Below are 43,523 nucleotides of genomic sequence, written 5' to 3' on the forward strand. Positions count from 1 at the left end.
AAGTCGAGCAAGCTCGACTCTACAACGGCTCTGCCGCGCGCGCGCCTTGCACCTGCGATGCATTCCAGCGCCAGAAGGTTTACATGACCTTCGGGAGATTTGCCGGCCTGCAGGCACTGGCAGGCTGTGCACTCTCAGGGAAGCCCCTTCATTCAAGGAAACTGCATGTTCCGACGCCTGCGCTGTCTTGTCCTGTTGTCACTGTGCAGTGCCAGCCCATTGGCCTTGGCCGACGAGGGCCGCTACCGCCCCTCGTTCCATCCCAGCGAACTGAAGGGTCCGCCCGCCGGGCGCTTGAACGAAGTGATGGTGCTCGGCAGCCCGCACCTGTCGGGCCTGCCGGAAGCGTTCGAGGCCGCGCAGCTGGAACCACTGCTGGTGCGCCTGCAAGCGTGGAAGCCGACTGCGATCGCGGTGGAAAACGTGTCCGGCCTGCAGTGCGACTTCATGCGCCGCAATCCCGCCCGCTATGCCGACAGCGTCAAGAGCTACTGCGTCGACACCACCGCGGCCGAAGCCGCCACGGGTATGGATGTTCCCACCGCCAATGCCGAAATGGAGCGGCTGCTCGCCGCATGGCCGGCGGTACCCACCGCCGCGCAGCGCCGCCACCTGGCGGCCGTGTTCCTGGCCGCGGGCGAGCGCGGCTCGGCCATCGTGCAGTGGCTGCGCCTGCCCAAGTCGGAGCGTCGCGCCGGCGACAGTCTGACCGCGGAACTGGCCGCCTATCTGGATGCCCGCGCGGTGCGCAAGGACGAGGTGAGCCTGCTCGCCGCCGAACTGGCCGCACGCCTGGGACTGGAACGGCTGTGGTCGGTGGATGACCACACCGCCGATGCCCCCACCCCGAAGCCGCTGCAGAAGGACTACGCCAAGGCGATCCGCACGGCGTGGAACACCTCCGCCGGGGCAACACGGCGGGCGACCTATGATCGGCTGTACGCCGACGTTGCCAAGCCCGACGGGCTGATGGCGATCTACCGCAACGACAATGATCCGGCCACCGCCAGGCTGGTCTATGACAGCGATTTCGGTGCAACGCTGGTCGAACCCTCGCCGCAGGGCTTTGGCCGCAACTACCTGGGCTACTGGGAAACCCGCAACCTGCGCATGGTCGGCAACATCCGCGACGTGCTGGGCCAGTACCCGGGCACGCGCATGCTGGCCATCGTCGGCGCGTCACACAAGTGGTATTACGAGGCGTACCTGGACCAGATGCACGATGTGCAGCTGGTTGATACCGCCCCGCTGCTGCGCTGAGCGCCCGCCCCGTAGCGTCGAGCTTGCTCGACGTCCCTAGGAAAAACCGTCGAGCAAGCTCGACGCTACGAACGGCTGCGCCGGGCCAGCGTGGCGCTGGCGATCACGATGCAGCCCAACGTGACCAGCAGCGCGCTCACCACACCCCATTGCAGCACCGGTACCAGCGCCTGCGCCTGCGGGTCGATGCGCAGCTGTTCCAGCCGCAACCCACCGGCCAGCGCCAGCACCCAGCCGATGAAAGCAGGCGCGTAGGCGCCGATGATGTTGCCGATCCAAGCGTTCATGCCGTACTCCCGTGAGAACTGCGATGGCGGCATTGTTCCGCCCCGCCCTCTCACGGATTGAGACCGCGTCAGTCACTCTGCCCGGACGCCGACCAGCCCCCGCCCAGTGCCGCCATCAGCGCGGCGCTGGCCTGCAGCTGGCGGCTCTGGATGTCCTGCAGGCCCAACTGCGCCTGGCGGGCATCGGTCTGCGCGGTCACCACGTCCAGATAGCTGACAGCGCCACCGGCGTAGCGATCGCGGGCAATCTGCTCGGTGCGGCGCGCGGCCTGCACGGCTTCTTCTTCGTGGCCACGCTGGTCCGCCAGCCGGTTCAACTGCACCAGTTGATCTTCCACCTGCCGGATCGCCGCCAGCACGGTCGCCCGGTATTGCGCCGACGCGGCATCGAACTCGGCATACGCCTCGGCCTTGGCTGCCTTGCGGCGGCCGCCATCGAACACTGGCAACGCCGCCAGCGGGCCCAGCGCCCAGTAGCGGTTACCCGCGTCCAGCAGCGCGCCGCTGCCCGAGGTCTGGCCACCGAACAGGCCGGTCAGGCTCAGCTGCGGGAACCACGCCGCGCGCGCCACACCGATGCCCGCGTTCGCCGCGAACACCCGCCGCTCGGCAGCGGCGATATCCGGCCGCTGCTGCAGCAGGGCGCTCGGCAGATCCGCCGGCACCGGCGGCAGCGTGGGTGCCTGCGCTACGGGTTGCACATCAAAGCCGCTGGCCGGCGCGCCCACCAGTTCGGCCACTGCGTGCCGCAACACTGCCTGGCGCGCATCCAGCGCATCCAGGTCCGCCTGCGCGCTGGCCAGCTGGTGCCGCGCCCGCGCCACATCCAGTTCCGAGGCGATCTCGCCGGCGAAACGATCCTGGGTCAGGCGCAGGGCTTGCTGGTAGTCGTCGATGCTGTCGCGCAGGATCGCCTGCTGCGCCTCGGTGTTGCGCAGCTGCAGGTAGGTGGCGGTCAACTGCTGGGACAGGCTCAGCCGTGCAGCAGCGAGGTCATCGGCACTGGCCTCGGCGCGCGCATGCCCGGCAGCCGCCGCGTTGCGCAGCCGGCCCCACAGATCCAGATCGAAGGACAGCGAGAACGTCGCCGCGTTGCTGTCATAGACCGCCGGCTGGGTCGCGCTGCGCAGCGGCTTGTCATCTGACTGCCGCTGGCGCATCGGGCCGGTGCTGAAGCCCACCTGGGGGGCACGCGCCGAAGCCGTCTCGCCCGCGGCGGCACGCGCCGCATCGTAGTGCGCCACGGCCAGCGCCAGGTTTGGATTGGCGGCGCGCAACCGCGCCTGCAGCTGGTCCAGCACCGGGTCGTTGAACAGCCGCCACCAGTCCCGGGTCAGTGCCGCCTGCGGCGCTGCCGCGGTCGGCTGTTCGTACGCCACAGGCACCTCGACCGCAGGCACCCGATAGGTGGGCGCCAGCGAACAACCGGCCAGTGCCAGCATCAGGGCGGTAACCGCGCCCGCTTCAACCGCGCGCATGCGCAGGCTCCTTTGCCGCGGCCACGACACGCACATGGTCGCCCTCGCGCAGGGCGTCGGGTGGGTTCGCAATCACCCGGTCGCCCGCGTCCAGGCCATGGTCGATGCGCAGCGTGCTGCCCAGGTCACTGGCGATATGGATGTCGCGCAGATGCACCACGTCCTTGCCATCCACCACGGCCACCTGGGTACCCTTGGCGCGGAAGATCAGCACTTCGGCCGGCACGCTCACGCCCTCGCCACCGGCCTGCAACGGCAGGGTCACTTCGGCATAACTGCCCGGCAGCAATGCCCCGTCGGCGTTGTCCACCACGAACTGGGCCAGCAGCGTGCCGGAGCTGCGGTCGATCGCGCTGGAATCGCCCTGCAGCGTGGCGGTGAAATGACGACCGGGGTGGCCGGGCACCTGCAGCGTGGCCTGCAATCCAGGCTGGATGCTGCCCGCGCTGTTCTGCGGCACCGGCACCATCAGCCGCAGGCGGCGGGTATCGGCAATGTTGAACAGCTCGCGCCCGCTGTCATCGGCGCGGATCAACTGCCCGACGTCGGTCAGGCGCGCGGTGACCGTGCCGTCGAAGGGCGCGCGCAGCGTGCGGTAGCGCCCCAGTTCCTGCAGCCGCGCATAATCGGCCTGCGCCGCCTCCACGCTGGCCTGCGCGGCCACCGCGTTGGCCTGCTTCTCATCGGCCTCCTGGCGCGACACCGAGTGGCTGCCGAGCATGCCCTGCCAGCGCTCGGCGCTGACCTTGGCCAGCGCCGCGTCAGCCTGCGCCTGCAGCAGGTGCGCATGTGCCTGCGCGATCTGCTGGTCCAGCTCCGGGCTGTCAATCACCGCCAACACCTGGCCGGCCTTCACCGACTGGCCGATATCGGCGTTCCAGGATTTCAGGTAGCCGCCCACGCGGGCATGGATCGGCGCTTCAGTCCAAGCCCCCAGGTGGGCCGGCAGGGTCAAGCTGCCGGCCTCGCCCTGCGCGCCGGCAGTGACCACCTGCACGGCCGGTACGGCCTGCTGCTCGGTCCATTCGCCCACGGCATGCGCCTGCTGCGCGCGCAGCGCCAGGCCGGCGGCCACCACGGCCACGGCAATGGCAGCCCCAAGGATCAGACGGCGGCGCATCGGCGCCTGCGGCAAGGAAGCATCAGACATGCAGGGGCTCTCCGGCGGGGACGGTTGCGGATTTGCGGGAATGGGCCAGGGCGAAGACCACCGGCACGAACAACAGGGTGGCGCAGGTCGCCAGCAGCAGGCCGCCGATCACGGCGCGGCCCAGCGGCGCGTTCTGTTCGGTGGACAGTGCAGTCGGCAGCATGCCCAGGATCATCGCCAGCGCGGTCATGCACACCGGGCGGAAGCGGGTGAAGCCCGCTTCCAGCGCGGCCTTCACCGCGTCGCCATGTTCGGCCAGGCGCTCGCGGCAGAAGCTGACCACCAGGATGGAATTGGCCGTGGCCACGCCCATGCACAGGATCGCGCCGGTCAGCGCGGGCACCGACAAGGTGGTGTGGGTCAGGAACAACATCCACACCACCCCGGCCAGGCCGGCAGGCAGCGCGGTGATGATCACGAACGGGTCGATCCAGGACTGGAAGTTGATGACGATCAGCAGGTAGATCAGCACGATCGCGGCCAACAGGCCGTAGCCCAGGCCGGTGAAGGCCACATGCAGCGCATCGATCTGGCCATGCAGGCCCACCTGGGTACCGCGCGGGCGCTGGCTGGCCATGCCATCGATCACGCGCTGCACGTCGGCCGCCACGGCGCCCAGATCGCGGCCCTGCACGTTGGCGTACAGATCCAGCGTGGGTTGCACGTTGTAGTGGCTGACCACCGCCGAACTGGAACCGCGCTGGATATCGGCCAGGCCGCCCAGCACCTGCGGCGTACCCCCACTGCCGGTCACCGGCAGCGCCTGCAGCGCCGCCAGACTGTCCATGCGGTACTGCGGCGTGGCGGCCACAACGCTGTAGGAAATGCCGTTCTTCGGGCTCAGCCAGAACGTGGGCGCCACCTGCCCGCTACCGGCCAGCGAGGCCACCATGCTGTTGGTCACATCGCGCTCGGTAATGCCCAGTCCATTGGCACGCAGGCGGTCCACGTCCACCTTCAGGGTCGGGTAGCCATCGGGCTGCTGCAGGCGCAGGTCAACCAGGCCGGGGACATGGCGCAGACGCCGCTGCAATTCCTGTGCATACACGCGGTTGCCGGCTGCATCAGGCCCGGCGATGCGGACATCCAGCGGCGCAGGCGAACCAAAGTTCAGGATCTGGCTGCTGGTGTCGGCCGGCAGGAAGGCGAAGCTGGTGCCCGGGAACGCCGACGGCAGCACTTCGCGCAGGCGCTTTTTATACTGAGCGGCGTCGCCGTGGCCGGGCTTCAGCGAGACCTGGATGTCACCGTCCTGCGGCCCGATGGTGCCGCTGGCGCTGTAGGCCATGTTAATGCCGGTCATCGGCAGGCCCAGGTTGTCGACGATGGCGTCGATCTCGTGCGGCGGCACCACCTGACGGATGCGCGCTTCGATGCGGTCGAAGGCTGCGGCGGTTTCCTCGATGCGCGTGCCCAGCGGCAGCCGCACATGCAACGACAACGCACTGGCTTCGGTGGCGGGGAAGAAGTCCTGGCCCAGGGTCGGCAGCAGCGCGAAGGACACCAGCACACAGGCCATGAAGCCAACCAGGAAGCGTCGACGGTTGCCCAGGGCGAGACCCAGCAGCGCGTGGTAGCGGTCGCGCACGGCGGAGAACCCGGCCTCGAAGCGCTGCTGCCAGCGCACCAACGTGGCGGCGAGGCGCGCGCGGCGATGCTGCGGGTGGTCGCCCTCGTGGTGGTTCAGGAACGCATCCTCAGGATGGTGACCCACGCCCCCTTCCACCCGGTGCGGCTTCAGCAGGTACAGCGCCATGGTCGGCACCAGCGTGCGCGACAGTACGAACGAACTGGCCATGGCGAAGATCACCGCCAGTGCCATCGGCCGGAACAGGTAGCCGGCGATGCCATCGAGCAGGAACATCGGCACGAACACGATGCAGATGCACAGCAGCGACACGAACGCGGGGCCGACGATCTGCGCGGCGCCGTCCAGGATCGCCTCGCGCACGCCCTTGCCCTGCTCCAGGTGCCAATTGACGTTCTCGATGGTGACCGTCGCATCGTCCACCAGGATGCCCACCGCCAGCGCCAGGCCGCCCAGGGTCATCACGTTCAGCGTCTGCCCCGACACCGACAGCAGCGCGATGGCCGACAGCACCGCCAGCGGAATGGACGCGGCGATGATCACCGTCGAGCGCCAGCTGCCCAGGAACACCAGGATCATCACGCTGGTCAGCAGCGCGGCAATGATGCCCTCGCGGGCCACGCTGCCGATCGATTCGCGCACGAAGGTGGACGCATCGCCCAGCAGCGAGATCTTCAGGGACGGCGGCAGGGTCTCACTGATCTGCGGCAGCATGTCGCGGATGCGGCTGACCAGGGTGAGCGTGGATGCATCGCCGTTCTTCAGGGCGGCCATCAACACCGAATGGCCGCCGTTGACCCGCACGATGTTGGTCTGCGGCGGTGAGCCGTCGCGCACGTGCGCCACCTGGCCGATGGTCACCACCGCACCGTTCACCGTGCGGATCGGCAGATCATTCAGCGCCTGGATGTCGGTGGGACTGTTGTTGAGCAGCACGGTGAACTCGTTGCTGCCCAGCTTGGCCGTACCCACCGGGGTGATCTGGTTCTGCGCCGCCAGTGCGTTGCCCACGTCCTGCGCCGACAGGCCCTTGGCGGCCAGCGACTGTGGGTCCAGGTCCAGGGTGATCTGCCGCTGCTTGCCACCGAAGGGAGCCGGAATGGCCAGGCCGGCGATGGAGGTGAGCGGCGGACGCACGCTGTTCTGTGCCAGGTCGCGGATCTGCGATTCACCCAGCGTCGGGCTGGAAAACGCCATCTGCAGCACCGGCACGGTGGAGGCGCTGTAGTTGAGGATCAAAGGCGGGGTCATGCCGGCCGGCATCTGCTTGACGATGGTCTGCGAGATGGCGGTGATCTGCGCATTGGCCGTGCGGATATCCACGCCGGGCTGGAAGAACACCTTGACCACGCCCATGCCGGCCAGCGACTGCGATTCGATGTGCTCGATGTCGTTGACGGTGGTGCTGAGCACGCGCTCATAAGGCGAGATCACGCGCCCAGCCATCGCATCGGGCGACAGGCCGGTGTACTGCCAGACCACGGCGACCACGGGAATGCCGATATCGGGGAACACATCGGTGGGGGTTCGCAGCGCGCAGAGCGGCCCGACGATGCAGATGAAAATAGCCATCACCACGAAGGTGTAAGGCTTGTTGAGCGCGGTCCTGACCAAGCCGAGCATGCAGCTCTCCAGCAGTGCCACTGCCCACCGCGGGCAGCGCAGGCCGTGAAGTATCCGTGCTGGCGCCTAAAACAAGGCTGTGCCGCGCATGAAACATATTTCATGAAAGGGGTGTTCGGCAGGGCTGCGCCCTGCACCCCTGTAGAGTCGAGCCGTGCTCGACTGAAGCAACAGCAACAGCGGCATTCCGTGGGATGGCGGGGCGGTGTGGGTGGGCAGGACACGCCGTAAACCCGTCCATGGGGGCTCGTAGGCGCCATCCATGGCGCCTGCGGTCCTGCCCACCCACACAACCCCGCCCCTGACAGCTTCCCGCGGCTGTTGGTAGGTGTCGACCTTGGTCGACACAATCTGTCAGATATCGATTTGTTTCTGGGGTCAGAGCCCGTTGCACAGCAACGGGATCCGACCCCGCGCCGTTCCAGCAGATCGCGGGAATCTGTCAGAGGCGGGGCGGTGTCGGAGTGCGGGGTGTCAGCCGCATGGATGCGGCTGCCAAGCCTACACGGACGTACTTGCGGCGTCCCCGCACTCCGACACCGCCCCGCCATCCCACGGATACCCAGCTTTTGACGTTGACGTTGCATTGAGCGGGTGCAGGGCTGCAAGCCCTGCATAAACCCCCCCCTACAGCACCTGCGGTCGGCACAGCAGGCTGAAGCGGGCACCGCCCAGCGTTGACTGCCCTACCCCCAGCCGGAACCCATGCAGGCCGGCGATGGCCGCCACGATCGACAGCCCCAGACCGAAGCCACCGCCCTGGCTGGCCTCGCTGCGATGGAAACGCTGGAACACCAGCTCCCGCTCGGCCTCGGCAATGCCCGGACCGGAATCCTCCACCACGATGCAGGTGGCCCCCGCCTCGTCGCGCGCCAGCAACTGCACCCGCCCGCCCTCCGGCGCAAACCGGATCGCGTTGTCCAGCAGGTTGCCGATGGCTTCGAACAGCAGCCCGCGATCACCCACCACGCTGGGAAGGTCTGCTGCCAGTTCAAGCTGCAGCCACTGCCCCTTCTCCTCGGCCAACGGTGCGTAGAACGCGTGGATTTCCTGCAGCAGGGCCTCCGGCGCCAGCTCCACGAAGCCGGACCGGCGCTGGTGGTCTTCCAGTTCGGAAATGCGCAGCAGCGCGCGGAAGCGCGCCATCAGCGTATCGGTTTCATCCAGCACCTGGTCCAGTGCCACGGCCTGCGCATCGCCCTCGTCCAGCTGCTGGCGCAGCCGATACAACTGCGCGCGCATGCGGGTCAGTGGCGTGCGCAGGTCGTGCGCAATGTTGTCGCAGACCCCTTTTACTTCGGTCATCAACTGCTCGATCCGGTCCAGCATGGCGTTGACGATCGCCGCCAGCATGTCCAGTTCGTCACGGCGATCGGCCACCGGCAGGCGCTGCCCCAGGTCGCCGGCAACGATGCGCGCGGTGGCCTGTTCGATCGCCTGGATGCGCCGCAGCGGGCGCCGCCGCAGCAGATGCCAGCCCAGCAGGCCGGGCAGCAGGGTCAACGACACTCCCCAAAGCAGCGCGTCCAGGATCAGATGGTTCACTTCATTCAGTGGCCCGCTGTAGCGCACCAGCACCAGCACGCGTGCATCGCGGGTCGGCATGGCCAGGCCGAAGCCGCGCTTGCCCGCCGCGGTCGGGTCGGACAGGGGCAAGCCACTGACCCGGTGCACCTGGCCATCCAGCGGCAACTGCGCGGGCAGAGCCTTCAGTGGGCCGGCCAACGGCGTGCCCGTTGCACTGAACACCCCATAGGCATCGATGCCGTGCACGTCGTAGCGGCGGTTCTCGCGCAGCGCCTCGCACAGCGCATCGCCGGTGAAATGTTCGAATAGATGCGCACGCTGCAGAAGTGCCGACTGCGCCAGATCATCCAGGTAGTGCGACACCCGCCAGTACAGGACACCGAGCAGCACGCTGCACCACGCCACGAACAACAGGCTGTACAGCCCCAGCAAGCGGCTGCTGGACGAGCGCCAGCCGTCAGACAGCTTCACTGAGGACATACCCCGAACCCCGCACGGTGCGGATCATGGAGGGGCCGCCGGGCAGGTCGAGCTTGCGCCGCAGCCGGCCGATATGCACGTCGATCAGGTTGGTGCCGGGGTCGAAGTGGTAGCCCCACACTTCCTCGAACAGCATCATCCGGGTCAGCACCTGGCCCGCATTGCGCATCAGGTATTCCAGCAGCTTGAACTCGGTCGGCAGCAGGCTGAGGGTGCGTCCACCGCGCTGTGCAGTACGCGCCAGCAGATCCAGCTGCAGGTCGCCCACGCGCAGCGCGGTATCGTTGCCGGCCGGTTGCTGGCGGCGGCGCAGCAGCACTTCCACGCGTGCAGCCATTTCATCGGAAGCAAACGGCTTGGTCAGGTAGTCATCGCCACCAGCACGCAGGCCGCGCACCCGCTCATCCACGTCCGACAGCGCACTGAGCATCAGCACCGGCGTATTGATACCGATGCGGCGCAGGGTGGTGACGATCGCCAGCCCATCCAGCCCCGGCAGCATGCGGTCCAGGGTAATGGCGTCGTACTCGCCGCTGGCCGCGCGCACCAGACCTTCGCGACCATCGGCCACCCAGTCCACCTGCAAGCCATGGCTGCCCAGCTCCGCCATGATTTCCTGGGCGGTGATGGCATCGTCTTCGATGGTCAGTACGCGCGACATGGGGCCGATGGGGTGCTCAGACCCGCCCATGCTCGCCAAATCGACCCGGGCGGGCAAATGAAACATCCTTCATGCGGGCCTCTGGTACGGGCCGGTTCAGCCGCCGTCACCGTCTTCGGGCGGCAGATCGGCGGTCAGGCCCTGCACCTGCACGTTGTTGCGGCCCAGTGCCTTGGCCCGGTAGCACTGCGCATCGGCGGCGGCCACTGCCTGGTCCACGCCCATGCCCGGTGCCAGCGGCGCAATGCCGATGCTGGCACCGATGCGCAGCACGGCCTTGTCCCAGGGAATGGCCAGCGCGGCCAGGGTGTTCAGCAGTTCGCCGGCAATGCGCGCGGCGCGGCGCGGGCCGCACCCGGACAGGATCACCGCGAATTCGTCGCCCCCCAGCCGGGCCACCACGTCCGAATCGCGCACGCCGTGGCGCAGCACGCTGGCCACCGCCCACAGCACCGCATCGCCGGCCAGATGGCCCCAGGTATCGTTCACCGGCTTGAAGCGGTCCAGGTCGATGTACATCAGCGACGCGGCCTGGCCGGTGCGCTCGACATGGGTGATCGCCTGCTGCAGGTGCACCTCGAAGCCGCGGCGGTTGCTCAGTTCGGTCAGCGGGTCCATCTCGGCCAGGTGGCGGGCTTCGCGCTGGCGGGCACGCTGCTGAGTGTCATCGCGCAGCACCCACACCGCACCGCGCACGTGCCCCTCATCGTCGCGCAGCCAGGCGCGGGTCAGGTCCACCGGCACGGTGGCCGTGCCCAGCCGCAGCAGCAGGTCGGCATGCAGGTCCACCGCATTGCTGTCCGGGTCCAGCAGCACCGCCACGTCCAGCACCGAGTTCGGCGCGTATTCGGTGGTCAGCGCCAGCACATCCTTCACGTTGTGCCCGGCCAGGGTCAGCGCGCCATCACCGGACAGCATGCGCACCGCGGCGGCATTGGCGTATTCGATGCGGCCCTGCAGGGTCACGCTCAGCACCAGGTCGGCCACCGCATCCAGGGTGATGCGGCTGCGCTGCTCGCTTTCGAACAGGCGCTGTTCGCTGCTGCGCTGGCCGGTGATGTCCTGGATCTGTGACACGAAATGCAGCGGTTCGCCGCGCTCATTGCGCACCAGCGACACCGACAGGCGCGCCCAGATGGTGTTGCCGTCCCGGTCCAGGTAACGCTTTTCCAGGTGGTAATGGCTGCGCCGACCACTGAGCAGGTCCTGCACCAGCTGCAGGTCGGTCTGCAGGTCGGCCGGGTGGGTCAGCCGCTGGAAGTCGACCTGCAGCAGTTCTTCGCGCGGGTAGCCGAGGATGCGGCACAGCGCATCGTTCACATCCAGCCAGCGCCCTTCCAGCGACACCAGCGCCATGCCCAGCGCCGCGGAGGTGAACGCGCCGGCGAATTTTTCTGCGGCCAGGCGCGCTTCGGCACGCGCCTGCAGGATTTCGGTGATGTCGATGGCCATGCCGACGTAGCCGATGCGCTCGCCGTCGGCACCATCCATGCGGCTGATGGACAGTCGCACCTGGCGGCGCTGGCCGTCCTTGCGCACGAAGGTCCACTGCCGCGAGAACGTCTGCCCCTGCGCCTGCGCGGTCAGGGCCTGGAACACCGAAGGCAGATGACCGTCGGCGTCGGCCAGCGGGGCCAGATAGGCGTGCATTTCGTCCGGGTCATGGAACACGCCGGGGTTGGCCTTGCCAACCACGTCACTGGCGGCGTAACCCAGCAGGCGTTCGGCACCGGTGTTGAACAGGGTAATCAGCCCTTCGGTATCGGTGGCGATGACCGCCACTTCATCGGAAGCGTCCACCACCGCCTGCAGCCGGTGGCGCATGTCGGCGGCTTCCTGGCGGGCCATCTGCAGTTCGGTCACATCGGCATGCGCGCCGGCCATCCACAGCGGGCGGCCCTGCCCGTCCCATTCGTACACGCGGCCGCGGTCGTGGATCCAGATCCACTGGCCGTTCTTGTGGCGCATGCGCAGCAGGCAGCGGTAATGGTCGCTGTGGCCCTGGAAGTGCGCCTCCAGCGCGGCGTCGGAATGGGCCAGGTCGTCCGGGTGCACCAGCGCAATGAAGGTTTCCTGGCAGATCGGCTCCAGCTCATCCAGGCGATAGCCGACGATCTCGGCCCAGCGAGCATTCACCCGCATCTGCCCGGTCTGCACGTTCCATTCCCAGGTACCGGCGGCGGTGCCCTCGATGATCATCGCCAGCCGGCGGCGCTCTTCGGACAGTTCCTGCAGGCGCCGCTCCAGCAGCGCGTTGGCGTCATGGCCGTGGCCGGTCATCGACGCCCCCGTGCGGAACGGCAAGCGCAGGAAAGCCGCAGCCCGGCGCTGCAGCCTGCGGTCGCGTTGGCGGGTCGTGCTGGCGTCATGGCCCTCCCCGGCACCCTGCAGGGCGGCCCGCGGCCCCCCATGGGCGCCAGTGTGCGCACGCCGGGGAAGGCCGACAAGTCCCCCCGCCACGACGCTCGTGGCCGGGGGGTGGTTGCTCAGCTGCGCTTGGCTCGGGCGAAGGCCTCGGCCAGGGCATTGTTGGCCGGCGGCGACGAGGTTGCGGGGCGCGACGCGCCCTGCCCCTGGCCGCGGTTCGGGCCCCGGTTGCCACCGCCATCACGGCGCGGGGGCGTGCCCTTCCCGCGCTCCTCGCGCGCACCGGGGCGGCTGGTAGCCTGCCCGGGGGTGTCGTCCAGGCGCCGGGTCAGGGCGATGCGCTTGCGCGCCACGTCCACCTCCAGCACCTTCACCTTCACGATGTCGCCGGCCTTGACCACCTCGCGCGGGTCCTTCACGAAGGTGTCCGACAGCGCCGAAATGTGCACCAAGCCGTCCTGGTGCACGCCGATATCGACGAACGCCCCGAACGCAGCCACGTTGCTGACCACGCCTTCCAGCACCATGCCCTCGCGCAGATCCTTGATATCTTCCACGCCCTCGGCAAAACGCGCGGCCTTGAATTCGGGGCGCGGGTCGCGGCCCGGCTTTTCCAGTTCTTTCAGGATGTCGCGCACGGTCGGTACGCCGAAGCTCGCATCGGTGAATTGCTCGGGCTTGAGCCCACGCAGGAAGCTGCCATCACCGATCAGCGCCTTGATCGGGCGCGCGGTGCTGGCCACGATGCGCTCGACCACCGGATAGGCTTCCGGGTGCACGGCCGAGGCGTCCAGCGGCTGGTCGCCGTCGGCAATGCGCAGGAAGCCGGCGCACTGTTCGAAGGTCTTCTCACCCAGCCGCGCGACCTTCAGCAGGTCCTTGCGGCGCTTGAACGGCCCGTTGTCGTCGCGGTGGCGCACGATGTTCTCGGCCACCGTGGACGACAGCCCCGACACGCGCGACAGCAGCGCCGCCGAGGCGGTGTTCACGTACACGCCCACCGCGTTCACGCAGTCCTCCACGCGGGCATCCAGCGCGCGCGCCAGCCGATACTGGTCCACGTCGTGCTGGTACTGGCCCACCCCGATCGCCTTGGGCTCGATCTTCACCAGTTCGGCCAGCGGGTCCTGCAGGCGGCGGGCAATGGACACCGCGCCACGCAACGACACGTCCAGGCCCGGGAATTCCTTTGCCGCAAATTCCGAGGCCGAATACACCGAGGCACCAGCTTCGCTGACCACCACCTTCTGCAGCTTCGCATTGCCGATGGCCTTGATCGCCTCACCGGCCAGTTTGTCGGTCTCGCGGCTGGCGGTGCCGTTGCCGATCGCAATCAGTTCCACGTTGTGCCTGGCGCACAGCTGCTTGATCGTCTGCAGCGACTGATCCCACTGCCGGCGCGGCTCGTGCGGGTAGATGGTCTCGGTGGCCAGCAGCTTGCCGGTGGCATCGACCACGGCGATCTTGCAGCCGGTGCGGATGCCCGGGTCCAGGCCCAGCACGGATTTCGGGCCCGCCGGGGCAGCCAGCAGCAGGTCCTTCAGGTTGTCACCGAACACCGTGATGGCGTCGGCCTCGGCCTTCTCGCGGGCCTGGTTGAACAGGTCCAGCAGCAGGTGGGTGTGCAGCTTCGCCCGCCACGTCAGGCGGCAGGCGTCCAGCAGCCAGCGGTCGGCGGCACGGCCCTGGTCGGCGATACCGGCCTTGCGTGCCACCCGCCCTTCGGCGTACTGGTGGCCGGCCTCGGCATCGCTGCCCGGGTCCAGTTCCAGGAACAGGATCTCCTCGCGGCGCGCACGGAACAGCGCCAGCAGCCGGTGCGAAGGAATCTTCGCCAGCGCTTCGGCATGTTCGAAATAGTCGCGGTATTTGGCGCCCTCGGTTTCCTTGCCCTCGGCCACGCGCGCGCGGATCACGCCGGTGTCGCCCAGCCAGGTGCGCAGCTCGCCCACCAGTGCGGCATCCTCCCCCCAACGCTCCATCAGGATCGCGCGGGCACCTTCCAGCGCGGCCTTGGCGTCCGCCACGCCCTTGTCGCTGTCGACGAAGCCAGCGGCGAAGGCCTGCGGGTCCTGCGTGGGGTCGCCCAGCAAGCCATCGGCCAGCGGCTCCAGCCCCGCCTCACGGGCAATCTGCGCGCGGGTGCGGCGCTTGGGCTTGTACGGCAGGTAAAGATCTTCCAGCCGGCTCTTGGTGTCGGCGGCCAGGATGTCGTTGCGCAGCGCGTCGCTCAGCTTGCCCTGCTCATCGATGCTGGACAGCACCGCCGCACGGCGGTCTTCCAGCTCGCGCAGATAGGTCAGGCGCACTTCCAGGTTGCGCAGCTGGGTGTCGTCCAGGCCACCGGTCACTTCCTTGCGGTAGCGGGCGATGAACGGAACGCTGGCGCCTTCATCGAGCAGGCCGACGGCGGCACGAACCTGGGCGGACTGGGCACCGATCTCGGCGGCGATGGTCTGGGCGATCTGCTGGGCGAGCGCGCTCTGGGCGTTCTTGGCGTCGTGCATTGCTTCCGGTCTGGGCCGCGTTACGGGAAAGACCCATTCTGGCCATGCCCGGCGCGGGCATACAAGCGTTGACAGCAGCGGGGTTCAGGCGGCAGCACCGGGTGGGGACGCCGGCATCCTGGCAGAGGGGGCCGTGCTGGCCCGGCTGGGATGCCGGCGCGGGTGCGCGCACGTGGGCGCACCCTGCCGCATGCTGCGAAGGTCAGCGGTAATGGCGGGCGGCGCGCTGCATGACGATCTCGTCACGCATGCTTTCCAGTGCCATCAAGCGGACCTTGCCGACGCCCTGCAGTTCCATGAACCGCTCCGTGTAGAACTCCGGCCCCAGCGCGGTGTCGGCGCGGGATTTGCTGAAGCCGTAGGGCACCACGCCCTTCTCGCCGTCCTTGCTACCACCGACATAAAGAACAATCGCCATGTGATGTCTTCCTCCTAATAGCTACTGCGTACTGCACACGATGAGCGGTACTTGTGGGCTCATCGGGGTAGAGCTTACCGCGACCAAGCTGACTGGAACGTCACGAAGGCTAATGACGATCGGTTGCATGCAGATGACGGCCCGATCACAGCAGAACGCTTACGGATCCTTAACTTCCAACTAACAACCGGGGTAGAGTCGAGCTTGCTCGACTGGGCCGGTGCCAGCAGTCGAGCAAGCTCGACTCTACGGCCACCAGCCGTGCCCGAACCGGGCGTAGTGGTCCGCCGCGCGCTCGAACGGGTTGCGTGCACTCACGCCCCCGCACAGCAGGTACACCGGCAGATACAGCGGCCCCAGCACCAGGTACTGGTACACGTGCGCCCGCTCGTGGTCATCCAGTCGGATCAGCGGTTCCACCCCCCACCCCGCCTGATGGGCATAAGTGCGGCAGCACATACCCAGATCGTGGCCGGTATGCAGGATCACATTGCCCAGGGTGATCGCCCCACCCGGTCCCCACGGCCAGTGATCGAACACCAGCGCGCAGTCGCGGCTACTCCAGCGCAGCCGTGCCCCGCCCAGCAGACCGGCCAGCCCACCGATCAGACCGATCAACGTATTGGGCAGCGTCCAGGCCGCGCCCAGCATCTGCAGCGCGCGCAGCCAGAGCGGCCAGGGCCGGGCGGCGGCGTTCAATCGGCCTCGTTGGGAATCAGCAGCCACAGGATCAGGTAGACCAGAATGCCGGGGAACGCGGCCGACGCCAGCGATACCAGCACATAGACGACCCGCAGCAGCGTCGCGCTCCAGCCGAAGCGGTGGGCGATGCCGCCCATCACGCCAGCGATCATGCGGTCGTTCAATGAACGCGACAGCGTTTTCGGCGTGGTGTTCATGGCGGTTCTCCCAGGTTACGGAAAAGGCGGTCGAGCTTGGCTCGACTCTACACCGCCCCTTGTCTACGGCGTGCGTTGGCGCAGGGCCTGCAGGCGGGCGCCGAACCATGCGGCGGCGGTCTGTTCCGGCTGGCCCGGGCAGCGGATCCGGTACGGCTTGCCGCTCATGCTGCTCTGGCTGGCGGCCCGTTCAATGAACTGTTCGGGGGTATCGACCAGCTTCTTCTTCAGCAGGTAGTCGTACTTGCGCTGCAGGTGCGCGCGGGCGGCGGCGGCGTCATGCCAGCTGCCGTTGCGCTGGAACTGGCAGGTCGAGCCGTCCAGGCTGCCGATCAGCTGGGCGATCTCGCGTTGGGCCTGGGGGCCGGGGGCGGCATGGGCGAACGGCGCCGCCAGCAGTGCGGCAAGAATCAGGGGCATTCGTCGGAACATCAGGGCCTCCGGGTAGGCGCAAAGGGCAGTCGAGCAAGCTCGACTCTACCGGTCGTGGGCGTTCAGCCAGCTGTCGATGGTGGTCGGGACTTCGCGCTGGGCGCGGCCGGACACGTAGATGCCGATGTGGCCGCCGCGGAAACTGGACTCGGTGTAGTCCTGCGTGCCCAGGCGCCCGCGCATCGCGCGCGAGGCATCGGGTGGCACCAGATGGTCCTGCTCGGCGTAGATGTTCAGCACCGGCAGCGTTACTTGCGACAGATCCACCGCCTCTTCGCCGATGCGCACGGTGCCGTTCACCAGCCCGTTGCCCTGGTAGAACTGCTTGATGAAGTCACGGAATGCCTCACCGGCCAGGTCGGGCGAATCGAAGATCCATTTTTCCATGCGCAGGAAGTCTTCCAGCGCCGCCTTGTCATCCAGGATGTCGAGCAGGCCCACGTACTTCTGCACGTTCAGACGGAACGGCTTGAGCATCAGGTAGCTGGCGTTCATCAGGTCGGCCGGGATGTTGCCCAGCGTATCGACCAGCAGGTCCACATCGACCTGCCGCGCCCAGTGCGACAGCATGTTGTCGGCAGTATGGAAATCGACCGGGGTGACCATGGTGATCAGGCTGGCCAGCTTCTGCCGGCGCAGCGCGGCGTAGCACAGGGCAAACACGCCGCCCTGGCAGATGCCCAGCATGTCGACCGGCTCACCGCTGCGCGCACGCAGCGCATCCACGGCGCCGTCGATGTAGCGCAGCAGGTAGTCCTCCAGCGTCTGGAATCGCTCGGAGCGGTCCGGGTAGCCCCAGTCCAGCACGTAGACATCCTGGCCCAGTGCCAGCAGCTTCTGCACCAGCGATCGGTCGGCCTGCAGGTCGACCATGTAGGGTCGGTTCACCAGCGCATAGACGATCAGCAGGGGCCGCCGCCGGGTCGGCGCCGGGTCGCCAACGAAGCGGTACAGCACCACCTTGCCATCGCGCCAGACTTCCTCGCGGGCGGTGGCACCGTAGTCCACATCCTCCACCTGCGGCAGCAGCTTCAGCCCTTCCATCAGCTTGCGCTGCATGGCCAGGGTTTCCTGCATCAGGTCGTCGGCATTGAAGCCCAGCGGCCCTTTCATCGCGCACGTCCTTTCGTCGCAGCGCGCGCGGTGGTCTTTTTGGCAGCTGCCTTCTTGACCGGTGCCTTCTTTGCAGGTGCCGTCTTTGCCGCCGCCTTCTTCACCGGCGCTGCCTTCTTAGCCGCCTTGCGCGGCGCCGGCTTCACCTTGGCCGCGGCCGGCTGTGCCACCGGGTCAACGGCTGCCGTTCCGGCCAGCACGGCCACCTGCGCCTGCAGGCGGCGCAGGCTGCGCTCCAGCTCGGCAATGCGGCGGTGGGCGGCGTCCATCTCACTGCGCGTCGGCAGGCCGATGCGTTCACTCATCTGTTCCACCTCGCGTTGCAGGCCCGCGCGCAGGCGCATCTGCGCGTTGCCCAGCGACGCATACACCTGCTGGAACGGCTCGGACAGGGCGACCTTGGCATACGCCTCTTCGGCCACCTCGATCCACAGGTCGAACATCGCCCGCGCACTGGTCAGCTGGCTGCCGGGCTGTTCGTGCTCGGCCAGGCGCTGCTCGAACAGGGTGAAGGCTTCTTCCAGCGCCTGCTTGATCTGCTCCACATAGGCACGCGAGTGCTGCTGGTATTCCTCCTGCGCACGCAGCAGCGACTGCCAGCGCGCCTGGTGCTCGCGGCCGGGGCCGAAGGCCGGGCTCTGCAGCCACGGGCCTGCCTGCAGCTGCCATTGCTGCAGCCAGGCGGCGAACTCGGGCACCGATGCGCCGGCTTGGGTGCTGCCGCGCGCGCCCTGCAGCATCCACTGCAGCATGCCCTCGCCCTGCCCGTTCACCGCCTCGCGCCAGGCCTGGGCCACATCGGCACTGCTGGCGTCACGACCGGCAAAGCGCGCGGCCACTTCCTGCATGGTGCCGTACCAGCTGCCGGCCTGTTCGCGGAAGCGGCGCAGCGCGTCTTCCGGCGCACCCTGCCCCTGTTCGGGCAACAGCTGCCCCCACCAGTCGAACAGGCGCTGCCAGCTGGCCGGGTCATCGCCGGCCGGTGTACCCGGTGCGCCGGCGTGGCGCAGGGCATCGCCCCAGGCACCAAAGTACTGCCGGGCCAGGGCTTCGAAATCGCTGCTGCCGGCGTCGTGGGCCGAGCTGGTCATCGTGCGCCTCCGCGGGGCTGCATCAGGGCTTGGGAATGCGCAGGGTCTTGCTGATCATCAGCGAACCGGACAACGCGAACAACAGCACCATCGGGTGCAGCTGCCACGGGCCGATCTGCCACTGCCCGAACCAGATGTCACGACCGATGGCATCGGTGCCGGCGGCGATGGCCAGCACGATCACCAGTGCCAGGCTGGTGGGAATGGGCGTGCCCTCGAAGTACTTGACCTTGCCCTCGTCCCCGGCCAGGGCCTCGGCGGTCACGTTGTAGCGGGCCAGGCGGCTGACGCCGCAGCAGACGAAATAGCTCAGGACCAGCCAGTCCCAGCCGCCCTGCATGCCGCAGGCATAGGCCAGCGCCGCCGGTGCCACGCCGAAGGAGATCACATCGGACAGCGAATCCAGCTCGCGGCCCAGGGTGGAGCTGGATTTGCGCCAGCGCGCGATGCGCCCGTCCAGCGCGTCGAAGATGAAGGCCAGCGGGATCAGCGCCATGCCAAACAACAGGTAGCCGCGCTCACCGTCCTGCAGGAAGCGCATCGCGGCAAACACCGCGCCGGTGCCGCAGAACGCATTGGCCAGGGTGAACCAATCGGCCAGCTGGAATTCGCGCAGCATCGAGAAATGACGTTTCATGGAATCTCACGGGGCATCAAGGACCACAGGGTACCGCGACCACCGGCGCGGACAACAGCGCGGCGATGACCGGCCTTCACCCGAGCCTCACGACTGCTCACCTGCGGTGAATTTTTCGCCACCCATCTTGACAGCCTAGGGGGGTGGCGCCTGCCACGGCTTATCCACAAAGTTGCCCACGCGTAATCCACACCCCCTGTGGACAACCCGGTCGCAGGGGCTGCGACGCTGGCTATTTTCTCATCACCACGCTGCGGGGTTTTCCTACTTCCCAATCCCGCCCCGCCCCGCTATGGTCAACGGCGGACCCGCCGCCGCCACGTCCGAACCCTTTGTTCCTGGACGATGTCGATGCTGGATGCACGTACGCTGGCCGCGCAGTTGCGGCAGCCCCATGGCGAAGCCGCGCTGGCCGTGGGCGAATCGATGAACCGCAGCAACGCGGCGCTGAACCAGGCGGCCATTGCGCTGCTGGCGGTCACCGCGCACGAACGGGTGCTGGAAATCGGACCCGGCAATGCGGCCTTCGCACCGTTGCTGCTGCAGGCCGACGGCAGCCAGTACCTGGGCATTGAACTGTCCACGGCCATGGTCGAGGCCGGCAACCAGCGCCTTGCCTCGGCGGGGCTGGCCGGCCGCGCCGCGCTGCGCCCCGGCGATGCCCACGCCCTGCCGGTGGCCGATGCCTCCATCGATGCGGCGCTGGCGGTCAACACGCTGTACTTCTGGCCGGACCTGGCGCCGGTGCTGACCGAGATCGCCCGCGTGCTGCGCCGTGGCGGCCGCCTGTGCCTGGCCTTCGGCGATGCCACCTTCATGCGCAGCCTGCCCTTCAGCGACGACTTCCAGCTGCACGAGCTGGACGCGGTGGAGCTGGCCCTGCGCGTGGCCGGCTTCAGTGTGTGCGGCTGGCGCGCGCACCGCGAGACGGCGGCCGGCAACGATGGGCAGACCCGCGACAAGTGTTTCCATCTGCTGCTGGCGCAGCGGCGCTGAACCGCCCGCACCGGGCCGTGCCGGGCCGTGCCGGGCGGACTCACAACCGGCTGAACGACCAGCTCTGCATGCGTCCGTCGCGGTACGGCATCACCCCGTGGAACGGCCGCGGGTCGGCATCGAACACCAGCGGCAGGAAGTTGCGATCGCCTTCCCACATGGGCAGCGCGTCCAGCTTGTCCACGTCCACCCATTCCAGGGTGCCTTCGTGGTTGCCCCCGTGCGGGGTGCCCTCGAAGCTGTCGATCACGAACACGAAACCGAACCAGTCCTCGCCGTGCCTGCCGAACCCCGGCCAGCTGATGGTGCCGCGCAGGCGCATGGCGGTGCAGTCGATGCCGGCTTCTTCGGCAATCTCCCGGCGCATGCCGGCGGCCACGTCCTCGGTGGGTTCGACCTTGCCCCCCAGGCCGTTGTACTTGCCCAGGTGATGGTCACCGGGCCGGGTATTGCGGTGGATCATCAGCACCTGGCGGCGGTCGGGCGACAGCACATAGCCCAGGGTGGCGACGATCGGGGTGTACGGCATGGGGCGGATCCGGCGGCGGGTCAGCCCACGATTATGGCCGATCAGCGCACCAGCGACAGGCGGCGTTCGGCCGAAACCGCTGCCGGGCCATCGGGGTCGCGGCGCAGGGTGGCCACGCCATGGCCGCGCTCGGCCAGGTATTCCAGCCACTTGCCCAGGAAGGTGTTCATGCGCATGCGGTGGTTGATCAGCTCGGCCGGCGGCGGGTACAGCCCCATGGTGTCCTGCCAGCGGCGGCCCACGTAGCAGTGGGTGGTCTCGGCCTGGCGGGCGTCCCGGTACAGGCGCACGTACGCCGAGGGGTCCGGCTCGCCGGTCACCGGGTCGGCCAGGTCGTAGGTCAGGCGCAGTTCCACCGTGTAGCGGTGGCATTCGATCACGTCCAGGCGCACGTCCAGGCCGTCACCGACCGAGGACACATAGCTGCCGGCGGTCAGCTCGGCCGGCGCGAACAGGCGCACCAGATGCCGGTAATTCTCGGCGTAGAGGCCCATCAGCCAGCTCAGCCGGCTGAGGCGGGGAATGCGTTCGGTTCGGGGCGAGGCGTGGGCCATGGGTCGATCCTACACGTTGGCCATACAACGTGGGGGCTGACCAGCGAAGGCCAACCCCTGGCAGCGCCGGGCCCGGCGGGCCGCACCGGTCAATACAGCTCGCGCTGCAGCCCCAGCGTGGCCAGCACCTTGCTGGAAATCTCCTCGATCGAGGTATGGGTGGTGCTCAGGGTCGGGATCCGCTCCATCTGGAACATCACCTCGGCCGCGGCCACCTCGCGCTTGCAGGTGTCCAGGTTGGCATAGCGCGAATTGGGCCGGCGCTCCTGGCGGATCTGCTGCAGGCGGTCCGGGTCGATGGTCAGGCCGAACAGCTTGCGCCGGTAGTTGCGCAGGCGCGGCGGCAGGCGGTCGCTTTCCAGGTCCTCGTCGGTCAGCGGGTAATTGGCCGCGCGCACCCCGTAATGCAGGGCCAGGTAGATGCAGGTGGGGGTCTTGCCCGCCCGCGACACCGCCACCAGGATCACGTCGGCATCGTCGTAGTTCACCGCGATCCCGTCATCGTGGGTCAAGGCGAAGTTCATCGCATTGATGCGGCGGTGGTAGGTATCGAAATCGACCATGCCGTGGGCCTGGCCCACCCGGGCCAGGCGCGGGCTGGCCAGCTCCCGCTCCAGCGGCTCGATGAACGGGGCGAACACATCCAGCATCAGCGCCCCGCTTTCGGCCAGGATCAGGCTCAGGCTCTGGTCCACGCAGCTGTTCACCACGATGGGCCGGACCTGGTACCGCTCCCCTGCCGCCTGGATCCGGGAACAGGCTTCACGCGCTTTTTCGGGGTCATCGACAAACGACATGCGGTCGGTAATGAAGCTGAACCCGGTGAACTGGGTGAGGAGGCTATGCCCAATGGTTTCAGCGGTGATACCGGTTCCATCGGAAACGTAGAACACCGGTCGGATGGTCGACATGCGCGCTTTTACCCCATACGAAGCCTAAAAAGGCCGCCAGCACAAGCTTGTGCCGGCGGTGGTATGCCCGGCATCATATCGGCTTCTTCCTACGGACGCGGCCACTCAGCCCGCCTCGGGCGATGGCCAAACGGAGCATCGCGCTTGAACGAGAACATCCTGTGGTTGCACGAACTGCGTCTGGCCGATCTGGCCCGCGTGGGCGGCAAGAATTCCTCGCTGGGCGAGATGATCGGCAACCTGGCCGGTCTGGGCGTCTCCGTCCCCGGTGGTTATGCCACCACGTCTGAAGCCTTCAAGGACTTCATCGCGCACAACGACCTGTCCAAGCGCATCTTCGACAAGCTGGCCACGCTGGACGTCGAAGACGTGACCGCGCTGACCGCAGCCGGCAAGGAAATCCGCAGCTGGGTGATCGATGCGCCGCTGCAGCCGCAGCTGGACCAGGACATCCGCAGTGCCTACGCCAAGCTGAGCGCCGACAACGGCGGCGGCGACGTGGCCGTGGCCGTGCGCTCTTCGGCCACCGCCGAAGATCTGCCCGATGCCTCCTTCGCCGGCCAGCAGGAAACCTTCCTCAACGTCACCGGTGCCGACGATGTCGTGCACAAGGTCAAGGAAGTGTTCGCTTCGCTGTACAACGACCGCGCCATCGCCTACCGCGTGCACCACGGCTTCAAGCACGAAGACGTGTTCCTGTCTGCCGGCGTGCAGCTGATGGTGCGCTCGGGCGTCGGCTCCTCCGGCGTGCTGTTCACCCTGGACACCGAATCGGGCTTCCGCGACGTGGTGTTCGTCACCTCCTCGTTCGGCCTGGGCGAAATGGTCGTGCAGGGCGCAGTGAACCCGGACGAGTTCTACGTCTACAAGCCCACTCTGCAGGCCGGCAAGCCGGCGATCCTGCGCCGCTCGCTGGGCAGCAAGGCGATCCGCATGGTGTATTCGGACGTGCCCGGTGAGCGCGTCAAGATCGAGGACACCCCGGCCGAACTGCGCAGCACCTTCTCCATCAGCGACGAAGACGTGCAGGAACTGTCCAAGCAGGCGCTGGTGATCGAAAAGCACTACGGCCGCCCGATGGATATCGAGTGGGCCAAGGACGGTGTCAGCGGCAAGCTGTTCATCGTGCAGGCACGCCCGGAAACGGTGAAGTCGCGCAGCCACGCCACCCAGATCGAGCGCTTCGCGCTGACCGAAAAGGGCGGCAACGTGCTGGCCGAAGGTCGCGCCGTCGGTGCCAAGATCGGCTCGGGCGTGGCCCGCGTGGTCAAGACCCTGGACGACATGAACCGCGTGCAGCCCGGCGACGTGCTGATCGCCGACATGACCGACCCGGACTGGGAACCGGTGATGAAGCGCGCCTCGGCCATCGTCACCAACCGCGGTGGCCGCACCTGCCACGCGGCCATCATCGCCCGCGAGCTGGGCGTGCCGGCCGTGGTCGGTTCGGGCAACGCGACCAAGGTCATCGAAGATGGCCAGCCGGTCACCGTCAGCTGCGCTGAAGGCGATACCGGCTTCATCTACGAAGGCCAGCTGAAGTTCGAGCGCACCACCACCGACCTGGGCAACATGCCGGCGGCGCCGCTGAAGATCATGATGAACGTGGCCAACCCGGAACGTGCCTTCGACTTCGGCCAGCTGCCGAACGCCGGCATCGGCCTGGCCCGTCTGGAAATGATCATCGCCAGCCACATCGGCATCCACCCGAACGCGCTGCTGGAATACGACCGCCAGGATGCGGCCACCAAGAAGAAGATCGACGAGAAGATCGCCGGCTACGGTGATCCGGTCAGCTTCTACGTGAACCGCCTGGCCGAAGGCATCGCCACCCTCACCGCCTCGGTCGCACCGAACCCGGTGATCGTGCGCCTGTCGGACTTCAAGTCCAACGAGTACGCCAACCTGGTCGGCGGCAGCAACTACGAGCCGCACGAAGAGAACCCGATGATCGGCTTCCGCGGCGCCAGCCGTTACGTCGATCCGAGCTTTGCCGCCGCCTTCGCGCTGGAATGCCAGGCCGTGCTGCGCGTGCGCAACGAAATGGGCCTGGACAACCTGTGGGTCATGATTCCGTTCGTGCGCACCCTGGAGGAAGGCCGCAAGGTGGTCGAGGTGCTGGCCCAGAACGGTCTGAAGCAGGGCGAAAACGGCCTGAAGATCATCATGATGTGCGAAGTGCCGTCCAACGCACTGCTGGCCGATGAGTTCCTGGAAATCTTCGACGGCTTCTCGATCGGTTCCAACGACCTGACCCAGCTCACCCTGGGCCTGGACCGCGATTCGTCCATCGTCGCGCACCTGTTCGACGAGCGGAACCCGGCGGTGAAGAAGCTGCTGTCGATGGCCATCAAGTCGGCACGCGCCAAGGGCAAGTACGTCGGCATCTGCGGCCAGGGCCCGTCCGACCATCCGGATCTGGCCGAATGGCTGATGCAGGAAGGCATCGAGTCGGTGTCGCTGAACCCGGACACCGTGGTCGATACCTGGCTGCGCCTGGCCAAGCTGAAGGCCAACGGCTGATGCCGTAGTGGCAGGGGCTGACGTCGTGTTCATCGGCGTCCGCCCATACTGGCCTTGCATGCAAACCCCGCTGCGGCGGGGTTTGTTGTTTCTGGCGTGCGCGCACGCCGATGCCATCGCTGCAAAGGAGCCCGCATGACCGCCACCGCCCCGCCCGCCCCCGCCACTGCCTCCTGGTTCCATTCACTGGACTGGCAGCGCCTGCTGGAAACCTACGGCGTGCCGCTACTGGCCGCCATCGTGGTGCTGCTGGTCGGCATGTGGCTGGCCCGCCGCCTGTCCAACGCGATGCCGCGCGCCACCGCGCGCATGGGCGTGGACCCGATGCTGGGCAGCTTCCTGCGCAACGTGGTCTACGCGGCCGCGCTGGTGATCGTGGTGATCCTGGCCATCGGCACATTGGGCGTGCAGATCACTCCGCTGCTGGCCGTGCTCGGCACCGCCGGCCTGGCCGTCGGCCTGGCGCTGAAGGACTCGCTGTCCAACATCGCCTCCGGGGTGATGCTGGTGACCCTGCGGCCGTTCCGCGTGGGCGACGTGGTCACCGTGGCCGGACAGACCGGCACCGTGCGCGAAGTGCGCATCTTCCAGACCGTCATCACCGGCGCCGACAACCAGCACACCACCATTCCCAACACGCTGATCACCGCTGCGCCGATCATCAACCTGACCGCCGAACCCACCCGCCGCGTCGAGCTGGTGGTGGGCATCGGCTACGAGGACAACATCCAGCTGGCGCGCGACACCGCATTGGCGCTGATGAAGGCCGACCCGCGCGTGCTGGCCACGCCCGAACCGGACGTGGTGGTGTACGAACTGGGCGCGCATGCCATCAACCTGGGCATCCGCTGCTACGTGAAGTCGGCCGACCACTTCGGCACCAAGGTCACGTTGCTGGAGCAGATCAAGCTGGGCTACGACAAAGCCGGCATCAACATCCCCTACCCGCAGCAGGACATGCACCTGTACCTGCACGGCAAGGACGGCGGCGTGCTGGAAGCCGACGCGCTGGTGCGCGACAAACCCTGATTTCCAGGTTCCCGCCGGGCATGGCCCGGCGCTACCGATGCCGGTGGGTGCCGACCGTTGGTCGGCACCTCTGCCAGCATCAGGCCTCGACGGCCTCTTCCAGCACCGGGTAATCGGTGTACCCCGCCGCTCCGCCACCGAAATAGGTCGCGCGGTCCGGGCCGTTCAAGGCCGCGCCGGTACGCAGGCGCTCAGGCAGATCCGGGTTGGCAATGAACGGCCTGCCGAATCCGATCAGGTCGGCCCAACCCTCGGCCAGCGCCTGCTCGGCGCGCTCGGCGCTGTACTTGCCGGCGTAGATCAGCGTGCCCGGGTAGACCATCCGCAGTGCCTGCTTGAACGCCACCGGCATCACCGGCGCGTCCTCCCAGTCGGCCTCGGCGATGTGCACATAGCCCACGCCCAGTTCGCCCAGCAGGTGCGCGGCGGCCAGATAGGTCGCCTGCGGCGTGTCGTCCACCGCCCCCTGCAGGGTGGTCAGCGGCGCCAGCCGCACGCCCACGCGATCGCCACCGGCCACCGCCGCCACCGCCTGCACCACCTCGCGCAGGAAGCGCAGGCGGTTCTGCAGCGCGCCACCGTAGCCATCGGTGCGCTGGTTGGCCTGCGAATCGATGAACTGGTTGATCAGGTAGCCATTGGCGCCGTGCAGTTCCACGCCATCGAAGCCGGCGGCCAGCGCATTGCGGGTGGCCTGGGCGTAATCGGCGATGATGCCGGGAATCTCGTCCTCGGCCAGCGCGCGCGGCATCGAGTGCTGCAGCATCTCGCCTACCCCGGCATCCGGGCCGGCGCCCGTGGAATCCACGAACACCTTCACGCCCTCGGCCAGTAGTGCCGACGAAGACACCGGCGCGGCGCCATCGGGCTGCAGGGCCACGTGCGAAACCCGGCCCACATGCCACAGTTGGGCGTAGATACGGCCACCGGCAGCGTGCACCGCATCGGTCACCTGGCGCCAGCCCTGCACCTGCTCGGCGCTGTGGATGCCCGGCGTCCACGCATAGCCCTGGCCCTGCGGGCTGATCTGCGTGCCTTCGCTCACGATCAACCCGGCGCTGGCACGCTGCGCGTAGTACTGCGCCATCTGCGCAGTGGCGACATTGCCGGCCGCCGCGCGTGAGCGGGTCATCGGCGGCATCACGATACGGTTGGGCAGGCTCAGCGGGCCCAGGCGATAGGGGGTGAACAACATGGCAGCATCTCGTGCGGGGACTGCCCACAAGGATGGGGATCGCCCGGGGCACGCAACAGACGCGATCTGGCAAAACAGTTGTGCCGCCCAGGCAAGGATGAAAACCGCACCCGCGGTAGAGTCGACCGTTGGTCGACTATCGCGCGCAGCGCGGGCTTTCATCACGGCCAGCCAAAAAGCAGTCGACCAACGGTCGACTCTACCGGCAAGAATGAAGGCCGCACCGCGGTAGAGTCGACCGTTGGTCGACTACGCGCGCAGCGCGGGCTTTCATCACCGCCAGCCAAGAAGCAGTCGACCAACGGTCGACTCTACCGGCTACGCTGCCCCGCCATGGGCAATCCGGTCGTAGCACGCGCGCACCACATCCTCGCCGTACTTCAGCTCCAGCCGGCGCACGATGAAATGGCCGCGCGCCATGTCCTGGTAGTAATCGGTGAACATCGTATTGAGCGTTGCACCCGCCGCGGCGCCGACAATCGGCACTGCCTGCGCGGCGAACTTCTCAGTCACCACCACGCCGAAGCGGGCCGCCACTTTCTCCACCAGCTTGGCCAGCAGCTTGCCGGCTTCCTTCGGCGCCACGCCCAGGGTCAGGTCGCGCCCGGTCACAACGCGGCCTGCCAGCTCGGCCGACAGATGCCGCATCACATCGGTGGTGAAGCCGCGTGCCAGGTAATAACCCGTCTCGCTGGCATCGTCACGCGGCGAATTGCCGCCCAGCGCGAACACCTCCAGGCAGGCCTGGCGCGTGCTGAACTGCGACAGATCGAAGCCTTCGCTGCGGGCGACATCGGCCACCGCGCGCATCATGATCGTTGTCGACACCGGCAGTTCTATGAACAACGCGGCAAATCCGAACGCACCGCCCACCGCACCCGAGGTTGCCGCCGCCAGCTTGTGCCAGCGGGTCGAGGCCGATTTCCCCGGCGTGTTGCCCATGCTCCACAACGCGGCCTGCGCGGACTTCGACAGCGCCGCCTCCACCGCGCCATGAATGCGCCCGGATATCGCCGTCGGCAGCGCCTTCACCGCAAACTCCAGCGGCGTGCCAACCAGGTTGGCCATGCGCGCGGTGATCGTCGGCGCCTCCAGCAGGGCGACCGCCCGCTGCAGGTCGCCCCAGTCCTGGGCGTCGTGGGCGATATCGCGCGGCAGCAGGATCGGCTCGTTCATGGGGCCGATCATAGCGCCGGGAAGTTGAACGTTTGGTGGTGGCCCGGACGCCGCGGGGCTATGATCGCGGCAACCACCCGGCCTGCCGGGCAGGACGGATGAACCATCACAAGGACGCACCATGCACGCACGATTGCTGCTGATCTCCACACTTTTTCTGGCTGCTCTCGGCATGCCGGGCATGGTCAAGGCCGAGGGGCGCTGCCCTCCGGGGCAATACCCGATCGGCAGCCCCAATGGCGTAATGGGCTGCGCGCCTATTCCGGGAAGCGAACAACCGTCGGCTGAACTCTCCTCTTCCACCTACAACCGCCCTCCGAAAATCGTGACCGAATGGGGCGCGGTTGCGCGATCCCCCTCCGGTCGCGAAATCGGTTGGAGCCCCGTGCGTCAGCACAAGCAGAAGTCGGCAGAGAAGCTGGCGCTGCGGGCGTGCAAGGAGAAAAGCGGGCAAGCCTGCCAGATCGTCGCGTCCTACAGCGGCCAATGCGTGCTGGCCATGCAGCACACCGATACCGGTCAATTCGAAGTCATCCTCGAATCACCGGATACGTACGAACCCGACATGCACCGCGCGGCACAGCAGCGGTGCCCCGGTGGTCGGTGTCGAGCGGCATGGTCGCACTGCGCCAGCACCTTCGACAGGAACGCGACCTATCCTTCCTACGGCTACGGCGTCTATGCCGCGCCGTTGCCCTTCTGGTAGGACGCCCAGGCTTGGGGCACAGCGACGCCGGGCAAGGCCGGGCGTCAGAGGGGGCAGAGCCCTTTCCGTTAGAAAGGGATCCGACCCCGGGGATGGGTGGCGCCGGGCCATGCCCGGCGTCCTGCTCAAGCAACCGGCAGGCCCGACAGCTCGCCCATGAACTGGCGGTAGTGGCGCAGTTCTGCAATGGAGTCGTGCACATCGCTCAGTGCGGTGTGGTTGCTGTTCTTGGTCAGCCCGGCGGCCACGCTCGGCGCCCAGCGCTTGGCCAGTTCCTTCACCGTGGACACGTCCAGGTTGCGGTAGTGGAAATACTTTTCCAGCCGCGGCATCTGCCGGTGCAGGAAGCGGCGATCCTGGCAGATCGAGTTGCCACTCATCGGCGACGCACCGGCCGCAATCCACTGCGCCAGGAAGTTGATGGTCTGCGCTTCGGCCTGGCCCAGCGTAGTGGTGCTGTCCAGCACGCGCTGCCACAGCCCGGAACGGCGGTGCTGGTTGCGGTTCCACTCATCCATCGCCTCCAGCGTTTCCAGCGGGTGGTGAATGGCGAATTCCGGGCCTTCGGCCAGCACGTTCAACTGCGCGTCGGTGACGACGGTGGCGATCTCGATGATCGAATCGTTGTCGGTATCCAACCCGGTCATTTCCAGGTCGATCCAGATCAGTCGTTCGTTGCTCGCGCCGTTGTCGGCCATCGTGTCGTCTCGTTGCCGGGCAGGCGCAGGTCCTGCCGCGGGAATAGGAAAGGGGCGACCATCATACCCTTTCGCTGGTCAGGCTTCGTCGGCGTGGTTTTCCAGCAGCAACGGCGGCTTGCCGCGCTTGGCGCGGAAGTAGTTGGTCAGGCGCAGGCTGGCTTCCTTGGCCAGCACGCCGCCATGGATTTCCACCCGGTGGTTGTGGCGCGCATCGCCCAGCAGGTCGAATACGCTGCCGCAGGCGCCGGTCTTCGGGTCGCTGGCGCCATAGACCAGGCGTGACACGCGTGCATGCACGATCGCCATGGCGCACATCGCACACGGCTCCAGCGTCACGTACAGGGTGCTGCCCACCAGACGGTGGTTGGCCAGCACGCGGCCGCCCTCGCGCATGGCGACGATTTCAGCATGCGCACTGGGGTCGTGGTTGGCGATGTTGAGGTTCCAGCCCTCGCCCAGCACCTGCCCGTCGGCGCCCACCAGCACCGCGCCCACCGGGATCTCATCGAAGACGTGCTGCGCACGCTCGGCCAGCGCCAGCGCGTGGCGCATCCAGTGTTCGTCGGCGTCGTGCACGGGCACGCCCAGGGAATCGCTCATGGTGGTTCTCGCAGTGAGTACCCGGCTACGCCGGACGGCCGGCATTGTACGCCCAGGGCACGTGCATGCCGGGTGGCCGCCCGCTCACAATGCTAGATTCGACGTTTTTCCCAAGGAAGGAGTGCCCGCAATGGGGGGTCAGATTCTGTTCTTCATCTTCGCCACCGTCATGAGCGTGGTGTGGATCCTGGTGCCGTTCGCGATCTTCGGCGTGCGCAGCCTGATGCGCGAACTGCTGGCCGAGCAACGGCGCACCAACGAACTGCTGACGCATATCGGTGGTTATCGCATTCCGCCGCCGGCGCCGGAACCGCGCCCGTGGCAGGCGCCCTGACGCTTGGTTCAGAGCGGCGCCGTTGCCTCGAACGCCGGCGAGTAATGCACTTCGCCTTGCGCCATCGGCGGCCGCAGGCACAGGGCCTGGAAGTACTCCGGGGGTACGCCCGGCAACGTCAGGCCCGGTTCGGCGCGAAAACCAAACCGACCGTAATACGCCGGCTCGCCCAGCAGCACACAACCGTGTGCCTGCTGGTTGCGCAGCGCATCGATCGCCGCCTGCATCAGCGCCGCCCCCACGCCCTGCCCCTGCAGCGCCGGCAGCACGGAAATGGGGCCCAGGCCAAACCAACCAGCACTACCGTCACTCACCGTCACGGGCGAAACGGCCACATGGCCCACCACGTCGCCATCGCGCTCGGCCACCAGCGAAACGGTCAGTTCGCCCCGGTCCCGCAGCGCATCCACGATGAACTGTTCGGTGTGGCTGCTGTGTTCGGCCTGGCGGAAGGCGGCCTCGGTCAGCGCATGGATGGTGGCCACGTCGGCCGGTTGCTCGGGGCGGATGAAAGGCATTGCAGGAACTCCATGGAAGCGCGCACACCATGGCGCGGCGTGCGGATTCACGCAACCGCAACGTTGGCCCGCCTGCACCCTCCATGTGAATTGTTGATCCACCTCACGAATTGAGACACCCGTCCACCGGCGCTTCCGCGCCACGACCAGTGCCGCAAGCCCTTGTGGGGCAAGGTATTTCCATGACCGCGGCGGGGCCGGACGCGTCAATTTAATGACATGACGGGCCCCCAGGCGGTGGCACCGTGTCGTCATGGCCTCCCATAATCAAAACTCCCGTCCCCAAGGAAAGGAGACCTGCCGTGCACATTGCGTTGGCGTTCGCGCGCACGGCTGTACTTCCGCAGACGCTGCCTGCCGTGTTGCCGCATCGTTCCCGCCCCGCTCCAGGCGAGGCCTGAGGATGGGCGGCCGCACATTTCCCTGCGTTGTTCTGTTGCTGCTGATCGCCTGCAGCCCGGAGGTTCTCATGTCCCAGGAGTTTGATTCCGCCGCCGCCAACGTCGCCCAGGGAGGGCGCGGCCTGGCAAAGCTCAACCCCACCCCGCGCAAGGCCTATGAACTGGTGTTGCGGCTGGCCAACCCGCCCGGCGATTTCGCCGTGGTCGAGGGCGTGGCGCAATACGATGTCACCAACGAAGACCAATGCGGCTACATCGAGCCGGAAACCGGCACGCCCGCGCGCATCACCAGCCAGGAACCGGTAACCCTGCGCAAGGTGGCCGACAACGAGTATCGCGGCACGGTGTACCTGGACCGCATGCTGGACGAGGACTACTACGGCCGCGGGGTCTGCACCTGGTCGTTCAGCGGTGCCGGGGCCATGCTCAAGGCCACCGGCGCGCAGGGCGAAACCCGCTTCCTGTCCTTCCTTGGCGCCGATCCGTTCACGGGCGGTGGCACCGAAACCCGCCATTACCCGCGCGGCGACTACCCGCGCGTGGACGACATGCCCGACTACGGCGCCAGCGGCCAGCAGGACCCGAACCGCTTCCGCGCCGAACTGCGTGATGCCTTGTTCTCGGCCACCCTGAGCGCGCACGAGGTCAGCCCATGACCGTGACCAGCCAGGACTACGCCGCGCTGGCCAGCGACGCCTACCGTGATGAACGGGTGGGCCGCCATGACCCGGCACAGGAACAGCCGGTCATGCTCAATGGCCACGCCTACCGCGTGCTGGAGCACGCCAACAATCGCCTCAATGGCTACCAGGGCACGATCTACCAGCGCGTGGACACCCACGAGATCGTGGTCGCCCACCGCGGCACCGAACAGATCGGCCGCGACGGCATCCTTACCGACGGTGGCATGGTGCTGGCCCGCCGCAACCTGCAGGCCAACGATGCACTGGAACTGACCCGGCACGCCCTGGCCTATGCGCAGAAGGAAGGCCGTGACCTGGGCCAGACCCCCGAAGTGACCGTGACGGGGCATTCGCTGGGTGGCACGCTGGCGCAGATTTCCGCCCATCACTTCGATCTGAAGGGCGAAACCTTCAATGCCTACGGCGCGGTCAGCCTGACCTACCGCATTCCAGAAGGCGGCCACAACGTGGTCAACCACGTGATGGCGGCCGATCCGGTCAGCGCGGCCTCGCAGCACTTCGGCGAAGTGCGCATGTATGCCACACAGAAAGAGATCGATACGCTGGGCAACTGGGGCTTCAGCAACAGCCGCTTCCGCGCCGTCATTCCCGACAGCGCACTGGGCGCCGCCGCCTCGTCACTGGGCTCGCACAAGCTCAGCAACTTCCTGGGCGACGACTCGGTGTTGAACACGGCCGGTACGCAGGACCTGGCCCGCGACAACAACCGGATGATCAGTGAATACCGCAACGAGGTGGAACGCGTGCGCCGCGGCATCACCATCGGCGCGCGCGGCATCACCGGCAACCTGTACGACATCTACGACCACACCCGTGGCCCGTTGCAGCCGGGCGAACCGGCGCGCCGGGAAGCTCCGGCTGCGCCGTTGCCGGGCATCACCGAACGCGACCATGCGGGCAATCCGCTGTTCAACGATGCCCTGCGTGGCGTACACGCGCTGGATGCACGTGCCGGGCGCACGCCTGATGCGATGAGCACGCAACTGGCCGGTTCATTGGCCGCAGAAATGCACGCCGCTGGCGGCCAGCGCATCGATCAGGTGGTGATGAGCAACGACGCCTCGCGCAGCTTCGCCGTGCAAGGCCAGAGCGGCGACCCCGGCCACCTGCGGGTCTCGGTGGATACGGCAGCCGCCACCCACACCCCGCTGGAGCAGAGCACCCAGCGCATCGAGCAGCAGACCGCGCAGCGCCAGGTGCAGGAACGCGAACAGCAGCAGGAACTGGTGCAGGCCCAGGCACGCGCCCTGCCCTCCTGACAGGCAGCGCCCGCGCCCACGGAAGCCGGACCGGCCGGCTCCCGTGGGTGTGGCGCGCCCTGCCGCGGTTACGGGCTTGCGACCGTCGCCGTGCTGTCACTGGCCGCGCTGTCGGCCGTGACGTAGACATCCGTTCCCGAGTCCGGGAAGCCACCACAGGCGCGATCACCGGGCGCCACCGGATCACACGGCCACTGCCGCCGCGATACGCGCTCGCGCAGCTCGAAGCTCTGCCCATTCCAGACCACGAAGGCCAGGTGTTCGCGATTCCAGTCGCTGAACGCATGCGGGCCGGTCTTCTGCGGCGATTCCGGGTACTGCACGTACCAGCGCAGGGCCGGGCCGTACTGCAGCTTGCTGTGGTCCAGCAGCACCCGCCCTTCGCGTGCCTGCTGGCGGGCGCGGTCGGCCTCAGTGATCGACGGTGCCGACGGCATCACCTTTGCGGTGACGTCCTGGGCCACGCCATCGGTCCCCACCTGGTAAACACGCTGGCTGACGTAGGCCTGCTGGCAGGCACCGGCCGGCACGCGCACCGGCTCGGGCCGCGCATCGGTCGGCAACGCCCGGTCGGCGCATTCGAACGGCGCCTGCACCAGATAGGTGGTGATCGCCGGATCGGCGCCTTCGAACGAACGGACCCAGATATCGCCCAGGCGGGCGATGAAATCCGGGCGCTGCCCGAAGCCGGCAACGGCCTTGAACCACACGCGCTGGCGCACCTCGCGTTCGCGCCAGGCGCGCGGCAGCAGGATGTCCTGCTCGGGTACCGCCACCAGCAACGCCGCCAGATGCGCAGGCAGGGTGCCTTGGCAGGCACCGATCATCAGATCGCCCTGCGGCGCCAGACGGCCGGCCAGATCGACCGGGCAACGCGCCCCGAGCTGGCGCTCGGTCGCCTGCTCCGGCGGCAGCGGCACCACGGCCAGTGCCGGTGGCGCGGGTGGCATGGCGGGAGCCTGCGGAGCAGCGGGAGCGGCCGGCGCCTGGGCTACCGGAGCAGCAGGCGTTGCCGCGGGTGCGACGGGCGGTGCGACGGGCGGTGCCGGCACGGGTGCTGGTGCAGCTTCAGCCGCCGGTGCCGGTGCCGGTGCCGGTGCCGGTGCAGCGTCAGCCACCACCGGTGCGACCGGTGCTACCGCTGCCGCAGGTTCCGCTGCCGGTTCGGCAGCCGGGGCAGGCGCCGGTGCCTGTGCCGCCTCGGCCATGGGCGCCGGAGCCGGTGCGGCCTCAGCTGCCACTACTGGTGCAGCGGGTTCCGCAGCAGCAGGCGCCTCCTGTGCCTGGGCCAGCGTGGCGGTCAGTGCCAGCGACAGCGCCCACAGCGGCGCCAGGCGTACGCCGCCACGCGGACGATGCGCGGCCGCACGCCGCGCGCAAGATTCAAGATTCTGCATGTTGTGTCCCTACAAGGAAGTTCCATGAAGGCGCCCGCAGGCACCCAACCCATGCGATCCCGCGCCTGTGCCCAGGCGGACCGCGCTTACAGCGATCGCGAGCGCTGCTGTTCCTGCTCGCGATTGATCGATGCCGACTGCTCCTGCCGGGTGGCAGCGTCGGCAGCCAGTTGCCGGCTGCTCTCGTCCAGCGGTTGCTGGGCAGCCTGCGCGCGCTCCACGGCGCAGCGCTGCATGGCCGGATCGCCCATGCTGCCCTGCACCGCAAACAACATGCGCCCATCCGCGCCCGCCACCACGTGGTCAATCTGTTGCAGCCCGGCCTTGTGTGCGCCTGCCGCCAGCGCAGCGGCGGCGTTGTCCAGTTCCTGCGGCGTGCGCAGGCCGCTGCCCGCGCCGAGCTGCTGCAGCCCCGCGCGCGCGCCCACGAACAGGCCGTGCCCGGCGTGTGCGGGATCGGTCACGTCACGCGCGACCGGGGCGCGCTCGCCGACCTCGCCACGGCCCAGCCGGTCCATCACCTCCGGGGTCAGCTTCCGCTGCCAGCCGTCAAAGCGGCGCAGCCGATCCTCCACCCCGTTCATCGCGCCATTGATCGCGTAGGTGGCCTCGCGCACGTCCTCGCGCGCCTGCGCCGGCACGTGCTGTTGCCATTGCCAGACCGCTATGCGGCCGGCGTGCTCGGGCTGTGCGGCCAGCTCGGGGTGGTTCAGCAGATCCAGGTCCAGTGCCTGCCCGGCGCGCGCATAGGCCTCCTTGCCGGTCAGCGGCAGATAGCCGCGCCCGTGGTAGGTCAGCGCATCACCCGGCGCGTCGTTGCCCAGCCGGCCGCCGTACATCAGTTCGGCCAGTGCGCCCGGGCGCCCGCGCAGCGCCTCCTGGCGGGCCGACTCCAGCGCTTCGTTGCCGTTGCGCCATGCCGCTTCCACCGGGATCTGCGAGATGCCCCGGGTATAGTTGAAGCTCTCATTCAGGCGCGACAGGCCACGCGACTCGTGCCCCGCCTGGGCCATGAAGTTGGCCAGTTCGCGTGGCGAATCGATGCCTGCCGCCGTCGCCTGCCGCAGCAGTTGCGACTCCCTATCCCTCGACACGGTGCCACTCCTGGGTCGTCATCAGCGCGGGTTCCTTCCCGCCGGTTGAAGCCTGGCTCATGGAAGCGTCACCTCTGCGACGCTGGCCGGATCGAAATCCTCGAACCGCACCCGGCCGATCTCGGCCGCAGAAAATTCGCGGATGTTGGTCGCCTCGGTCTCGATGTCCACCACCTTGCGCCGCACGGTATCCACCCAACAGTCCCGCTCCGCCGAGGCATAGCGGAACGTGTAGACGCTGCTCCAGCGCTGGCGGCTGCCGCCATTGGTGATCACGCTGAATGTGTCTTCCTCAACCATTGCATACGCAAAAGGGTCGCCCGCCAGGCCACCTCGGGTTGAACACGGCACCAGCTTGTCGTTGCGCGCGGCCAGCTGCCAGCGGCCGCCGTCACCGCGCAGCAACAGCAGTACCCGATTTGGGCCATGCTGGCCGGCCACCAGGCCCTCTGGCGCGGGCTGGTCGATCACCAGCAATTGATACTGCACACCGTCGCCGTTGCACGTGCCCCTGACGGCTTCCAGCAGATTCGCGCCGGACGGTACGAATGCCAGGGCATTGTCCATGTGCGCGCCACTCCGGTTCTCCATCCCCTCCCACTCCTTCAATGTCATGCCGCCGGTGCCCACCCGCTCCGCGAGCACGGACGCCAGGCCCACCTGCACCGGACTGTCCGCCGAAACGGATCATAGCCCCGGCACCCTCGCCGCGGCGATGGTGGCAAGCGTCACCGTGGGACGGGAAAGACAGAGTCCTCATGGACGGAAAAACTCCTGCAGGCGGCAGCACCGACGCGTCATATTTCTGACGCGAAGCGAGCTTAACGCGACGGAGTTCACTCCGTCGAAGGGGAATGCGCTGAAAGAGCGGTTTCAGTCACAAAAAAAGTGTGACTATCGCGAACGCCGTCCTACTTGATGAACAGATCGTCAGTGCATGCCGTCTTGGCAATGCGGCACTGGTCCTGCGGAATCTTCTTCCAGCTCGCCTTGGCAGCGCACTGCCGCAGGGCAACGATGACCGCGCCCTGCTCGGACATGGCCGCCACGACGCTGGTCGTCTCGTTGCCCAGGCCCGCATGGGCGACAGCAACGCACTGCGCCTGGAAAAGGGTGGCAAGCGTGCATTCGCCCTGACCGAACTCCTTGCACTCCTTCAATGCAGCGCGCTTGGCCTTGCCCCGCGAGCGCATCGAGTTGCTGATGAAGGTGTCCCCCTGCGCGTCAATCGCCACACCGGCCACGGTCTGCACCCAATTGGGACGATTGTCGTACGGGGAACCGTTTCGGCTCACCGGAATCGGTGCACAGCCCTGCACACCCTGGCCGCCGATGGGGTACATGCCCTGCGGGCAGTTACCTTCGGCAAGCGCGCTGAACGGCAACACGCCAACGATCAGCAGCACACAAGGTGCCAACACGGAGCGGATTGGTTTCATGGTCGTTCTGATTCCCTGTGGGCCGATGCCGGCATCACCGTTCCGATCAGCGCACCTGCTGGGTGCAGGCAGCGCCCTCGGTAGCGTAGTCACGGATATACCCATCCACCGTAAACACGCTGATGTCACAACGATTGTTCACGTCGCTCACCACATGCCCGTACACGTTCAGGCCCTGGATGCGTGCGCCACGATGCAGGTACAACGTGCGCGAGCCATTCGGGCCTTCCTCGACGCGATCCGGCGTACCCCAGTTGCGCACGAACTCATGTTCGGTCTTGCCGACCCACATCTCCATCAGGTTGTTGCGACCCCGCCGGTTGGCAGCGCGGATCGACTCATCCAGCACGCGCGAGGTCTCCTGCTGGGCACGGCCAAGGTTGGCTTCAAGATTGCGCTCGGCCTGTTCCAGCTCCGCGTCGGTTACCCGGTAGGTGAATGCCGGGCGGGTGCCGTCCTTCCACAGGTTGCCCCAGACGAAGTTCGCCGGTGACTGCCCCACATCACCGATGGGCAGGAAGCCGCGCTTCATCATGTCCGCCGGCACCTTCGACGCCGGATCTGGCCCGACCTGGCACGCAAAGCGCACCAGCTGTACCTGCCACGGCTCCACCGCCTCGCTGATGGGATCGAACCGGTGCGGCGGCACATCTTCGATCGGCCGGTCGCGCCACTGCACCAGGCTCATCTTCATGGCCACGGTGTTGCGGGCGCAGTTCACCGAATACTTCCTGATCAGGCGATTGGGCTTGGTCGCGTTTTCATAGACGGTGTTTACCTCGACCTCATACACCGGATCCGGCCCCGCAATGGGCTCACCGGGCTTCGGCGGCTTCTTGCGGCGCATCTGCTTCAGGAACGCCTTGTGCTGCTCCGGCGTTGCGGTCTGCATGAAGCCAATCAGATCCGAACGGCTGCTGAGTGTCTGGGCATCGACCACCCACGCTTCACGGTTGGGCTTGTCGCCACCGGCAAAGATGACCCAGCTGTCGGTCGCCTGAGCAGACGCCGCCAGCGTCAATCCGCCAACCAGCATCACAACACGGGAGGAAATCTGCATCGGTCGTTCCTTCGTACTACGCGATTGTCTACGACACGCCTGGCGATGCACTCCGGCACGACCCACAGCGTGTGACTGTCCCCAAGGGCAGCGCGACGAGGCGGCGTGCCCAGGCAGATACGATACCGCGCCTTTTACCGGCGCAGTATCAGAGTATTCCTACGTCCGAGGCGGGTAAGAACGCTGGCGCAGCGTCCGTGAGAATCGACTTGACCAACGCCACATTGGAAACGAGCGGTAGCGACAGCACTGCAAGTCACTGCGAGCGCAGGCCATCAAGGTTCAGACGTTGCCGCCGGCCGGCGGCTTGGAATCCAGAGCGATTGCCCCCCAGCGGGTTTCCCACTTTACCGTTGGCCGGGAGGCTGGAATCGCAGCCCCACCCGGAGGGATCGGGGCGCACCCCTGCATGGTCTGATCGCCTACCGGATACTGCCCTGGCGGACAGCGACCTTCGGCAGATGCCGCGGTCGAAGCGAACAAGATGACGATCGGGGCACCGTCCCTCGGCAAGCGCGACGCCAGGTAATGAAAGCAAAGCAATAAGGTAAAGATGCCTTATACGGCTCTCCAACCGAACAACCCATGCTTGCGCCACCGCACCCGCCTGGGGTTTGGCATTCCAAGATCACACAATCCCAAGGAACAAACTCTGGCCCAGCACAGGCTGAGTAGACCTTGTAGCAGCCAATCCCCCATCAGCGGTGCACGGATCTACCGCCAGCCGACAGAGGCGCCGCAGGCACTATTGGGAGCGGGATCCAGCGCTCCCCAGGTTTCTACCCACCGCCCGGCTGGACCCAAATGCGCAGGCAACACTTCCAGCGTCTACTTGGACACATACTCGGGCACCGTACATGCGCTGTAAACGACACGACAACCCTCACCACCTTCCTTGGCACAGGTGCTCATAGCCAGTTCACCCGCCTTCTCCACTGTGCCGTGCCCGCCGAAACTTGTCCCCCCGGAGCCCGCAGTGGGAACTGCCGCAGCAGCGCATTGGTTCTTATAAGAGAATGACTCTCGACAGGCGCGACCGCCATTCGAGCGGCAACGAGTGATGGCCTCGGTTACAGCCTCGGATTTGCTGAACTTCCCGGTAGACACGCCAGCGACGCCTCCCTCAGGGGACATGGAAATAGCCCCCCAGGTCTTGATCCAGCGGCCTTGTGGGGCGCTCGCCTCGCCCCGCGTCCCGCCGCCGCCAGGGATGGGCGCGCAGCCCTGCACGCCTTGTCCTCCGACGGGGTACTGCCCCGGCGGGCACCCGCCCTCTGCAAAGGCCACGTTGGAAATGACCAGAAGCAGAAGCATTGCCACGAATCTCATACGGATACCTCCCTGTCGAACATGATCACAATTGCCTGGCCGGCATATGCCTGCAGATAGTTCAAGGCGAAGTTCACCTCATGCACCAACAGAATCGCGCCAGCGGCAACTGCGGAACCAAGCTCTGGTCGGCGCAAGCAGCCCACTGAATGCCCATCTCTGCACAAGCCGAGGGGCCGATAGGGACAACAAGCGCCAACGCGCGCATTCGAGGAGGCGAGCTGAATCAGACGTTGATATCAGCGAAAGGGCCTGAACTCCGACATGCTACAGGCCGAATAAATTACTGAACAAGTTCTGCCGTTGTTTGAGGTCGCACAGCTTTCGAGAGCATCTCGCTTAGCTTCAGCTTCGATTGGCCCACTGGCAACCGTCGTTGAAACGTTCTCGATGGCAACCGCGCCAATCTCTGGCCCGGCCATCGCTGCACACTGATTGTGGTAGGACAGAACGACTTCGCACTGAGTGCCGCCCATGGCCCGACACTGTTCCATCGACTCGGCCACGGCCTCTCTTTTCGACGGTCGTGATGACGAGACCCCAATCGGAAGGCCCCCACCGCTCATCGGCCCCCGATGCTGGGCGATAGCTCCCCATCGAGTATCCCACTTGCCCGTTGGACGCGAAGGAGGAGGGACGCCAGGCCCATTCGACGGAATGGGGGCGCACCCCTGAACACCTTGCCCGCCCACCGGATAAGAGCCAGAAGGGCATCCATCCTCCGCGAGAGCCGTTGTCGGCAGTGCAGACAAGACGACCATCGAGATGAGCCAGGCAGTAAAGATCGAGCAATTTCTCAAAATGCCAGCACACCTATTCGATACAGCCATATCACCCACCTCAATGATGATTGTTGCCAGCCGGGCCCAATCGCCCGAGGCCTGACCGTGCCCGCGTGTCCAGGAAAATCATCTTGGCAATTGGGAGGGCGTGGTGGCGATCAAGTTCATCAGTATCCGCCCCATGCTTCCTGCTGCATCCCTTTGCTGGACAAGCCGTTGCCGAGCGAGACCGAAGATAAGCTAGCCGCCGATGGACCCAACCCGGAAGGCCTCTATCCAAAGGCACCTCCACGCGGGAACCTACTTCAACGGAAAGATCTGAACTCAGACATGCTGCACGCAGAGTAGATGATTGAACAGCTCTTTTCAGGGTTGGAGGATGCGCAGTTCCTGAGGGCATTCGCCTTGGCCTCGGCTACTGTCGGAGCACCGGCAGCCTGGGTTACAAGGTTCTTAACTGGCTCCGCACCAATCTCCGGACCAGCCATCGCTACACACTGATTCTTATATGCGAGCAGAATTTTGCATTGCGCCCCCCCCATGCCGCGGCATTGATCCATTGCCTCTTCCGTTGCCTCGCGCTTCGACTGGCGTGATGCCGAAACACCGATGGCCAGCACTTTCACGTCTCCTGTCGCGGCATCCTGGGCAATTGCTCCCCATCGAGTCTCCCATTCGCCGGTCGGTCGCGGAGCTGGAATCGCAGGGCCGCTCGCAGGAATTGGAGCGCACCCCTGCATCGCTTGATCACCGACCGGATACTGACCCGGAGGGCAACGCCCCTCACCGAAGGCTGCAAACGGCGCCAGCAGCATACCAAGCAAGATCGCGTACTTCATTGAGGCCTCCCTGCAAAAGTAAATTGGGCTACTTCAGCCAGCTGCGTTTCCGTACTTACCGGTGGTCGGTTCAGTTGCCCCACCGCGAGCACCACCTAACCCAGACCCACCAGCCGAACCCAGGTGCTGCCCCCCAGCCGCCGGTCGAGTCTGATCGGCAGCCTGATCGGCACTATGCTGACCCGGCAGCCGGCCATCCGCGCTGGGCGTCGCCGCAGCGCCACCACTAATCCGGGAATATGCACTAAAACCAGCCAACGTGCCGTGGTAGAACATCGCAGCCTTTCGGGGGGCACTCAGAATCAGGGGCGCCAGGATCAGCCCCATGCCACCCTGCTGCATCGCCTGGGCCGACAAGCCGTTATTGAACGCAGGGCCAAGGATCAACTTGGCGCCGATCGACTCAAGCCAGAGCGCCTTGGACACATGCAGCACCATATCCAATGCAATGCCGGTCATGGCGGCCAATAGCGCCATCGAGAATGGCGTTCCGAGGCCGTAGAACAGCCACCGTTGGAACAGGGGATTGGCCTGCTCGACCAGCAGCCAGATGGTGAGAGCAGCCGAAGGTCAATGAACAATGCGATGACTATTTCGCTCAGCAGCAGCATCGAGAGCCTCGCGTCACGGCTGGACCCGCAGCACTCAGTACTCAGCTCCACGAACAGCCTAGCCGGCAACTTCCTTTCGATCAGTTCCCGAGCCGTGATGACGCCGATTGCGTCAAAACTCGCCACTGCAGTCAGTTGGTAGACCCGCTTGTCATCTATCTGCGTTCCAGGTGACTCTTCACAACAATGGTCACGGGAGGCTCAGCCTTACGCCACTGCCCTGCTGCGGCCAAGGAGAATGTCGCGAAGGCATGGCAGACCATGCGACTACCAATCGCATCACCCTTCCTCAGACATGAACTCAGACATGCTGCATGCGAAGCGTATTCCGGTAGAACTGCGACCGCCTGCAGAAGCCTCGCAACGCCAGGGTGGTTCGAATTTGGCCTCGTTAAGTATCGAAGCGCTTGGCGCAATCTGGTGATCCAAGTCCCTATGCCCACCCTAGGGAATAAACTCTGGCTCCGTGCAAGCCGAATAGACCTTGTAGCATCCGAGACCTCCATCGGTCACACATCGATTTGAAGCAATCTCCTCCGCCTTCTCAATGGTCACCGAGCTGCCAAAACTTGTTCCACCTCGGCCAGTTTTGGGAACGTAAACAGCTGCACATTGGTTGTAGTAGGTAAAATCTACCTTGCAACCGGCGGCTCCGCACAGCCTAACCGCCTCTGCCGCAGCAGCACGCTTGGATCGACCTCCAACGGATGCTCCTGAAGCACCATTGGGAGCGGAAGCCAAAGCCCCCCAAGTCTTGACCCATCGTCCAGCTGGAGCAGAAGACGTACTACCTCCCGAATTCCCGGCCCCCGGGATCGGGGCACACCCCTGAACGCCTTGCCCCCCAATTGGATAAGAACCTGCCGGGCACCCTCCCTCCGCCAGCGCAGGCCTAGCAATGACCAAGCCAAGTGCTGCTAACGCCAGAGTGAAAGCAATCACGCGTAAGTTCATCATTTAATCCTCGATGCTTGCAGGAGCGGCATCATTCTATCGATCAGACTCAGCCAACCCCATCTTTCTCGGATCGGAATTCACACCGGGCAAACGTCCTTCAGAACCATTTTGAGTCGTGTAGCGACTTTCGGCTATGCCATGGGATGTGTCCGCACTGCCCCCCGACCCACCCTTCCATGATTTCTATTGCTCTATCACAGAAATGGGGCAGCTCTTCATCGATAGGGCTTGAACTCCGACATGCTGCATGCGGAGTAAATAACGGTACAACTGCTACCGGAACTCCGAACCTCACAGCCCTCCAAAGCCTTCGATCTCGCCTGTTCGATTGTTGGGGCACTAAAGGTGTAAGTGATTCCTG

41 protein-coding genes are annotated in these 43,523 nt (G+C 66.7%); 8 read left to right on the forward strand and 33 right to left on the reverse strand.

Going from position 1 to position 43,523, the window contains the following annotated elements; genetic code table 11:
* The first annotated feature begins 165 nt into the window (after positions 1-165).
* The gene (locus tag AC06FA_RS18910; RefSeq protein WP_478069625.1) at positions 166-1,260 is read left to right on the forward strand and encodes a DUF5694 domain-containing protein; all 1,095 of its coding nucleotides are present in this window, start codon (positions 166-168) and stop codon (positions 1,258-1,260) included.
* Between the two features lie 65 nt (positions 1,261-1,325).
* Here AC06FA_RS18910 and AC06FA_RS18915 read toward each other — a convergent pair whose 3' ends face one another.
* The 15 genes from AC06FA_RS18915 to AC06FA_RS18985 form a co-directional block, all read right to left on the reverse strand.
* Complete coding sequence (locus AC06FA_RS18915) at positions 1,326-1,547, reverse strand: hypothetical protein (RefSeq protein WP_478069626.1); 222 nt, start codon at positions 1,545-1,547, stop codon at positions 1,326-1,328.
* Positions 1,548-1,615: 68 nt separating this feature from the next.
* Entirely contained in the window at positions 1,616-3,025 is a 1,410-nt protein-coding gene (locus AC06FA_RS18920; protein WP_478069627.1) for an efflux transporter outer membrane subunit, read from the reverse strand.
* Positions 3,012-4,175 carry an efflux RND transporter periplasmic adaptor subunit gene (locus tag AC06FA_RS18925; protein ID WP_478069628.1) on the reverse strand — a complete coding sequence of 388 codons (1,164 nt, stop codon included), beginning with the start codon at positions 4,173-4,175 and terminating at the stop codon, positions 3,012-3,014. Before AC06FA_RS18925 ends, AC06FA_RS18920 begins: the two co-directional genes overlap by 14 nt.
* Positions 4,168-7,386: an efflux RND transporter permease subunit gene (locus AC06FA_RS18930; protein WP_478069629.1), complete on the reverse strand. Its 3,219-nt coding sequence runs from the start codon at positions 7,384-7,386 to the stop codon at positions 4,168-4,170. Before AC06FA_RS18930 ends, AC06FA_RS18925 begins: the two co-directional genes overlap by 8 nt.
* Positions 7,387-8,013: 627 nt before the next feature.
* Positions 8,014-9,393 carry a sensor histidine kinase gene (locus AC06FA_RS18935; protein ID WP_478069630.1) on the reverse strand — a complete coding sequence of 460 codons (1,380 nt, stop codon included), beginning with the start codon at positions 9,391-9,393 and terminating at the stop codon, positions 8,014-8,016.
* Entirely contained in the window at positions 9,371-10,054 is a 684-nt protein-coding gene (locus tag AC06FA_RS18940) for a response regulator transcription factor (RefSeq protein ID WP_478069631.1), read from the reverse strand. The genes AC06FA_RS18935 and AC06FA_RS18940 overlap by 23 nt, the downstream gene beginning before the upstream one ends.
* A 96-nt stretch (positions 10,055-10,150) precedes the next feature.
* Positions 10,151-12,334, reverse strand: a complete 2,184-nt coding sequence (locus AC06FA_RS18945; protein WP_478069632.1) for a PAS domain S-box protein — start codon at positions 12,332-12,334, stop codon at positions 10,151-10,153.
* Between the two features lie 206 nt (positions 12,335-12,540).
* Entirely contained in the window at positions 12,541-14,928 is a 2,388-nt protein-coding gene (locus tag AC06FA_RS18950; RefSeq protein ID WP_478069633.1) for a Tex family protein, read from the reverse strand.
* Positions 14,929-15,130: 202 nt separating this feature from the next.
* Complete coding sequence (locus AC06FA_RS18955; RefSeq protein WP_006374014.1) at positions 15,131-15,346, reverse strand: hypothetical protein; 216 nt, start codon at positions 15,344-15,346, stop codon at positions 15,131-15,133.
* Positions 15,347-15,592: 246 nt separating this feature from the next.
* The gene (locus AC06FA_RS18960; protein ID WP_478069659.1) at positions 15,593-15,997 is read right to left on the reverse strand and encodes a hypothetical protein; all 405 of its coding nucleotides are present in this window, start codon (positions 15,995-15,997) and stop codon (positions 15,593-15,595) included.
* A 44-nt stretch (positions 15,998-16,041) separates the two neighbouring features.
* Positions 16,042-16,245 carry a PspC domain-containing protein gene (locus AC06FA_RS18965; RefSeq protein WP_478069634.1) on the reverse strand — a complete coding sequence of 68 codons (204 nt, stop codon included), beginning with the start codon at positions 16,243-16,245 and terminating at the stop codon, positions 16,042-16,044.
* A 63-nt stretch (positions 16,246-16,308) separates the two neighbouring features.
* Complete coding sequence (locus AC06FA_RS18970) at positions 16,309-16,677, reverse strand: YfeK family protein (RefSeq protein WP_478069635.1); 369 nt, start codon at positions 16,675-16,677, stop codon at positions 16,309-16,311.
* 45 nt (positions 16,678-16,722) lie between these two features.
* On the reverse strand, positions 16,723-17,790 hold the full coding sequence (gene phaC, locus AC06FA_RS18975) for a class III poly(R)-hydroxyalkanoic acid synthase subunit PhaC (RefSeq protein ID WP_478069636.1): 1,068 nt from the start codon (positions 17,788-17,790) through the stop codon (positions 16,723-16,725).
* Positions 17,787-18,881, reverse strand: a complete 1,095-nt coding sequence (phaE, locus tag AC06FA_RS18980; RefSeq protein WP_478069637.1) for a class III poly(R)-hydroxyalkanoic acid synthase subunit PhaE — start codon at positions 18,879-18,881, stop codon at positions 17,787-17,789. The genes phaC and phaE overlap by 4 nt, the downstream gene beginning before the upstream one ends.
* Before the next feature lie 22 nt (positions 18,882-18,903).
* Positions 18,904-19,518 (reverse strand): CDP-alcohol phosphatidyltransferase family protein, encoded by a 615-nt coding sequence (locus AC06FA_RS18985; protein ID WP_108749915.1) that lies wholly within the window; start codon positions 19,516-19,518, stop codon positions 18,904-18,906.
* A gap of 345 nt (positions 19,519-19,863) precedes the next feature.
* Here AC06FA_RS18985 and AC06FA_RS18990 point away from each other — a divergent pair, with 345 nt between their 5' ends.
* Positions 19,864-20,514, forward strand: a complete 651-nt coding sequence (locus AC06FA_RS18990) for a class I SAM-dependent methyltransferase (protein ID WP_478069638.1) — start codon at positions 19,864-19,866, stop codon at positions 20,512-20,514.
* Between the two features lie 40 nt (positions 20,515-20,554).
* Here AC06FA_RS18990 and AC06FA_RS18995 read toward each other — a convergent pair whose 3' ends face one another.
* The 3 genes from AC06FA_RS18995 to ppsR form a co-directional block, all read right to left on the reverse strand.
* Positions 20,555-21,043, reverse strand: coding sequence for an NUDIX hydrolase (locus AC06FA_RS18995; protein ID WP_478069639.1), 489 nt, complete (start codon positions 21,041-21,043; stop codon positions 20,555-20,557).
* Between the two features lie 41 nt (positions 21,044-21,084).
* The gene (locus AC06FA_RS19000; RefSeq protein ID WP_108749918.1) at positions 21,085-21,597 is read right to left on the reverse strand and encodes a DUF1249 domain-containing protein; all 513 of its coding nucleotides are present in this window, start codon (positions 21,595-21,597) and stop codon (positions 21,085-21,087) included.
* A gap of 89 nt (positions 21,598-21,686) precedes the next feature.
* Positions 21,687-22,508, reverse strand: coding sequence for a posphoenolpyruvate synthetase regulatory kinase/phosphorylase PpsR (gene ppsR, locus AC06FA_RS19005; RefSeq protein WP_478069640.1), 822 nt, complete (start codon positions 22,506-22,508; stop codon positions 21,687-21,689).
* Positions 22,509-22,652: 144 nt separating this feature from the next.
* On the opposite strand from ppsR, the gene ppsA reads away from it, so the two are divergent.
* Together ppsA and AC06FA_RS19015 are read left to right on the forward strand one after the other, a co-directional pair.
* Positions 22,653-25,031: a phosphoenolpyruvate synthase gene (gene ppsA / locus AC06FA_RS19010; RefSeq protein ID WP_108749920.1), complete on the forward strand. Its 2,379-nt coding sequence runs from the start codon at positions 22,653-22,655 to the stop codon at positions 25,029-25,031.
* Between the two features lie 135 nt (positions 25,032-25,166).
* Complete coding sequence (locus tag AC06FA_RS19015; protein WP_478069641.1) at positions 25,167-26,060, forward strand: mechanosensitive ion channel family protein; 894 nt, start codon at positions 25,167-25,169, stop codon at positions 26,058-26,060.
* Between the two features lie 79 nt (positions 26,061-26,139).
* Here the strand turns inward: AC06FA_RS19015 and AC06FA_RS19020 are convergent, their stop codons facing one another.
* Positions 26,140-27,255 (reverse strand): alkene reductase, encoded by a 1,116-nt coding sequence (locus AC06FA_RS19020; protein ID WP_478069642.1) that lies wholly within the window; start codon positions 27,253-27,255, stop codon positions 26,140-26,142.
* Positions 27,256-27,573: 318 nt separating this feature from the next.
* The gene (locus tag AC06FA_RS19025; RefSeq protein ID WP_478069643.1) at positions 27,574-28,431 is read right to left on the reverse strand and encodes an EcsC family protein; all 858 of its coding nucleotides are present in this window, start codon (positions 28,429-28,431) and stop codon (positions 27,574-27,576) included.
* 121 nt (positions 28,432-28,552) lie between these two features.
* Here AC06FA_RS19025 and AC06FA_RS19030 point away from each other — a divergent pair, with 121 nt between their 5' ends.
* The gene (locus tag AC06FA_RS19030) at positions 28,553-29,137 is read left to right on the forward strand and encodes a DUF4189 domain-containing protein (RefSeq protein WP_478069644.1); all 585 of its coding nucleotides are present in this window, start codon (positions 28,553-28,555) and stop codon (positions 29,135-29,137) included.
* Between the two features lie 125 nt (positions 29,138-29,262).
* Here the strand turns inward: AC06FA_RS19030 and orn are convergent, their stop codons facing one another.
* The gene (gene orn / locus AC06FA_RS19035) at positions 29,263-29,835 is read right to left on the reverse strand and encodes an oligoribonuclease (protein WP_478069645.1); all 573 of its coding nucleotides are present in this window, start codon (positions 29,833-29,835) and stop codon (positions 29,263-29,265) included.
* Between the two features lie 78 nt (positions 29,836-29,913).
* Positions 29,914-30,438 (reverse strand): tRNA adenosine(34) deaminase TadA, encoded by a 525-nt coding sequence (gene tadA, locus AC06FA_RS19040; RefSeq protein WP_478069646.1) that lies wholly within the window; start codon positions 30,436-30,438, stop codon positions 29,914-29,916.
* A gap of 130 nt (positions 30,439-30,568) precedes the next feature.
* Here tadA and AC06FA_RS19045 point away from each other — a divergent pair, with 130 nt between their 5' ends.
* Complete coding sequence (locus AC06FA_RS19045; RefSeq protein WP_108749926.1) at positions 30,569-30,772, forward strand: hypothetical protein; 204 nt, start codon at positions 30,569-30,571, stop codon at positions 30,770-30,772.
* A gap of 8 nt (positions 30,773-30,780) precedes the next feature.
* Here AC06FA_RS19045 and AC06FA_RS19050 read toward each other — a convergent pair whose 3' ends face one another.
* A complete protein-coding gene (locus AC06FA_RS19050) occupies positions 30,781-31,290 on the reverse strand; it encodes a GNAT family N-acetyltransferase (RefSeq protein ID WP_478069647.1) in 510 nt (169 codons plus the stop codon).
* Positions 31,291-31,693: 403 nt separating this feature from the next.
* Here AC06FA_RS19050 and AC06FA_RS19055 point away from each other — a divergent pair, with 403 nt between their 5' ends.
* Positions 31,694-32,347: a hypothetical protein gene (locus AC06FA_RS19055; protein ID WP_478069648.1), complete on the forward strand. Its 654-nt coding sequence runs from the start codon at positions 31,694-31,696 to the stop codon at positions 32,345-32,347.
* The gene (locus tag AC06FA_RS19060) at positions 32,344-33,654 is read left to right on the forward strand and encodes an XVIPCD domain-containing protein (RefSeq protein WP_478069649.1); all 1,311 of its coding nucleotides are present in this window, start codon (positions 32,344-32,346) and stop codon (positions 33,652-33,654) included. The genes AC06FA_RS19055 and AC06FA_RS19060 overlap by 4 nt, the downstream gene beginning before the upstream one ends.
* Positions 33,655-33,722: 68 nt before the next feature.
* Here AC06FA_RS19060 and AC06FA_RS19065 read toward each other — a convergent pair whose 3' ends face one another.
* The 10 genes from AC06FA_RS19065 to AC06FA_RS19110 all read right to left on the reverse strand — a co-directional run bounded on the left by AC06FA_RS19065 (position 33,723) and on the right by AC06FA_RS19110 (position 43,162).
* A complete protein-coding gene (locus AC06FA_RS19065) occupies positions 33,723-35,051 on the reverse strand; it encodes a hypothetical protein (protein WP_478069650.1) in 1,329 nt (442 codons plus the stop codon).
* An 86-nt stretch (positions 35,052-35,137) separates the two neighbouring features.
* Positions 35,138-36,145 (reverse strand): XVIPCD domain-containing protein, encoded by a 1,008-nt coding sequence (locus AC06FA_RS19070; protein ID WP_478069651.1) that lies wholly within the window; start codon positions 36,143-36,145, stop codon positions 35,138-35,140.
* A 57-nt stretch (positions 36,146-36,202) separates the two neighbouring features.
* Positions 36,203-36,736: a hypothetical protein gene (locus tag AC06FA_RS19075; protein WP_478069660.1), complete on the reverse strand. Its 534-nt coding sequence runs from the start codon at positions 36,734-36,736 to the stop codon at positions 36,203-36,205.
* A gap of 320 nt (positions 36,737-37,056) precedes the next feature.
* A complete protein-coding gene (locus AC06FA_RS19080) occupies positions 37,057-37,584 on the reverse strand; it encodes a DUF4189 domain-containing protein (protein ID WP_478069652.1) in 528 nt (175 codons plus the stop codon).
* 46 nt (positions 37,585-37,630) lie between these two features.
* On the reverse strand, positions 37,631-38,644 hold the full coding sequence (locus AC06FA_RS19085; RefSeq protein ID WP_478069653.1) for a hypothetical protein: 1,014 nt from the start codon (positions 38,642-38,644) through the stop codon (positions 37,631-37,633).
* A gap of 828 nt (positions 38,645-39,472) precedes the next feature.
* On the reverse strand, positions 39,473-39,973 hold the full coding sequence (locus AC06FA_RS19090) for a DUF4189 domain-containing protein (protein ID WP_478069654.1): 501 nt from the start codon (positions 39,971-39,973) through the stop codon (positions 39,473-39,475).
* A gap of 239 nt (positions 39,974-40,212) precedes the next feature.
* Positions 40,213-40,803, reverse strand: a complete 591-nt coding sequence (locus tag AC06FA_RS19095; protein WP_478069655.1) for a DUF4189 domain-containing protein — start codon at positions 40,801-40,803, stop codon at positions 40,213-40,215.
* A 257-nt stretch (positions 40,804-41,060) separates the two neighbouring features.
* Positions 41,061-41,594 carry a DUF4189 domain-containing protein gene (locus AC06FA_RS19100; protein WP_478069656.1) on the reverse strand — a complete coding sequence of 178 codons (534 nt, stop codon included), beginning with the start codon at positions 41,592-41,594 and terminating at the stop codon, positions 41,061-41,063.
* A 33-nt stretch (positions 41,595-41,627) separates the two neighbouring features.
* Complete coding sequence (locus AC06FA_RS19105; protein ID WP_478069657.1) at positions 41,628-42,071, reverse strand: hypothetical protein; 444 nt, start codon at positions 42,069-42,071, stop codon at positions 41,628-41,630.
* 578 nt (positions 42,072-42,649) lie between these two features.
* Positions 42,650-43,162 (reverse strand): DUF4189 domain-containing protein, encoded by a 513-nt coding sequence (locus AC06FA_RS19110; protein WP_478069658.1) that lies wholly within the window; start codon positions 43,160-43,162, stop codon positions 42,650-42,652.
* Positions 43,163-43,523: the final 361 nt, after the last annotated feature.

The sequence above is a fragment of the Stenotrophomonas sp. Steno-C17 genome (assembly GCF_056393165.1).

Coding starts and splice junctions, on each gene's coding strand:
- AC06FA_RS18910 (WP_478069625.1), top strand. CDS start 166: ATGTTCCGACGCCTGCGCTGTCTTGTCCTGTTGTCACTGTGCAGTGCC.
- AC06FA_RS18915 (WP_478069626.1), bottom strand. CDS start 1,547: ATGAACGCTTGGATCGGCAACATCATCGGCGCCTACGCGCCTGCTTTC.
- AC06FA_RS18920 (WP_478069627.1), bottom strand. CDS start 3,025: ATGCGCGCGGTTGAAGCGGGCGCGGTTACCGCCCTGATGCTGGCACTG.
- AC06FA_RS18925 (WP_478069628.1), bottom strand. CDS start 4,175: ATGTCTGATGCTTCCTTGCCGCAGGCGCCGATGCGCCGCCGTCTGATC.
- AC06FA_RS18930 (WP_478069629.1), bottom strand. CDS start 7,386: ATGCTCGGCTTGGTCAGGACCGCGCTCAACAAGCCTTACACCTTCGTG.
- AC06FA_RS18935 (WP_478069630.1), bottom strand. CDS start 9,393: ATGTCCTCAGTGAAGCTGTCTGACGGCTGGCGCTCGTCCAGCAGCCGC.
- AC06FA_RS18940 (WP_478069631.1), bottom strand. CDS start 10,054: ATGTCGCGCGTACTGACCATCGAAGACGATGCCATCACCGCCCAGGAA.
- AC06FA_RS18945 (WP_478069632.1), bottom strand. CDS start 12,334: ATGACCGGCCACGGCCATGACGCCAACGCGCTGCTGGAGCGGCGCCTG.
- AC06FA_RS18950 (WP_478069633.1), bottom strand. CDS start 14,928: ATGCACGACGCCAAGAACGCCCAGAGCGCGCTCGCCCAGCAGATCGCC.
- AC06FA_RS18955 (WP_006374014.1), bottom strand. CDS start 15,346: ATGGCGATTGTTCTTTATGTCGGTGGTAGCAAGGACGGCGAGAAGGGC.
- AC06FA_RS18960 (WP_478069659.1), bottom strand. CDS start 15,997: ATGCTGGGCGCGGCCTGGACGCTGCCCAATACGTTGATCGGTCTGATC.
- AC06FA_RS18965 (WP_478069634.1), bottom strand. CDS start 16,245: ATGAACACCACGCCGAAAACGCTGTCGCGTTCATTGAACGACCGCATG.
- AC06FA_RS18970 (WP_478069635.1), bottom strand. CDS start 16,677: ATGTTCCGACGAATGCCCCTGATTCTTGCCGCACTGCTGGCGGCGCCG.
- phaC (WP_478069636.1), bottom strand. CDS start 17,790: ATGAAAGGGCCGCTGGGCTTCAATGCCGACGACCTGATGCAGGAAACC.
- phaE (WP_478069637.1), bottom strand. CDS start 18,881: ATGACCAGCTCGGCCCACGACGCCGGCAGCAGCGATTTCGAAGCCCTG.
- AC06FA_RS18985 (WP_108749915.1), bottom strand. CDS start 19,518: ATGAAACGTCATTTCTCGATGCTGCGCGAATTCCAGCTGGCCGATTGG.
- AC06FA_RS18990 (WP_478069638.1), top strand. CDS start 19,864: ATGTCGATGCTGGATGCACGTACGCTGGCCGCGCAGTTGCGGCAGCCC.
- AC06FA_RS18995 (WP_478069639.1), bottom strand. CDS start 21,043: ATGCCGTACACCCCGATCGTCGCCACCCTGGGCTATGTGCTGTCGCCC.
- AC06FA_RS19000 (WP_108749918.1), bottom strand. CDS start 21,597: ATGGCCCACGCCTCGCCCCGAACCGAACGCATTCCCCGCCTCAGCCGG.
- ppsR (WP_478069640.1), bottom strand. CDS start 22,508: ATGTCGACCATCCGACCGGTGTTCTACGTTTCCGATGGAACCGGTATC.
- AC06FA_RS19015 (WP_478069641.1), top strand. CDS start 25,167: ATGACCGCCACCGCCCCGCCCGCCCCCGCCACTGCCTCCTGGTTCCAT.
- AC06FA_RS19020 (WP_478069642.1), bottom strand. CDS start 27,255: ATGTTGTTCACCCCCTATCGCCTGGGCCCGCTGAGCCTGCCCAACCGT.
- AC06FA_RS19025 (WP_478069643.1), bottom strand. CDS start 28,431: ATGAACGAGCCGATCCTGCTGCCGCGCGATATCGCCCACGACGCCCAG.
- AC06FA_RS19030 (WP_478069644.1), top strand. CDS start 28,553: ATGCACGCACGATTGCTGCTGATCTCCACACTTTTTCTGGCTGCTCTC.
- orn (WP_478069645.1), bottom strand. CDS start 29,835: ATGGCCGACAACGGCGCGAGCAACGAACGACTGATCTGGATCGACCTG.
- tadA (WP_478069646.1), bottom strand. CDS start 30,438: ATGAGCGATTCCCTGGGCGTGCCCGTGCACGACGCCGACGAACACTGG.
- AC06FA_RS19045 (WP_108749926.1), top strand. CDS start 30,569: ATGGGGGGTCAGATTCTGTTCTTCATCTTCGCCACCGTCATGAGCGTG.
- AC06FA_RS19050 (WP_478069647.1), bottom strand. CDS start 31,290: ATGCCTTTCATCCGCCCCGAGCAACCGGCCGACGTGGCCACCATCCAT.
- AC06FA_RS19055 (WP_478069648.1), top strand. CDS start 31,694: ATGGGCGGCCGCACATTTCCCTGCGTTGTTCTGTTGCTGCTGATCGCC.
- AC06FA_RS19060 (WP_478069649.1), top strand. CDS start 32,344: ATGACCGTGACCAGCCAGGACTACGCCGCGCTGGCCAGCGACGCCTAC.
- AC06FA_RS19065 (WP_478069650.1), bottom strand. CDS start 35,051: ATGCAGAATCTTGAATCTTGCGCGCGGCGTGCGGCCGCGCATCGTCCG.
- AC06FA_RS19075 (WP_478069660.1), bottom strand. CDS start 36,736: ATGGAGAACCGGAGTGGCGCGCACATGGACAATGCCCTGGCATTCGTA.
- AC06FA_RS19080 (WP_478069652.1), bottom strand. CDS start 37,584: ATGAAACCAATCCGCTCCGTGTTGGCACCTTGTGTGCTGCTGATCGTT.
- AC06FA_RS19085 (WP_478069653.1), bottom strand. CDS start 38,644: ATGCAGATTTCCTCCCGTGTTGTGATGCTGGTTGGCGGATTGACGCTG.
- AC06FA_RS19090 (WP_478069654.1), bottom strand. CDS start 39,973: ATGAGATTCGTGGCAATGCTTCTGCTTCTGGTCATTTCCAACGTGGCC.
- AC06FA_RS19095 (WP_478069655.1), bottom strand. CDS start 40,803: ATGGCTGTATCGAATAGGTGTGCTGGCATTTTGAGAAATTGCTCGATC.
- AC06FA_RS19100 (WP_478069656.1), bottom strand. CDS start 41,594: ATGAAGTACGCGATCTTGCTTGGTATGCTGCTGGCGCCGTTTGCAGCC.
- AC06FA_RS19105 (WP_478069657.1), bottom strand. CDS start 42,071: ATGGCGCTATTGGCCGCCATGACCGGCATTGCATTGGATATGGTGCTG.
- AC06FA_RS19110 (WP_478069658.1), bottom strand. CDS start 43,162: ATGATGAACTTACGCGTGATTGCTTTCACTCTGGCGTTAGCAGCACTT.